The organism is Streptomyces deccanensis, assembly GCF_022385335.1.
In the GTDB taxonomy this organism is placed as follows: domain Bacteria; phylum Actinomycetota; class Actinomycetes; order Streptomycetales; family Streptomycetaceae; genus Streptomyces; species Streptomyces deccanensis.
Genome location: NZ_CP092431.1, coordinates 1,886,970 through 1,944,640, shown reverse-complemented (window position 1 = coordinate 1,944,640; position 57,671 = coordinate 1,886,970). Strand labels below are relative to the sequence as shown.

The window sequence follows — 57,671 nt, the reverse complement described above, 5'->3', positions numbered from 1 at the left end:
TGCAGCACGGTGACCGTGACCAGCATGGTGATGATCAACTGCCCGTCCCAGAGGGTCCATTGGACCCCGAGGTAGTGGCGGTTGCCGCTGCCGAAGTGCTGCTTGTTGCAGATCTCCTGTATGGCGTGCGTCTTGTACTGGTAGGCGTCCACGTCCGTGCTGTCCGGGCGGGCCACCGCGCCGGCGCCCTCCCCGATGGGGCTCACGATCCAGTGCTTGATCGAAGGGGCCGTGAAACCACCGGTGTTGAGGGGGGTGCGCTCCAGCATGCGCAGTTGGTCGTGGATGGCCCGTATGACGTCCCAGCTGCGGAACGGGTGGATTTCCTTGCCCGCTTCGGCCGGCACGAGGTCCTCGGCGAGCTGCCAGCTGCCCCAGCGGGTGCCCATGCCGAGGATGCCCTTGGGGCCGGCGTAGAAGACGAGGTTGGAGCGCTGTTCGGCGCTGAGCCGGGCGAGCTCCTTGCGCAGCTGCTCGGCCTTGGTCTCGCCGGGGCTGCCGGGCACGGCCTCGGGGATCTTGGCGCCGATGCCGCCGCCCGCCAGCAGGCCGGCCCAGCGGTCCCGCAGATCCTGCGCGGCGCGTTCGCAGATCTGCTTGGCCCAGAACCAGCCGACCACCGGCAACACCACGCACGCACGCGCGTACCAGGCCCAGAAGCCGTCGAAGGGCATCTTGAGCAGGAAGATCACGGCGAGGGCGCCCACCGCGACCAGCAGGGTGGTGCCGAGGGCGCCCGCCCGCTTGTCCTCACGCTTGGCGACCGTCGTACGGATCTGGAAGACCAGCAGCCACAGCAGGAGCCCGGGAAGGAAGAGCAGGCCGCAGAGGACCATGATCGCCGAGAGCCAGTTGTCGCGTTCCCGCCGGATGTTGTTCGCCGCGAGGCAGTGCTCGACGACGACCTGCGGCTCCATGCCGAAGGACTGGATGAGCGGTTTGCGGCCCGCGCCGACCATCCGGTCCCGCACCGCCAGGGAGAAGGCCTCTCCGAGGTTCGGCCGGAAGATGGTCGCCCACTTGCGGCCCGGTTTGACGGTGGACTTGTGCCAGTCGTTGTTGGCCTTGAGGATCTCCGCGATGTCGTTGTCCCGGTAGGCCGCGGACGCCAGGGCGTACGTCGCCGCGGTCTGGCCCGCGGTGCCCGTCAGCGGCACCTGTGCCCCGGGAGTGAAATCGAAATTGTCCGCCACCGCCGCCGCCCCCATCGCCGCACACTCGCTCCTGCGGCTCTTCCCGACTTCCGTGCTCCGCACACCTGTTGATCAGGTCATAGCCTGATCTGGTCCTGATCGAGCCATACTTGTCGATCAGGTGATCAGCGTATCCGTAGCCGCGGACATGGCGCGGCGCCGGGAACGGACATTCACGGAACCCACCGGTGGACGGCCGTGGCCGTCCACCGGTGGGTCGCCGCTCTCCTCCGTGAGATCGTCGCTGTCCTCCGTCGTTCGTTCCCGGGCGCCGGTCAGTTGTCCTTGGCCTGTTCCCGGAGCTTCTCGGCGACATGGGACGGCATCGGCTCGTGCCGTGTGTACCGGCGGCCGAAGCGCGCGGTGCCGTGGGAGAGCGAGCGCAGATCGACGGCGTACCGGTCGATCTCGATCTCCGGCACCTCGGCCCGGACGAGGGTGCGTCCGCCGCCCGCCTGCTCGGTGCCGACGACCCGGCCGCGCCGGCCGGACAGATCGCTCATCACCGGTCCCACGTACGAGTCGCCGACCAGGACCGAGACCTCCGCGACCGGCTCCAGCAGGTGGATCTTCGCGTCGGCGGCGGCCTCCCGCAGCGCCAGCGCGCCCGCCGTCTGGAACGCGGCGTCCGAGGAGTCCACCGAGTGCGCCTTGCCGTCGCGCAGCGTGATCCGCACGTCGATGAGCGGATAGCCGGCCGCGACCCCCTTCGCGGCCTGCGCCCGTACGCCCTTCTCGACGGACGGGATGAACTGCCGGGGCACCGCGCCGCCGACGACCTTGTCGACAAACTCGATCCCGGAACCGCCGGGCAGCGGCTCCACCTCGATCTCGCAGATCGCGTACTGCCCGTGGCCGCCGGACTGCTTCACGTGCCGGCCCCGGCCCGCCGACCTGTCGGCGAACGTCTCCCGCAGGGAGACCCGGTGCGGTATGACGTCGACCTGGACGCCGTAGCGGCTGCGCAGCCGTTCCAGCGCCACGTCGGCGTGCGCCTCGCCCAGGCACCACAGGACCACCTGGTGGGTGTCCTGGTTCTGTTCGAGCCGCATCGTCGGGTCCTCGGCGACCAGTCGGGCGAGGCCCTGGGAGAGCTTGTCCTCGTCGGCCTTGCTGTGCGCCTGGATGGCGAGCGGCAGCAGCGGGTCGGGCATCTCCCACGGCTCCATGAGCAGCGGGTCGTCCTTGGCCGACAGGGTGTCCCCGGTCTCCGCGCGGTTCAGTTTCGCCACACACGCCAGGTCGCCCGCGATGCAGTGCGTGAGAGTGCGCTGCTGTTTGCCGAACGGGGTGGACAGGGCGCCGATCCGCTCGTCGACGTCGTGGTCCTCGTGCCCGCGGTCGGCCAGCCCGTGCCCGGACACGTGCACCGTCTCGTCGGGGTGCAGCGTCCCGGAGAAGACCCGTACCAGGGAGATCCGGCCCACGTAGGGGTCGCTGGCGGTCTTCACGACCTCGGCGACCAGCGGCCCGTCCGGGTCGCAGGCCGACGGGATCTCGCGGGGCCGTCCCTCGGGGGTGGTGACCGCGGGGGTCTCGCGCTCCAGGGGGGTGGGGAAGCCGCCGGTGACCAGTTCGAGGAGTTCGACCGTGCCCAGGCCCTGTTTGGCGCCGTCGGCCGCCGGGGCGGCGGCCAGCACGGGATGGAAGACCCCGCGCGTGACGGCCCGCTCCAGGTCGTCGATCAGCGTCTTGACGTCGATCTCCTCGCCGCCGAGATAGCGGTCCATGAGGGTCTCGTCCTCGCTCTCGGAGATGATCCCCTCGATGAGCCGGTTGCGGGCCTCCTCGATCGCCGGCAGTTGCTCGGCGCCCGGCTCGGACTCCTTGCGCTCGCCGGAGGAGTAGTCGAACAGCTTCCGCGTCAGCAGTCCCGTCAGCCCGGTGACGGGCGCGTGCCCGTCCGGACCCTGGGGGCCGTGCAGCGGCAGATAGAGCGGAAGGACGGCGTCGGGGTCGTCCCCGCCGAACGTCTCCGCGCAGATCCGGGTCATCTCCTCGAAGTTCGACCGCGCGGCCTCCAGGTGCGTGACCACGATCGCCCGCGGCATGCCGACCGCCGCGCACTCCTCCCACACCATGCGGGTCGAGCCGTCGACGCCGTCCGAGGCCGAGACGACGAAAAGGGCCGCGTCCGCCGCTCGCAGACCGGCCCTGAGTTCCCCGACGAAGTCGGCGTATCCGGGGGTGTCCAACAGATTGATCTTGTACCCGCCCCATTCGACGGGGACGAGCGAGAGCTGCACCGAGCGTTGCTGCCGGTGCTCGATCTCGTCGTAGTCGGAGACGGTGCCGCCGTCCTCCACACGGCCCGCCCGGTTCACCGCTCCCGCCGTCAGCGCGAGAGCCTCCACCAGAGTCGTCTTGCCCGAACCGGAGTGGCCGACCAGCACCACATTCCGTACGGACGCGGGGTGGTCGGCCGCCGTAGCCCTGCCGGCGGCTCCGGGATGTGCGTTCGCCTTGTCGCCCATGATCCTGCCTCCCGTGCACGGTGAGGTCACTGTGGGCGCGGACATACCGATCCACGTGCGGTGCGGCTCCGGTGACGCCCGCGGTGTCTTCGAGCTTTGCACTCGCGTCACGGTGCGTCCATACGAAGGACGTGATCGCTCCTCACGGCCCCGGTCCCGCCCGTGGGACACGGCGGGCTGGTGCCCGACGGTCGCACACGCGCGCGCGTGGCTACGATGGGCCAGCCGGATGGCCAGCAGGGGCCACGCGGCGACACCGACCCTCGGGAAGGCCATGCTGAACAAGTACGCGCGTGCATTCTTCACGCGTGTCCTCACACCGTTCGCCGCGTTTCTGATCCGCAGGGGCGTCAGCCCCGACACGGTCACCCTCATCGGCACCGCCGGAGTGATCGCGGGCGCGTTGGTCTTCTACCCCCGGGGCGAGTTCTTCTGGGGCACGGTCGTCATCACGCTGTTCGTGTTCTCGGACCTCGTCGACGGCAACATGGCCCGCCAGATGGGCCGCTCCAGCCGCTGGGGGGCCTTCCTCGACTCCACGCTCGACCGGGTCGCCGACGGCGCGATCTTCGGCGGCTTCGCCCTCTGGTACGCGGGCAAGGGCGACGACCTCGCCCTGTGCGCCGTCTCGATCTTCTGTCTGGCGAGCGGCCAGGTGGTGTCGTACACCAAGGCGCGCGGCGAGTCGATCGGCCTGCCGGTGGCGGTCAACGGGCTCGTGGAGCGCGCCGAGCGCCTGGTGATCTCGCTGGTCGCGGCCGGGCTGTCCGGCCTGCACGCGTTCGGCGTGCCAGGCATCGACGTGCTGCTGCCCATCGCCCTGTGGATCGTCGCCGTCGGCAGCCTCGTCACGCTGATCCAGCGCGTGGTCACGGTCCGCCGCGAGTCCGCCGAGGCCGAGGCGGCGGCCGCCGCCGAGACCGCCCAGGAGAGCCCGGACAGCGCCCGCAACAGCGAGGCGACCCCGTGAGCGCTGTGCGGGAGCGGCTGACCGACGGGTTGTACGGCCTGGGCTGGGGCACCGTGAAGAAGCTCCCCGAGCCCGTCGCCGTACGCCTCGGCCGGACGATCGCCGACGCCACCTGGAAGCGGCGCGGCCCCCTCGTGCGCCGTCTGGAGGCCAACTACGCGCGCGTGGTCCCGGGCGCGAGCCCGGAGCGCCTCGCCGAGCTCTCCCGCGCGGGGATGCGCTCGTACCTGCGCTACTGGATGGAGTCCTTCCGCCTCCCCGCCTGGAGCGAGGAGCGGATCAGGACCGGCTTCGCCGCCAAGGACCTGCACCACCTCACCGACGGCCTCGCCTCCGGCCGGGGCGTCGTACTCGCGCTGCCGCACCTGGCCAACTGGGACCTCGCCGGCGCCTGGGTCACCACTGAGCTGAAGATCCCGTTCACCACGGTCGCCGAACGCCTCAAGCCCGAGACGCTCTACGACCGCTTCGTCGCCTACCGCGAGGGCCTCGGCATGGAGGTCCTGCCGCACAGCGGTGGCTCCGCCTTCGGCACCCTCGCCCGGCGGCTGCGCGACGGAGGCCTGGTCTGCCTGGTCGCCGACCGCGACCTGTCCGCGTCCGGCGTCCAGGTGGACTTCTTCGGCGAGCCCACCCGGATGCCCGCGGGACCGGCCCTCCTCGCCCAGCAGACCGGGGCCCTGCTGCTGCCGGTGACGCTCTGGTACGACGACTCGCCCGTCATGCGGGGACGCGTGCACCCCCCGATCGAGGTACCCGGGACAGGTACCCGCGCCGAGAAGGCGTCTGTCATGACACAGGCGCTGGCAGACGCCTTCGCCACCGGCATCGCCGACCACCCGGAGGACTGGCACATGCTCCAGCGCTTGTGGCTCGCGGACCTCGACCCCGCGAAGAGTCCCGGGCCCGGCTCCGAGAAGGGACGCCCGTGAAGATCGGGATCGTCTGCCCGTACTCCTGGGACGTGCCCGGGGGAGTCCAGTTCCACATCCGCGACCTGGCCGACCACCTCATCCGCCTCGGCCACGAGGTGTCGGTGCTCGCCCCCGCCGACGACGACACCCCGCTGCCGCCGTACGTCGTCTCGGCGGGCCGCGCGGTCCCGGTGCCCTACAACGGCTCGGTGGCCCGCCTGAACTTCGGGTTCCTCTCGGCGGCCCGGGTCAGACGCTGGCTGCACGACGGCACGTTCGACGTGATCCACATCCACGAGCCGGCCTCCCCGTCGCTCGGCCTGCTGGCCTGCTGGGCCGCGCAGGGCCCGATCGTCGCCACCTTCCACACCTCCAACCCGCGCTCCCGGGCGATGATCGCGGCCTACCCGATCCTCCAGCCCGCGCTGGAGAAGATCAGCGCGCGGATCGCGGTGAGCGAGTACGCCCGCCGCACCCTCGTCGAACACCTGGGCGGCGACGCGGTCGTCATCCCGAACGGCGTCGACGTCGACTTCTTCGCCCGCGCCAAGCCCAACCCCGACTGGCAGGGCGACACGCTCGGTTTCGTCGGCCGCATCGACGAACCCCGCAAGGGGCTGCCGGTGCTGATGAAGGCCCTCCCGAGGATCTTCGCCGAGCGCCCGCACGCCCGGCTGCTGGTCGCCGGGCGCGGGGACGAGGAGGAGGCGGTCGAGACGCTGCCCAAGGAACTGCGCTCCCGCGTCGAGTTCCTCGGCATGGTCAGCGACGAGGACAAGGCCCGCTTCCTGCGCAGCGTCGACGTCTACGTCGCCCCCAACACCGGCGGCGAGAGCTTCGGCATCATCCTCGTCGAGGCCATGTCCGCCGGCGCCCCCGTCCTCGCCTCCGACCTCGACGCCTTCGCCCAGGTCCTCGACCAGGGCGGCGCGGGCGAACTCTTCGCCAACGAGGACGCCGACGCGCTCGCGACGGCCGCCGTACGGCTCCTCGGCGACCCGGACCGCCGCGCCGAACTCCGCGCACGGGGCAGCGCCCACGTCCGCCGCTTCGACTGGTCCACCGTCGGCGCCGACATCCTCGGTGTCTACGAGACCGTCACGGAGGGCGCGGCGTCGGTGGCGGCGGACGAACGCGTGGGACTGCGGGCACGGTTGGGGCTGGCCCGGGAATGACTCCGGCGGAGTGGGGGGACCGGTCACGCGGTTCCCCGCCCCGCTCGCGGACCGCTGAACCAGGACACGGCGGTGGCGGGCACCGGTAGTAGCCTTGCCGCCCGTGACTTCCACACTCATCTGGATCGCGGTCGTCCTGTTCGCGATCGGCCTGTATCTGAGCTGGACCGCGGGACGCCTGGACCGGCTGCACGCGCGCATCGACGCCGCCCGCGCCGCGCTCGACGCGCAGCTGCTGCGCCGTGCGTCGGTCGCCCAGGAACTGGCCACATCCGGAGTGCTGGACCCGGCTGCATCGATCGTCCTCTACGAGGCGGCGCACGCGGCCCGGCAGGCCGAGGAGGAGCAGCGCGAGGTCGCCGAGAGCGAGCTGAGCCAGGCGCTGCGGGCCGTGTTCGCGGACCCGCAGCAGGTGGAGGTGGTGCGCGAGGCGCCGGGTGGTGAGGACGCGGCGAACGAGCTGGCCCAGGCGGTGCGGCGGGTGCCGATGGCGCGGCGCTTCCACAACGACGCGGTGCGGGCGGCGCGGGCGTTGCGCCGGCACCGCAAGGTTCGCTGGTTCCGGCTGGCCGGGCACGCGCCGTTCCCCATGGCCTTCGAGATGGACGACGAGCCGCCGGTCGCCTTGGCTTCGGCCGCCTAGGAGCTCGGGGGCGCGGGTTCGTGGGCGACCGCGGGCCCGGTGGGGCTTCTCGCGCAGTTCCCCGCGCCCCTGAAAAGCAGGGGCTGCGCCCCGTGCTCTTCAGGCCCGCGGCGCCGTCGCCTTTCAGGCCCGCGGCGCCGTCGCCTTTCAGGCCCGCGGCGCCGTCGCCTTTCAGGCCCGCGGCGCCGTCGCCTTTCAGGCCCGCGGCGCCGTCGCCTTTCCGGCCCGCCCGACCGTCGCCTTTCAGGCCCTGGGGGCCATGGCTTTCAGGCCCGCAGGGCCTGGTCTTTCAGGGGCGCGGGGAACTGCGCGAGAAGCCCCACCGGACCCGCACCCGACAACGCACGCGCCGACAACGCACCCCACAAAACGATCCACCGCCTCCCCATTGGCCCTTGCAGTGGCCCGCACGCCTCGCGTTTCCTCGGTGTTTGCAGAAACCCCTTCTCCGAGCGAGGTCAAACCCGTGTCCAGCACGCTCTCCAACTCCGCCGCCCAGACCCCCGAGACCGGCACCGCCCGCGTGAAGCGCGGCATGGCCGAGCAGCTCAAGGGTGGTGTGATCATGGACGTCGTCACCCCGGAGCAGGCCAAGATCGCCGAGGACGCGGGCGCGGTGGCCGTCATGGCCCTGGAGCGGGTCCCCGCCGACATCCGCAAGGACGGCGGCGTGGCCCGGATGTCCGACCCCGACATGATCGAGGGCATCATCGAGGCCGTCTCCATCCCGGTCATGGCCAAGTCCCGCATCGGCCACTTCGTCGAGGCCCAGGTCCTGCAGTCCCTCGGCGTCGACTACATCGACGAGTCCGAGGTCCTCACCCCGGCCGACGAGGTCAACCACTCCGACAAGTGGGCCTTCACCACCCCCTTCGTCTGCGGCGCCACCAACCTCGGTGAGGCCCTGCGCCGCATCGCCGAGGGCGCGGCCATGATCCGCTCCAAGGGCGAGGCCGGCACCGGCAACGTCGTCGAGGCGGTCCGCCACCTGCGCCAGATCAAGAACGAGATCGCCAAGCTGCGCGGCTTCGACAACAACGAGCTGTACGCCGCCGCCAAGGAGCTGCGCGCCCCGTACGAGCTGGTCAAGGAGGTCTCCGAGCTGGGCAAGCTCCCGGTGGTGCTGTTCTCCGCCGGTGGCGTGGCCACCCCGGCCGACGCCGCGCTGATGCGCCAGCTCGGTGCCGAGGGCGTCTTCGTCGGCTCCGGCATCTTCAAGTCCGGCGACCCGGCCAAGCGCGCCGCCGCCATCGTGAAGGCCACCACCTTCTACGACGACCCGAAGATCATCGCGGACGCCTCCCGCAACCTGGGCGAGGCCATGGTCGGCATCAACTGCGACACCCTCCCCGAGGCCGAGCGCTACGCGAACCGGGGCTGGTAAGCACCCATGAGCGACACCCCCGTCATAGGCGTCCTGGCCCTCCAGGGCGACGTACGGGAGCACCTCGTCGCCCTGGCCGCGGCCGACGCCGTGGCCAGGCCGGTGCGGCGCCCCGAGGAACTCGCCGAGGTGGACGGCCTCGTGATCCCCGGCGGCGAGTCCACCACCATCTCCAAGCTCGCCGTCCTCTTCGGCGTCATGGAGCCCCTCCGCGCGCGCGTGCGTGACGGCATGCCCGTGTACGGCACCTGCGCCGGCCTGATCATGCTCGCCGACAAGATCCTCGACCCGCGCTCGGGCCAGGAGACCATCGGCGGCATCGACATGATCGTGCGCCGCAACGCCTTCGGACGTCAGAACGAGTCCTTCGAGGCGGCGGTCGACGTGAAGGGCGTCGAGGGCGCTCCCGTGGAGGGCGTCTTCATCCGCGCCCCCTGGGTGGAGTCCGTGGGCGCGGAGACGGAGGTGCTGGCCGAGCACGACGGTCACATCGTCGCCGTCCGCCAGGGCAACGCGCTCGCCACGTCGTTCCATCCGGAGCTGACCGGAGACCACCGGCTGCACGCCCTCTTTGTCGACATGGTGCGCGCGAACCGGTCGGCGGAGTCCTTGTAGGATCTCTGGGGTTCGTACGGAGTTGGGTAACGCGAAGGAGACAGGCAGATGTCCGGCCACTCTAAATGGGCTACGACGAAGCACAAGAAGGCCGTGATCGACGCCAAGCGCGGCAAGCTCTTCGCGAAGCTGATCAAGAACATCGAAGTCGCGGCCCGGATGGGCGGCGTGGACCTCGAAGGCAACCCGACGCTCTACGACGCCGTGCAGAAGGCGAAGAAGCAGTCGGTCCCCAACAAGAACATCGACTCCGCGATCAAGCGTGGTGGCGGTCTCGAGGCCGGCGGCGCCGACTACGAGACGATCATGTACGAGGGCTACGGTCCGAACGGGGTCGCGGTGCTCATCGAGTGCCTCACCGACAACCGCAACCGCGCCGCCTCCGACGTCCGGGTCGCCATGACCCGCAACGGCGGTTCGATGGCCGACCCGGGCTCCGTCTCGTACCTCTTCAACCGCAAGGGCGTCGTGATCGTCCCCAAGGGCGAGCTGTCCGAGGACGACGTCCTGGAGGTCGTGCTCGACGCGGGCGCCGAGGAGGTCAACGACCTGGGCGAGTCCTTCGAGGTGCTCAGCGAGGCCACCGACCTGGTCGCGGTCCGCTCCTCCCTCCAGGAGGCCGGCATCGACTACGACTCGGCCGAGGCCAACTTCGTCCCGACCATGCAGGTCGAGCTGGACGAGGAGGGCGCCAGGAAGATCTTCAAGCTGATCGACGCCCTGGAGGACAGCGACGACGTCCAGAACGTCTTCGCCAACTTCGACGTCAGCGACGACGTGATGGCCAAGGTCGACGCGTAACGCTGCCGCGAACCGAGCGGATCCGGCGGGCCGGTGGGACACACCCACCGGCCCGCCGCCGTTGTCGGTGGCAGCAGATAGCCTGCACAAACAGGCGATCGACTGGGAGGGGGGCGCGGTGCGCGTACTCGGGGTGGACCCCGGACTCACGCGGTGTGGCGTGGGGGTTGTCGAGGGCGTCGCGGGGCGGCCGCTCACCATGGTCGGCGTCGGTGTCGTCCGGACGCCCGCCGACGCCGAGTTGGGCCTGCGCCTCGTCGCGATCGAGCAGGGTATCGAGCAGTGGCTCGACGAACACCGACCCGAATACGTCGCCGTGGAACGGGTGTTCAGCCAGCACAACGTGCGGACGGTCATGGGCACCGCCCAGGCCAGCGCCGTCGCCATGCTCTGCGCCGCCCGCCGAGGCATCCCCGTCGCCCTGCACACCCCCAGCGAGGTCAAGGCCGCCGTCACGGGCAGCGGCCGCGCCGACAAGGCCCAGGTCGGCGCCATGGTCACCCGTCTCCTCCGGCTCGACGCACCACCGAAACCGGCGGACGCCGCCGACGCCCTCGCCCTCGCCATCTGCCACATCTGGCGGGCCCCCGCCCAGAACCGCCTCCAGCAGGCCGTGGCCCTGCACGCATCGAAAGGCCGTACGTCATGATCGCCTTCGTCAGCGGCCCGGTCGCCGCCCTCGCCCCGGACTCCGCGGTGGTCGAGGTGGGCGGGATCGGCATCGCGGTCCAGTGCACGCCCAACACGTTGTCCGGGCTCCGCATGGGCCAGCCGACCAAGCTCGCCACCTCGTTGGTCGTCCGCGAGGACTCGCTGACGCTGTACGGCTTCGTGGACGACGACGAGCGCCAGGTGTTCGAACTGCTGCAGACCGCGAGCGGCGTCGGACCGCGCCTGGCCCAGGCGATGCTGGCCGTGCACACCCCCGACGCCCTGCGCCGAGCGGTGGCCACCGGCGACGAGAAGGCGCTGATCGCCGTCCCCGGCATCGGCAAGAAGGGTGCCCAGAAGCTGCTGTTGGAGCTGAAGGACCGCCTCGGCGAGCCCGTCGGCGCCCCCGCGATCGGCGCCCCCGTCACCCAGGGCTGGCGCGACCAGCTGCACGCCGCCCTGATCGGCCTCGGGTACGCCACCCGCGAGGCCGACGAGGCCGTGTCGGCCGTGACCCCCCAGGCCGAGGCCACCGAAGGCACGCCCCAGGTGGGCCAGTTGCTGAAGGCGGCCCTCCAGACCCTCAACAGAGCCCGCTGACCGCCCTGTTGAAGCGCTCGTGCACCACTGGTACGGGCCGCCGCCACCCTCCCGCTCCATCCGACCGCGACCCGCGAGGCACAAGCAATGAACTGGGACGACACGACCGACGACACCGCCCCCGACCGCCTGGTGGGCTCCGTCGCCGACCGTGAGGACCAGGCCGTCGAGGCCGCCCTGCGCCCCAAGGACCTGGACGAGTTCATCGGCCAGGAGAAGGTCCGCGAACAACTCGACCTGGTCCTTCGCGCCGCCCGCGCGCGCGGCGCCACCGCCGACCACGTCCTGCTCTCCGGCGCCCCGGGCCTCGGCAAGACCACCCTCTCCATGATCATCGCGGCCGAGATGGGCGCCCCCATCCGCATCACGTCCGGCCCCGCCATCCAGCACGCCGGCGACCTCGCCGCGATCCTCTCCTCCCTCCAGGAGGGCGAGGTCCTCTTCCTCGACGAGATCCACCGCATGTCCCGGCCCGCCGAGGAGATGCTGTACATGGCGATGGAGGACTTCCGCGTCGACGTGATCGTCGGCAAGGGCCCCGGCGCCACCGCGATCCCCCTCGAACTGCCGCCCTTCACCCTGGTCGGCGCCACCACCCGTGCGGGCCTGCTCCCGCCGCCGCTGCGCGACCGCTTCGGCTTCACCGCGCACATGGAGTTCTACGAGCCCGCCGAACTGGAGCGCGTGATCCACCGCTCCGCGAACCTGCTCGACGTCGAGATCGACACGGACGGCGCCGCCGAGATCGCGGGCCGTTCCCGCGGCACCCCCCGTATCGCCAACCGCCTGCTGCGCCGCGTACGGGACTACGCGCAGGTCAAGGCCGACGGCGTCATCACCCGCGACATCGCCTCGGCCGCCCTCGCCGTGTACGAGGTGGACGCCCGCGGCCTCGACCGCCTCGACCGGGGAGTCCTCGAAGCCCTGCTCAAGCTCTTCGGCGGTGGACCCGTCGGCCTGTCCACCCTCGCCGTCGCCGTGGGGGAGGAGCGCGAGACCGTCGAGGAGGTCGCCGAACCGTTCCTCGTCCGCGAAGGCCTGCTCGCCCGGACCCCCCGTGGCCGGGTCGCGACCCCCGCCGCCTGGACCCATCTCGGACTCACCCCGCCACGCGGCACGACCGGCGGAAACGGACAACAGGATCTGTTCGGGGCGTGACCGTCTCGTGACGGCGCGGTACTCGCCCGGCATGGAACCCCGGTGACATGCTGTGCGTTGTTCCATCACGGTGGACTCGCTTAGACTCCGCCGATGCCGCCCTTGTCGGCAGCACACATACCCCCAACCATCAGGCCGCTCGCCATCGCGGTCGTGTGAAGGAAGTTCCGACCCGTGAGTCTCGTGACCCTCCTCCCGTTCATCGTGCTCATCGGGGCCATGATCCTGATGACCCGATCGGCCAAGAAGAAGCAGCAGCAGGCCGTCGACATGCGGAACCAGATGCAGCCCGGTTCCGGCGTCCGCACGATCGGGGGCATGTACGCGACCGTCAAGGAGGTCAGCGAGGACACGGTCCTCCTCGACGCCGGGCCGGGCGTCGAGCTGCTGTTCGCCAAGAACTCCATCGGTGCCGTCCTCAGCGACGAGGAGTACAACCGCATCGTCCACGGCATCGAGCACGACCTGAAGTCCGACGTCGTCCCGGACGACGCCTCCTCCCTCACCGAGACCGACGAGCCCTCCGACGACGCTTCCGCCGCTTCCGACGACAAGCCCATCGACCTCGGCAAGAAGGACGCGTCCGACGACGCGGCCGACAAGACCGCCGAGGCGAAGGCCGACGAGGCCAAGGCCGACGAAGCAGAGCCGAAGAAGACCGACGGCGAGTCCGACGCGAAGTAGTCACGTCCCGGGAGTGCGAGCGAGAACCGCCCGCGCCCCGGGAACGTGCCGTTTTCGCCGGATTCCCGACACAAGTCATGGCCGTCCCCGCGCTGACCCCGCGCCCGGCGGCCCGAGAGGGAGTACGAGAAGGTGGCAGCACCGAAGAAGGGCCGGAGCGCGAGCGCCCAGAGCAAGCCTGGGCGCGCGCTGGCCCTCATCCTGATCGCCCTTGTGGCGCTCACCGGGGGAATGTTCGCCTCCGGACACACCACTCCGCGTCTCGGCATCGATCTTGCCGGTGGTACGAGCATCACGCTGACCGCCGTCAACGAGCCCGGCCAGCCCAACGCGATCAACAAGACCAACATGGACACCGCGGTCGAGATCATGAACCGCCGTGTCAATGGTCTGGGTGTGTCCGAGGCGGAGGTCCAGACCCAGGGCAATGAGAACATCATTGTCAACATTCCCAAGGGCACGGATTCCGAAGAGGCCAGGGACCAGGTCGGCACCACCGCGAAGCTGTACTTCCGCCCCGTCCTCGCGAGCCAGGTCGGCACCGGTGCGACGGAGAACCCCACCGCCTCGCCGAGCACCAGCCCCAGTGGCAGCGGCTCGCCGAGCCCGTCGAAATCCGACGGCAAGGACGCGGCCACCGAGCCCGGGGCCGGTGACTCCGCCAGCCCGTCGTCCAGCCCGTCGTCCTCCGCCACGTCGCAGGGCCGTGCCCTCACCGACGCGCTGAAGGCCGACCCCACGCCGTCGGGCAGCGGTTCCCCGTCCGCCAAGGCCTCCGGCAGTGCCGCCCCGACCGCGACCCCGAGCGCCGACGAGGCGACCCAGGCCCTCCAGGCCAAGTTCGCCGCCCTCGACTGCAACGACCCCAAGCAGCGCGCCGAGGCCGGCAAGGGCAAGAACACCGACACCGTCGTGGCCTGCGGCCAGGACAACGGCAGCTGGAGCAAGTTCATCCTCGGCCCGGTCGGCGTCGACGGCACCGAGGTCGACAAGGCCCAGGCGCTGCTCGACACGCAGAACGGCACCGGCTGGCAGGTCGTCATGGACTTCGACTCCAAGGGCGCCGACAAGTTCGCCGACATCACGGGCCAGCTGGCGACCCAGACCTCCCCGCAGAACGAGTTCGCGATCGTCCTCGACGACGAGGTCGTCTCCCACCCCTACGTGCAGGCGGCGGTCACCGGCGGCAAGGCCGAGATCTCCGGCAGCTTCACGCAGGAGGAGGCCCAGAACCTCGCCAACATGCTGTCGTACGGCGCGCTCCCGCTGACCTTCAAGGAGTCCAGCGTCACCACCGTCAGCCCCGCGCTCGGTGGCGAGCAGCTGCAGGCCGGTCTGATCGCCGGCGCCATCGGTCTGGCCCTGGTCATGATCTACCTGGTCGTCTACTACCGCGGCCTGTCGCTGATCGCCATCGCCTCGCTGCTGATCTCCGCGGCCCTGACCTATGTGCTCATGGCCCTGCTCGGCCCGGCCATCGGTTTCGCGCTGAACCTCCCGGCGGTCTGCGGCGCGATCGTCGCGATCGGTATCACGGCGGACTCGTTCATCGTGTACTTCGAACGCGTCCGGGACGAGATCCGCGAAGGCCGTACGCTGCGCCCGGCCGTCGAGCGTGCCTGGCCGCGCGCCCGGCGCACGATCCTGGTCTCCGACTTCGTGTCGTTCCTCTCCGCCGCGGTCCTCTTCATCGTCACCGTCGGCAAGGTCCAGGGCTTCGCGTTCACGCTGGGTCTGACCACCCTGCTCGACGTCGTCGTGGTCTTCTTGTTCACAAAGCCGCTGCTCACGCTGCTGGCCCGCACGAAGTTCTTCGGCAACGGCCACAGCTGGTCCGGTCTCGACCCCAAGCGACTGGGCGCCCGGCCGCCGCTGCGCCGCACCCGCCGTTCCGTCCCCGCCGACCCGAAGGAGGCCTGAGATGTCGAAACTCGGTGACCTCGGAGCCCGACTCCACCGCGGCGAGGTCGGTTACGACTTCGTCGGCAATCGCAAGATCTGGTACGGCGTCTCGATCCTCATCACCATCACGGCCATCGTCGGCCTGGCCGTCCGCGGCCTCAGCATGGGTATCGAGTTCCAGGGCGGCGCGGTCTTCACCACGGAGAAGACAAGTGTCTCGGTCAGCCAGGCCGAGACATACGCGGAGAAGGCATCCGGCCACGACGCGATCGTCCAGAAGCTCGGCAACGACACCCTGCGCATCCAGATCTCCGGTGTGGACACGGCCAAGTCCGACGAGATCCAGCAGCAGCTCGCCAAGGACCTGAAGGTCGACGCGGACACGATCAACGCCGATCTGGTCGGCCCCAGTTGGGGTGAGCAGGTCGCCAACAAGGCCTGGCAGGGCCTCGCGATCTTCCTGGTCCTCGTGGTGATCTATCTGGCGATCGCGTTCGAGTTGCGCATGGCCATCGCCGCGTTCGTCGCCCTGATCCACGACATCACCATCACGATCGGCATCTACGCCCTCGTCGGCTTCGAGGTCACACCGGGCACGGTGATCGGTCTGCTCACGATCCTCGGTTATTCGCTCTACGACACGGTCGTCGTCTTCGACAGCCTCAAGGAGCAGACGAAGGACATCACCAAGCAGACCCGCTGGACCTACGCCGAGATCGCCAACCGCTCGATCAACAGCACCCTGGTGCGGTCGATCAACACCACGGTGGTGGCGCTGCTCCCGGTCGCCGGCCTCCTCTTCATCGGTGGCGGTGTCCTCGGCGCGGGCATGCTCAACGACATCTCGCTGTCGCTGTTCGTCGGCCTCGCGGCCGGCGCGTACTCCTCGATCTTCATCGCCACGCCGCTCGTCGCCGACCTCAAGGAGCGCGAGCCGCAGCTGAAGGCCCTCAAGAAGCGCGTCCTCGCCAAGCGGGCCCAGTCCGAGCACGAGTCAGAGCCGGCGGCCGACGGTCCGTACGACGACGAGCCGGCGGACGCCACCCCCGCGGTGGTCGGCCCGCGTGCCCAGTCCGGGGCCCGCAGCCGGGGCCGGGGCGGGAAGCGGCGATGACCGACATCAAGGAGCTGCTGCTCAGCCGGATCCGTGACGTCGCGGACTACCCGGAGCCGGGCGTGATGTTCAAGGACATCACCCCGCTGCTGGCCGACCCGGCGGCGTTCACCGCGCTGACGGACGCGCTGGCCGAGCTGACCGTCCGGCACGGTGCCACGAAGATCGTCGGCCTGGAGGCCCGGGGCTTCATCCTGGGCGCCCCGGCCGCCGTCCGCGCGGGCGTCGGCTTCATCCCCGTACGCAAGGCGGGCAAGCTCCCCGGAGCCACGCTCGGCCAGGCCTACGACCTGGAGTACGGCTCCGCCGAGATCGAGGTGCACGCCGAGGACCTGAGCGCGGGCGACCGTGTCATGGTCATCGACGACGTCCTCGCCACCGGCGGCACCGCCGAGGCCTCCCTCCAGCTGATCCGCCGCGCGGGCGCCCAGGTCGCCGGCGTCGCGGTCCTGATGGAGCTGTCGTTCCTCCCGGGCCGACAGCGCCTGCAGTCGGCTCTGGCCGGGGCCCCGCTGGAGGCCCTGATCACGGTCTGAACCGAGCGGACAACCATGCGGCGGGCGCCCCGGGATCTTTCCCGGGGCGCCCGCCGCGTTGGGCGCCGAATGTCCCGCGCCCCGAAGGGGCGCGGGAACTGCGCGAGCAACCCCACACGACCCGCGCTGAACAGACCACCGCACCCCCGCCGCGGCCCCCCCGGAATCCGCCGCGCGCCCCCCGTGTTGCATGGGTAGACCGCCCTCAATGTGGCCTGAAGGCGATCCTGGGGCGCGGGATCGCTACCATGGGTGCTCCGGAGCCTGACCGGGGGACCCGGATCGCGCACGAGGAGCCCTCTTGGCAGACGAGGCCCAGCACCTGACCGCCGCCAAGCCCGAGCCCGCCTCGGGCCCCGCGGCCCAGCCCGCGCAGCACGCGACGAAGGCGAACCCCGAGAACACCGCCGCGTCCGCGCAGGGCTCCGTCGAGCACGCCCAGTCCGCGCCCGCCGACAAGACCGACGGCCCGTCGCGCCCCAAGCCCGCCCCACCCGAGCGCCCCGCGCCCGCGCCCGCTCCGGCGCCCCCGGCCCGCCCCGCCACCACCGGGCAGCCCGCCCGATCCGGCTCCTCCAACCGCGTGCGCGCCCGGCTCGCCCGTCTCGGTGTGCAGCGCTCCAACCCGTACAACCCGGTCCTGGAGCCGTTGCTGCGGGCCGTGCGCGGCAACGACCCGAAGATCGAGACGTCGACGCTCCGCCAGATCGAGAAGGCCTACCAGGTCGCCGAGCGCTGGCACCGCGGCCAGAAGCGCAAGAGCGGCGACCCGTACATCACGCACCCCCTCGCCGTGACCACGATCCTCGCCGAGCTGGGCATGGATCCGGCCACCCTGATGGCCGGTCTGCTGCACGACACGGTCGAGGACACCGAGTACGGCCTCGACCAGCTCCGTCGCGACTTCGGGGACTCCGTCGCCCTCCTCGTCGACGGCGTCACCAAGCTCGACAAGGTCAAGTTCGGCGAGGCCGCGCAGGCCGAGACCGTGCGCAAGATGGTCGTCGCCATGGCCAAGGACCCCCGCGTCCTGGTCATCAAGCTCGCCGACCGTCTGCACAACATGCGCACCATGCGCTACCTCAAGCGCGAGAAGCAGGAGAAGAAGGCGCGCGAGACCCTGGAGATCTACGCGCCGCTCGCCCACCGCCTGGGCATGAACACCATCAAGTGGGAGCTGGAGGACCTCGCCTTCGCGATCCTCTACCCCAAGATGTACGACGAGATCGTCCGGCTGGTGGCCGAGCGGGCGCCGAAGCGTGACGAGTACCTCGCCATAGTGACCGACGAGGTCCAGCAGGACCTGCGCGCGGCCCGCATCAAGGCGACGGTCACCGGGCGTCCGAAGCACTACTACAGCGTCTACCAGAAGATGATCGTCCGCGGCCGTGACTTCGCGGAGATCTACGACCTGGTCGGCATCCGCGTCCTGGTGGACACCGTCCGCGACTGCTACGCCGCGCTGGGCACCGTCCACGCCCGCTGGAACCCGGTTCCGGGGCGGTTCAAGGACTACATCGCGATGCCCAAGTTCAACATGTACCAGTCGCTGCACACGACGGTCATCGGACCCAACGGCAAGCCCGTCGAACTCCAGATCCGTACGTTCGACATGCACCGCCGTGCCGAGTACGGCATCGCCGCGCACTGGAAGTACAAGCAGGAGGCCGTCGCCGGTGCCTCCAAGGTGCGCACCGACGCGCCCCGGACCACCGGCAAGGACGACCACCTCAACGACATGGCCTGGCTGCGGCAGCTGCTGGACTGGCAGAAGGAGACCGAGGACCCCGGGGAGTTCCTGGAGTCCCTGCGCTTCGACCTCTCCCGCAACGAGGTCTTCGTCTTCACCCCGAAGGGCGACGTCATCGCGCTGCCGGCCAGCGCGACCCCCGTCGACTTCGCGTACGCGGTCCACACCGAGGTCGGCCACCGCACCATAGGCGCGCGGGTCAACGGCCGGCTCGTCCCGCTCGAATCCACCCTCGACAACGGTGACCTGGTGGAGGTCTTCACCTCCAAGGCGGCCGGCGCGGGCCCCTCCCGCGACTGGCTCGGCTTCGTGAAGTCACCGCGCGCCCGCAACAAGATCCGCGCCTGGTTCTCCAAGGAGCGGCGCGACGAGGCCATCGAGCAGGGCAAGGACGCCATCGTCCGCGCGATGCGCAAGCAGAACCTGCCGATCCAGCGCATCCTCACCGGCGACTCGCTCGTCACCCTGGCGCACGAGATGCGCTACCCGGACATCTCCGCCCTCTACGCGGCCATAGGCGAGGGCCATGTCTCCGCGCAGAGCGTGGTCCAGAAGCTCGTCCAGGCCCTCGGCGGCGAGGAGGCCGCGACCGAGGAGATCGACGAGGCCGTACCGCCCACCCGCGGCCGGAGCCGCAAGCGGCGCGGCAGCAACGACCCCGGTGTCGTGGTCAAGGGCGTCGACGACGTCTGGGTCAAGCTCGCCCGCTGCTGTACGCCCGTCCCCGGCGACCCCATCATCGGCTTCGTCACCCGGGGCAGTGGCGTATCGGTTCACCGCAGCGACTGCGTCAACGTCGAGTCGCTGTCCCGTGAGCCCGAGCGCATCCTCGACGTCGAGTGGGCCCCGACCCAGTCCTCGGTCTTCCTCGTCGCCATACAGGTCGAGGCCCTGGACCGCAGCCGTCTCCTCTCGGACGTCACCCGTGTCCTGTCCGACCAGCACGTCAACATCCTGTCGGCCGCCGTCCAGACCTCCCGCGACCGCGTCGCCACCTCCCGCTTCACCTTCGAGATGGGCGACCCGAAGCACCTGGGCCACGTCCTGAAAGCCGTACGAGGCGTGGAGGGCGTCTACGACGTGTACCGCGTGACATCGGCGCGCAGGCCGTAACCAGCACACACGAGTGAGGGGCTCCCGTACGGTCCGTACGGGAGCCCCTCAGTCATGTCCTGCCGTCGGCGTCAGCCGCCGAACTCCTGCAGACCCTTCAGGGCCTGGTCCAGCAGCGCCTGGCGGCCGTCCAGCTCGCGCTGGAGCTTGTCGGCCTTGGCGTTGTTGCCCTGGGCGCGGGCGGCCTCGATCTGGGCCGTCAGCTTGTCCACGGCGGCCTGCAGCTGGCCCGTGAGACCGGCGGCACGGGCGCGGGCCTCCGGGTTCGTCCGGCGCCACTCCGCTTCCTCGGCCTCCTGGATGGCCCGCTCGACCGCGTGCATCCGGCCCTCGACCTTCGGACGGGCGTCCCGCGGCACATGGCCGATGGCCTCCCACCGCTCGTTGACCGAACGGAAGGCGGCACGCGCGGCCTTCAGATCCGTCACCGGCAGGATCTTCTCCGCCTCCCCCGCCAGCTCCTCCTTGAGCTTGAGGTTCTCCGTCTGCTCCGCGTCACGCTCGGCGAACACCGAGCTGCGGGCGGCGAAGAAGACGTCCTGGGCGCCGCGGAAGCGGTTCCACAGGTCGTCCTCGTGCTCACGCTGGGCGCGGCCGGCGGCCTTCCACTCGGCCATCAGCTCGCGGTAGCGCGCCGCCGTCGGACCCCAGTCCGTCGAGTTCGACAGCGCCTCGGCCTCCGCGACCAGCCTCTCCTTGGTCTTGCGGGCGTCCTCGCGCTGCGCGTCGAGCTGCGCGAAGTGGGCCTTGCGACGCTTGGAGAACGCCGAGCGGGCGTGCGAGAAGCGGTGCCAGAGCTCGTCGTCGGACTTCCGGTCCAGCCGCGGCAGACCCTTCCAGGTGTCCACGAGCGCCCGCAGCCGTTCACCGGCGGACCGCCACTGGTCGGACTGGGCCAGCTCCTCCGCCTCGGCGACCAGGGCCTCCTTGGCGTGCCGCGCCTCGTCGGACTGCTTGGCCCGCTGCTGCTTGCGCTCCTCGCGCCGCGCCTCGACGGTCTCGACGAGCTTGTCCAGCCGCACCTTCAGCGCGTCCAGGTCACCGACCGCGTGGTGCGCGTCCACCTGCTCGCGAATGTGATCGATCGCGGTCTGGGCGTCCTTCGCCGACAGGTCGGTGGTCTTGACGCGCTTCTCGAGGAGGCCGATCTCGACAACCAGGCCTTCGTACTTGCGCTCGAAATAGGCCAGCGCCTCCTCGGGGGAGCCTGCCTGCCAGGAACCGACGACCTGCTCGCCGTCGGCCGTACGCACGTACACGGTCCCCGTCTCGTCGACGCGGCCCCACGGGTCGCTGCTCACAGCGCCTCCTCCACATGATGCCTGCAAGGGGCCTCAGTGCCCCCGGGCATCGTCCACAGTTTCGTCACGGCCAACATAGGCGACCGGCGGGTTGCCTGTCCGCATCCCGCGCGACCGAAATTTCGCTGTTCGCGGTCAGGACTTCTTGACAGTCGCCTTGTTGATGACCACGGTCGCGTTGGGTGCCGTGTTGCCGGTCTGGGGGTCCGGGGCCTGGGCTCCCGCGTCGCCGATCTTCTTCAGAACCTTCATGCCGGCCTTGGAGACGGTGCCGAACGGTGTGTAGTTGGCCGGCAACGGGCTGTCCTGGAAGACCAGGAAGAACTGGCTGCCGCCGCTGTTCTTGCCCTCGCCCGTCTGCGCGTTGAACTGGTTCGCCATCGCGACCGTGCCCGCCGGGTACACATCGCCCTTCAGACGCGGGTCCTTCAGGTTCTCGTCCGGGATCGTGTAGCCGGGACCGCCCATGCCGGTGCCCTGCGGGTCACCGCACTGCAGGACGTAGATGCCCTCGGTGGTGAGGCGGTGGCACTTCGTGTGGTCCAGGTATCCCTTGTTCACAAGGAAGTTGAACGAGTTGACGGTGCGCGGGGCCTTCGCCGCGTCCAGCGCTATGTCGATGGCACCGCAGGTCGTCTGCAGATCCATCGTGTACTTCGCCGTCTTGTCGATGGTGAGCGCGGGCTCCTTCTTGAAGGTGAGTTCCTCCACCTTGCCCGCGGCCGCCTTCTCGCACGGGTCCGGCGCCTTGCTCGGCGAGGCGCTCGGAGTCCCCTCCGCGCTCACGTTGTCCTTCTTGTCGTCGCCCTTGAGGACGTCGGTCGTGTAGAGCGCCACACTGCCCACCAGGATCACACCGAGCACCGAAGCGATCGACGCGTTGCGGACTCGTGCCTTGCGTCGCGCCGACGTGCGCCGCTGCTGCTGCCGCAAGAACTTCTCCCGGGCGAGCTGACGCCGCCGCTGATCCTGGCTGACCACGGGGTTCTCTCCTCATGCGTCTCGTACGTCGACGGGTCCGTCGCGCGTCCGTTGCGTGGACTGATTGCGTGTGACCCGTACCGTATATGGGTTCGCTGAGGAAACGGCAGCGCCGGTAGGCTCTGATCCACAGCAACCCACCCTCGTACGCCACAAGAAGGACGATCGTGCTCATTGCCGGGTTCCCCGCCGGGGCCTGGGGGACCAACTGTTATCTGGTCGCCCCCGCCGCCGGTGAGGAGTGCGTGATCATCGACCCGGGCCACCAGGCCACCCAGGGAGTCGAGGAGACGCTGAAGAAGCATCGGCTCAAGCCCGTCGCCGTCGTCCTCACCCACGGCCACATCGACCACGTGGCCTCGGTCGTCCCGGTGTGCGGCGCGCACGACGTACCGGCGTGGATCCACCCCGAGGACCGGTACATGATGAGCGACCCCGAGAAGGCGCTCGGCCGGTCCATCGGCATGCCGCTCATGGGCGAGCTGACCGTGGGGGAGCCCGGGGACGTCAAGGAGCTGACCGACGGCGCGAAGCTGGAGCTGGCCGGTCTGGAGCTGTCCGTCGCGCACGCGCCCGGCCATACCAAGGGGTCGGTGACCTTCCGGATGCCCGAGAACACGGAGATCCCCTCCGTGTTCTTCTCCGGGGATCTGCTCTTCGCCGGCTCCATCGGACGCACCGACCTGCCCGGCGGTGACATGGCCGAGATGCTCGACTCGCTGGCCCGCGTGTGCCTGCCGCTCGACGACTCGACCGTGGTGCTGTCCGGCCACGGCCCCCAGACGACCATCGGCCAGGAGCGCGCCACCAACCCGTATCTGCGGCAGGTGGCCGCCGGCGGCCAGGGAGCGGGTACGACCCCTCCCCGACGAGGAATGTGACGAGACCTTCCGTGAGCACCTTTCAGGCCCCCAAGGGCACGTACGACCTGCTGCCCCCGGACAGCGCCAAATATCTGGCCGTCCGCGAGGCCATCGCCGCTCCGCTGCGCGACTCCGGCTACGGCTACATCGAGACGCCCGGCTTCGAGAGCGTCGACCTGTTCGCACGCGGTGTCGGTGAGTCCACCGACATCGTGACCAAGGAGATGTACGCCTTCGAGACGAAGGGCGGCGACCGGCTCGCCCTGCGCCCCGAGGGCACCGCGTCCGTCCTGCGCGCCGCACTGGAGGCCAACCTCCACAAGGTCGGCAACCTCCCGGTCAAGCTCTGGTACTCCGGCTCGTACTATCGCTACGAGCGCCCGCAGAAGGGCCGCTACCGCCACTTCTCCCAGGTGGGCGCCGAGGCGATCGGCGCCGAGGACCCGGCCCTGGACGCCGAGTTGATCATCCTGGCCGACCAGGCGTACCGCTCGCTGGGCCTCAGGAACTTCCGCATCCTGCTCAACAGCCTCGGCGACAAGGAGTGCCGTCCCGTCTACCGCGCGGCGCTCCAGGAGTTCCTGCGCGGTCTCGACCTCGACGAGGACACGCTCCGCCGCGCGGAGATCAACCCGCTGCGGGTGCTGGACGACAAGCGCGAGTCCGTGCAGAAGCAGCTCGGTGACGCCCCGCTGCTGCGCGACTACCTCTGCGACGCCTGCAAGGCGTACCACGAGGAGGTGCGCGCGCTGATCACGGCGGCGGGCGTCTCCTTCGAGGACGACCTCAAGCTGGTGCGTGGCCTCGACTACTACACGCGTACGACCTTCGAGTTCGTCCACGACGGTCTGGGCTCGCAGTCCGCTGTGGGCGGCGGCGGTCGCTACGACGGCCTCTCCGAGATGATCGGCGGCCCCGCGCTGCCCTCGGTCGGCTGGGCACTCGGCGTCGACCGCACGGTCCTCGCCCTGGAGGCCGAGGGAGTCGAGCTCGAACTCCCCGCCGCCACCAGCGTGTTCGCCGTCCCGCTCGGTGACGAGGCCCGCCGCCTGCTGTTCGCCAAGGTCACCGAACTGCGCAAGGTCGGCATCGCGGCCGACTTCGCCTACGGCGGCAAGGGCCTTAAGGGCGCGATGAAGAACGCCAACCGCAGCGGCGCGCGGTACACGATCGTGGCCGGCGAGCGCGACCTCGCCGAGGGCGTCGTCCAGCTCAAGGACATGGAGTCCGGGGAGCAGACCGCCGTCGGCGTGAACGAGATCGTGGCCGAGCTGGAGGCCCGGCTGGGCTGAGTTCGAACCGTTGTCGCCCTCGTCGCCCTTTACGGGTGGCGGGGGCGACTTTTACGTCCAGTGAACGGTCCGCGCGCGAGGGTGTACGGCACAATGACCGTGCCCCAGCGGCCCCTTCGACGCTATGGAATCGACGGAATCGACGTGATGAGCAAGACGACAGTCAGGGACGTCTCGACCACCGACCGGGAACACACCGAGACCCCGCGCACGGTGGGCGGAAGCCGGGCCCTCGCGATCCTGCTGCTGATCACCGGCGCGGCCGGACTGCTCGCCTCCTGGGTCATCACGCTCGACAAGTTCAAGCTGCTCGAGGACCCGAACTTCACCCCCGGGTGCAGCCTCAACCCGGTCGTCTCCTGCGGCAACATCATGAAGAGCGACCAGGCCTCCGTCTTCGGGTTCCCCAACCCGATGCTCGGCCTCGTCGCCTACGGCATGGTCATCTGCGTCGGCATGAGCCTGCTGGGCCGGGCCACCTTCCCCCGCTGGTACTGGCTCACCTTCAACGCGGGCACGCTCTTCGGCGTCGGCTTCGTGACCTGGCTGCAGTACCAGTCGCTGTACAACATCAACTCGCTCTGCCTGTGGTGCTGCCTGGCCTGGGTCGCCACCATCCTGATGTTCTGGTACGTCACCTCCTCCAACATCCGCAACGGGTTCCTGCCCGCGCCGAGCTGGCTGAAGAACTTCTTCGGCGAGTTCACCTGGGTCCTGCCCGTGATGCACATCGGCATCATCGGCATGCTGATCCTGACCCGCTGGTGGGACTTCTGGACCAGCTGACGGGTTCCCCGCCGAGCGACAGGGCCGCTCCGGCCGGGACTGTCAGTGGGGTGACATAGGGTTTTCGGTGTGGAGCCCGATCTGTTCACCGCCGCCGCCGAAGAACGCCAGGAGAAGGACCCGGCCGCCAGCCCCCTGGCCGTACGGATGCGTCCGCGCACCCTGGACGAGGTCGTGGGCCAGCAGCACCTGCTGAAGCCCGGCTCACCCCTGCGCAGACTGGTCGGCGAGTCCGGCGGCGGCCCGGCCGGCCCCTCCTCGGTGATCCTCTGGGGCCCGCCCGGCACCGGCAAGACCACCCTGGCGTACGTCGTCTCCAAGGCCACCAACAAGCGGTTCGTGGAACTCTCCGCGATCACCGCCGGGGTCAAGGAGGTCCGCGCGGTCATCGAGGGCGCCCGCCGCGCCACCGGCGGCTTCGGCAAGGAGACCGTCCTCTTCCTCGACGAGATCCACCGCTTCAGCAAGGCCCAGCAGGATTCCCTCCTCCCGGCCGTCGAGAACCGCTGGGTCACCCTGATCGCGGCGACCACGGAGAACCCGTACTTCTCGGTGATCTCCCCGCTCCTGTCCCGCTCCCTCCTCCTCACCCTCGAACCGCTCACCGACGACGACCTCAGCGGCCTGCTGAAACGCGCGCTGGGCGACGAGCGCGGGCTCAAGGGCGCGCTCACCCTCCCCGAGGACACCGAGGCGCACCTCCTGCGGATCGCCGGTGGCGACGCCCGCCGCGCCCTGACCGCCCTGGAGGCCGCGGCCGGCGCCGCCCTCGACAAGGGGGAGCGGGAGATCGCGCTCCAGACGCTGGAGGAGACCGTCGACCGCGCCGCCGTGAAGTACGACCGCGACGGCGACCAGCACTACGACGTGGCCAGCGCCCTCATCAAGTCCATCCGCGGCTCGGACGTGGACGCGGCCCTGCACTACCTGGCCCGGATGATCGAGGCCGGCGAGGACCCCCGCTTCATCGCCCGCCGCCTGATGATCTCGGCGAGCGAGGACATCGGCCTCGCCGACCCGAACGCCCTGCCGATAGCCGTGGCCGCCGCCCAGGCCGTCGCCATGATCGGCTTCCCGGAGGCCGCGCTCACCCTCAGCCACGCCACCATCGCCCTGGCCCTGGCCCCCAAGTCGAACGCGGCGACGACGGCCATCGGCGCCGCCATGGAGGACGTACGCAAGGGTCTGGCCGGCCCCGTGCCCCCGCACCTCAGGGACGGGCACTACAAGGGCGCGGCCAAGCTCGGCCACGCCCAGGGCTATGTGTACCCGCACGACCTGCCCGAGGGCATCGCCGCCCAGCAGTACGCGCCGGACGAGATCCAGGGTCGGGAGTACTACACCCCGACCAGGCACGGCGCCGAGGCGCGGTACGCGGACGCGGTGGAGTGGACCCGTGAGCACCTCGGTCGTAAGCGGTCCTGAGCAGCCTGTAGACTCGGTCGAAGTGCTGTGTCCCGTGCTGTCAGAACGGGACGGTCAGCCGGAACCCCTCAGGGGGTTCCAGGAGCGTCGCGCACCGTTCGAATGGTGTCGCGGGCAGCCCACCACCATCCGTCGTACGACGGGACCGGTCGGTGGGCCACTCGCGTGCTGCACGTATGTGCCCAGACCAGGGAGCGGCTGCCCATCGGGCCCTCACGGATCCGGCGGGTTTCCCCGGCTGCGGATGCGACCTCCCTCAACCCTGACAAGCCGAACACCCAGAAATGAGAGATCGTGGCGAACCAGTCCCGCCCCAAGGTCAAGAAGTCGCGTGCCCTCGGCATCGCGCTGACCCCGAAGGCCGTCAAGTACTTCGAGGCCCGCCCCTACCCGCCGGGTGAGCACGGCCGCGGCCGCAAGCAGAACTCGGACTACAAGGTCCGTCTGCTCGAGAAGCAGCGTCTGCGCGCGCAGTACGACGTGTCCGAGCGTCAGCTCGTCCGCGCCTACGAGCGTGCCTCCAAGGTCCAGGGCAAGACCGGTGAGGCCCTGATCATCGAGCTCGAGCGCCGTCTCGACGCGCTGGTCCTGCGTTCGGGCATCGCCCGCACGATCTACCAGGCCCGCCAGATGGTCGTCCACGGCCACATCGAGGTCAACGGCCACAAGGTCGACAAGCCGTCCTTCCGCGTCAAGCCGGACGACGTCGTCATGGTTCGCGAGCGCAGCCGTCAGAAGCCGCTGTTCGAGGTCGCCCGCGAGGGTGGCTTCGCCGCCGACGGCGAGACCCCGCGCTACCTCCAGGTGAACCTGAAGGCCCTGGCCTTCCGCCTGGACCGCGACCCGAACCGCAAGGAGATCCCGGTCATCTGCGACGAGCAGCTCGTCGTCGAGTACTACGCCCGTTGATCCCCTTTCGACGGACGTAGGACCTACGCACCGAGCGTCAGCCCGTCGTTCCCCCGCCTTCCGAGGCGGGCGGGACGGCGGGCTGACGCCTTGGTGCGGTAGGCATTAATGCGGTACTGAGCGATCGCTGCGGCGCGATAGGCTCGGGACACGAGTTTCCGACGTTCAGGCATGTTCCAGGGAGCGGGTGCAGACAGTGTCCGGTGGAGAGGTGGCCGGGATCCTGGTGGCCGTCTTCTGGGCGATCCTGGTCTCCTTCCTCGCCGTCGCGCTGGCGAGGCTGGCCCAGACGCTCAAGGCGACCACCAAGCTCGTCGCGGACGTGACCGACCAGGCCGTCCCGCTCCTGGCCGACGCCTCCACGGCGGTGCGTTCCGCGCAGACCCAGATCGACCGGGTCGACGCGATCGCCTCCGACGTCCAGGAGGTCACGTCGAACGCCTCCGCGCTGTCGACCACCGTCGCCTCCACCTTCGGCGGCCCCCTGGTCAAGGTCTCCGCCTTCGGCTACGGCGTGCGCCGGGCCCTCGGCGGCCGCAAGCAGGACGCGCCCGCCAAGGAGTCCAAGCGCACCGTGATCGTGGGCCGCACGGTCTCTCGGCGCAACACCCGAGGCAAGAAGGACTGAGAGTCAGCGATGTTCCGCCGTACCTTCTGGTTCACCACGGGCGTCGCCGCCGGTGTGTGGGCCACCACCAAGGTCAACCGCAAGCTGAAGCAGCTGACCCCCGAGAGCCTCGCCAGAACCGCGGGGAACAAGGCGATCGAGGCCGGTCACCGCATCAAGGACCGCGCGGTCGGCTTCGCGCTCGACGTCCGCGACAACATGGCCGTGCGGGAGGCCGAGTTGGGCGACGCCCTCGGCATCAACGAGAACCCGGAACTCCCCGCCCCCCGGCGGTACGCCGCCATCGAGAACCGCAACAACCCGAAGTACGTCGAGGGCTCGACGTACCAGACGTACTCGTACAACCGGAATGAGGACCACTGATGGAGTCGGCCGAGATTCGTCGCCGCTGGTTGAGCTTCTTCGAGGAGCGCGGTCACACCGTTGTCCCTTCGGCGTCGCTCATCGCGGACGACCCGACTCTGCTCCTGGTCAACGCGGGCATGGTCCCCTTCAAGCCGTACTTCCTGGGTGAGGTCAAGCCCTCCTTCGCCCGCGCCACCAGCGTGCAGAAGTGCGTCCGCACGCCGGACATCGAAGAGGTCGGCAAGACCACCCGGCACGGCACGTTCTTCCAGATGTGCGGCAACTTCTCCTTCGGCGACTACTTCAAGGAAGGCGCCATCAAGCACGCCTGGGAGCTGCTCACCAGCCCCCAGGACAAGGGTGGTTACGGCCTGGAGCCGGAGAAGCTCTGGATCACCGTCTACAAGGACGACGACGAGGCCGAGCGCATCTGGCACGAGCAGGTCGGCGTGCCCAAGGAGCGCATCCAGCGCCTCGGCATGAAGGACAACTACTGGTCCATGGGCGTCCCCGGCCCGTGCGGCCCGTGTTCCGAGATCAATTACGACCGCGGCCCGGAGTTCGGCGTCGAGGGCGGCCCGGCCGTCAACGACGAGCGGTACGTGGAGATCTGGAACCTGGTCTTCATGCAGTACGAGCGCGGCGAGGGCACCTCCAAGGAGGACTTCGAGATCCTCGGCGAGCTGCCCAGCAAGAACATCGACACCGGCCTCGGCCTGGAACGCCTCGCCATGATTCTGCAGGGCGTGCAGAACATGTACGAGATCGACACCTCCATGGCCGTGATCGACAAGGCCACCGAGCTGACCGGCGTCCGCTACGGCGACGCCCACGAGTCCGACGTCTCCCTGCGCGTGGTCACCGACCACATCCGCACCGCCGTGATGCTCATCGGCGACGGCGTCACCCCCGGCAACGAGGGCCGTGGCTACGTCCTGCGCCGCATCATGCGCCGCGCCATCCGCAACATGCGCCTCCTCGGCGCCACCGGCCCGGTCGTCAAGGACCTCATCGACGTCGTCATCGGCATGATGGGCCAGCAGTACCCCGAGCTGATCACCGACCGCGAGCGCATCGAGAAGGTCGCCCTCGCCGAGGAGAACGCCTTCCTCAAGACGCTGAAGGCCGGCACCAACATCCTCGACACGGCCGTCACGGAGACCAAGGCCACCGGCGGCAAGGTCCTCGCCGGCGACAAGGCCTTCCTGCTCCACGACACCTGGGGCTTCCCGATCGACCTCACCCTGGAGATGGCCGCCGAACAGGGCCTCTCCGTGGACGAGGACGGCTTCCGCCGCCTGATGAAGGAGCAGCGGGACCGCGCCAAGGCCGACGCCCGCTCCAAGAAGACCGGCCACGCCGACCTCGGCGCCTACCGCGAGATCGCCGACACCGCCGGCGAGACCGAGTTCATCGGCTACTCGGACACCGAGGGCGAGTCCACGGTCGTCGGCATCCTCGTCGACGGTCTCTCCTCGCCCGCCGCCACCGAGGGCGACGAGGTCGAGATCGTCCTCGACCGCACCCCGTTCTACGCCGAGGGCGGCGGTCAGATCGGCGACACCGGCCGGATCAAGGTCGACTCCGGTGCCGTCATCGAGATCCGCGACTGCCAGAAGCCGGTCCCGGGCGTGTACGTCCACAAGGGCGTCGTCCAGGTCGGCGAGGTGACCGTCGGCGCCAAGGCCCAGGCCTCGATCGACGGCCGTCGCCGTACGGCCATCGCCCGCGCCCACTCGGCCACCCACCTCACCCACCAGGCCCTGCGCGACGCCCTCGGCCCGACGGCCGCCCAGGCCGGTTCCGAGAACCAGCCCGGCCGCTTCCGCTTCGACTTCGGCTCCCCGTCCGCCGTTCCGACGGCCGTGATGACCGACGTCGAGCAGAAGATCAACGAGGTGCTCGCCCGCGACCTGGACGTCCGCGCCGAGGTCATGGGCATCGACGAGGCCAAGAAGCAGGGCGCCATCGCCGAGTTCGGCGAGAAGTACGGTGAGCGCGTCCGCGTTGTCACCATCGGCGACTTCTCCAAGGAGCTGTGCGGCGGCACGCACGTCCACAACACCTCGCAGCTCGGTCTGGTGAAGCTCCTCGGCGAGTCCTCGATCGGCTCCGGTGTGCGCCGTATCGAAGCCCTCGTCGGCGTCGACGCCTACAACTTCCTCGCCCGGGAGCACACGGTCGTCGCCCAGCTCCAGGAGCTGATCAAGGGCCGTCCTGAGGAGCTTCCGGAGAAGGTCTCCGCCATGCTCGGCAAGCTGAAGGACGCCGAGAAGGAGATCGAGAAGTTCCGCGCCGAGAAGGTGCTGCAGGCCGCCGCCGGACTCGCCGAATCAGCCAAGGACGTGGCCGGCGTCGCTCTCGTGACCGGACAGGTCCCGGACGGCACCACCGCCGACGACCTGCGCAAGCTGGTCCTCGACGTGCGCGGACGCATCCAGGGCGGCCGGGCCGTCGTGGTCGCCCTCTTCACCGTCGTGAACGGCAAGCCGCTCACGGTCATCGCCACCAACGAGGCCGCCCGCGAGCGCGGCCTCAAGGCCGGCGACCTGGTCCGCACGGCCGCCAAGACCCTCGGCGGCGGCGGTGGCGGCAAGCCGGACGTCGCCCAGGGCGGCGGCCAGAACCCGGCCGCCGTCGGCGAGGCCGTGGACGCGGTCGAGCGCCTGGTCGCCGAGACGGCCAAGTGAGCACCACGGATCACACGAGCGAAGGCGACGGTCCGGCCCTGCGCCGCGGCCGTCGCCTCGCGATCGACGTCGGGGACGCCCGTATCGGGGTCGCCTCCTGCGACCCCGACGGGATCCTCGCCACCCCGGTCGAGACGGTTCCCGGACGTGATGTCCCGGCAGCTCAGCGGCGATTGAGACAACTGGTCGACGAATACGTACCTATCGAAGTGATCGTCGGGCTGCCACGCTCTCTGAAAGGCGGAGAGGGTCCGGCGGCAATCAAGGTACGGGGCTTCGCCCAGGAGTTGGCTCGCATGATCGCGCCCGTTCCGGTCAGACTCATCGACGAGAGAATGACCACGGTGACGGCCGGTCAAGGACTGCGTGCCTCAGGTGTGAAATCCAAAAAGGGCAGGTCGGTCATCGACCAGGCAGCGGCCGTGATCATCCTGCAACAGGCGTTGGAATCCGAACGGATGTCAGGCAAAGCTCCGGGCGAGGGCGTCGAAGTGGTCATCTGATCGCGATACGGTAACGTTCCGCGCGATGCGGTGGCCTTCGAACAGCCACCGCACAAAAAGAGGCGGGGACGACAGCCGAGCCACAGGCCCCGCGTGACCGCCGCCTCGCGGCTCTAGGGGATCGATGACTGAGTATGGCCGGGGCCCAGGCTCCGAACCGTGGCATCCGGACGACCCGTTGTACGGGGACGGCGGATGGGACGGACAGCAGGCCCAGGGGGGCCTGCAGTCCTACGGCGGCCAGCCGCAGCAGCACTACCCGGAGCAGCAGCAGTACCAGCAGCAGTACGACAACGGCAACGGCGGCTGGAACAACGGCCATCAGGACGCCTACGCCCAGCAGCAGTACCAGCAGGAGTACGGCGACCCGGGCCAGCAGTACGCCGGCCAGCAGCAGCCTCACCACCAGCAGCAGTACCCCGGACCTGGTCAGCAGCCGTACGACCAGGCCAACGGCGGCTGGAACAACGGAACACACCAGCATCAGCAGGGCACTTACGCCGGCGACCCGAACGACCCCTACGGGGGCCAGCAGCAGGCGATGGCCTACGGGGGCGGCGGCCAGCAGGACTTCTACGGCACGCCCGACGCGTATCCGCCGCCGGAGCCGCCCACCCGCCGTCGCGCGGACACCACGCCCGCACCCGCTCCGGAGCCCGAGGCCGAGGAGCCGCCGGCCGCCGAGCGGACCGACTGGGACCCCGGGCCCGATCAGGGCGAGCACGCGTTCTTCGCCGGTGGCGCCGATGACGAGGATGACGACGAGTCGGAGGGGCGCGTCGGCCGCGGCGACCGGAAGGGCCGCGGCGGCAAGGGCAAGAAACCGGGCAAGGGCGGCAAGAAGCGCCGCAGCGGGTGCGCCTGCCTGGTGGTCGTCATGGTCTTCGGCGGCGGCTTCGCCGGTGTCAGCTATTTCGGCTACCAGTTCTTCCAGAGCCGCTTCGGCGACGCTCCCGATTACTCGGGCAACGGCACGAACGAGACGGTCACGATCACGGTTGCCAAGGGTGAGTTCGGGTCGGACATTGGGCAGAAGCTGAAGGCGGCCGGGGTTGTGAAGAGCGTGGATGCCTTCACCGCCGCACTGGCGAAGAACCCGGATAAGAACATTCAGGCTGGCGTCTATCTCCTCAAAAAGGAGATGTCCGCTAAAAGTGCTATCGCCCTGATGTTGGATCCGAAGAGCCAGAACAACTTCACGGTGGCCGAAGGGAAGCGGAACAGTGAAATCTACGTTCTGATCGACAAGGAACTCGGGCTCAAGAAGGGCACCACCGCAGACGTCGCCGAGAAGAAGTGGGACACGCTCGGCCTGCCGGAGTGGGCGAACGATAACGAAGAGATCAAGGATCCGCTGGAAGGATTCCTCTACCCCTCCACGTACCCGGTCGCCAAGGGGATGAAGCCCGAGGCCGTCCTGAAGGAAATGGTCGACCTCTCCAACGCGAAGTACAAGGAATTCGATCTGGAGGGCAAGGCCAAGAGTCTGAATCTGGAGAGTCCCCTCCAGGTGCTCACCGTGGCGAGCCTCGTGCAGGCTGAGGGGAAGTACAAGAAGGACTTCCTGAAGGTCGCCCGGGTCGTCTACAACCGGCTCGACAAGAACAACACCGAGACCTATGGGCTCCTCGACTTCGACTCCACGGTGAATTACCTGCGTGGTGAATCCAAGCTGGCCACGGGTTCGGTGAACTCGCTGCGACAGATCGACGATCCGTACAACACCTACAAGATCAAGGGTCTGCCTCCCGGGCCGATCGGCAATCCTGGTGAGGTGGCCATCCAAGCGGCGCTCAAGCCGGCCAAGGGCGACTGGTACTACTTCGTGTCGATCAACGAGGACGAGACGCTGTTCGCGGTCACCAACGAAGAGCACAACGAGAACCGCCGGAAGTACCAGGAAGCGCAGAACGCACAATGAGCCGCACCGCCAGCAAGAACCGCGCCGCCGTACTCGGTTCGCCCATCGCCCACTCGCTCTCCCCGGTGCTGCACCGGGCCGCGTACGCCGAACTCGGGCTCAACGACTGGACGTACGACCGTTTCGAGGTCGACGAGGAGACGCTGGCCGGGTTCGTCGAGCAGCTCGGGCCGGAGTGGGCGGGGCTCTCGCTGACCATGCCGCTCAAGCGCGCGGTCATGCCGCTGCTGGACGAGATCAGTGAGACGGCGACCTCCGTCGAGGCGGTCAACACGCTGGTGTTCACCGAGGACGGACGTCGCGTCGGCGACAACACCGACATCCCCGGCATGGTCGCGGCCCTGCGGGAGCGCGGCATCGAGCAGGTGGAGTCGGCGGCCATCCTCGGCGCGGGCGCCACGGCCTCCTCCGCGCTCGCCGCGCTCGCCCGGATCTGCACCGGTGAGGTCGTGGCGTACGTGCGGAGCGAGGCGCGGGCCGCCGAGATGCGGCAGTGGGGCGAGCGGCTGGACGTCGAGGTGCGCACGGCGGACTGGGCGGAGGCCGAGCGCGGGCTGCGCGCTCCCCTCGTCATCGCCACGACACCGGCCGGGGCGACGGACGCGCTGTCCGGTGCCGTGCCGGAGCGGCCGACGACGCTGTTCGACGTGCTGTACCACCCGTGGCCGACGGAACTCGCCGCGCGCTGGTCGGCCTACGGCGGGGCGGTCGTCAGCGGGCTCGATCTGCTCGTGCACCAGGCGGTGCTCCAGGTCGAGCAGATGACCGGGTGCAAGACGGCCCCAGTGGTGGCCATGCGGACGGCGGGGGAGCGGGCGCTGGCCGAGCGCGGCTGAGGGAGCATCGAGCATCCCTCGTGTGCCGATCCTGTGAACCCCTTGTACCGAGGGGTAACCAGCGGCGATCATCACCGGGCGGCCCGGCGACGCAGGCGGGGCGTTGAACGGAGCCCCCATGTCACGTCACTCCCGGCGCAGGTTTCTCACGTATCTGGTGGCCGCGCCCACGCTCGCGGTCGCGACCAAGATCGGCCTGGACGTCTACGAGCCCGGCAGCGCGGAGGCGGCGATCCCCACACTGCCCGCACCGGCGGACCTGGTGGACCTCGGCGATCTGCTGATCCTGGCCGGGACGCCCACGGCGCACCTGCTGGTGCTGAGCGTCGACGAGGAGGGCGTCGCCCACTTCCGGCTGCCGCGCGAGGAGGTCGGGCAGGGGCTCACCACCGCCGTGGCGATGCTGGTGGCGGAGGAGCTGGACACTCCGCTCGACCGCGTCAGGATCCAACTGGACGACGCGCGGCCGGAGTTGCTGTTCAACCAGCTCACCGGCAGCTCCAACTCCATCCGCTCGCTCTACGATCCGGTCAGGCACACGGCAGCCGCCGCGCGGGCCCGCCTGGTTCGCGCCGCCGCGAAACAATGGGGGCTCCCGACAGGTGAGTTGACGGTGCGTCAGGGTGTCGTCGTCGCGCCGGACGGACGTACCGCCTCCTACGGCTCGCTCTCGGCGGCCGCCGCCTCCCTCGACCTCGGCCCCCTCACCGTCACGCCGAAGAAGGAGTCGGACCACACCCTCGTCGGCACCCCCACCTCACGCATCGACGCCCGTGCCCTGGTCACGGGCAAGCAGGCCTACACGCTCGACCTCGACGTGCCGGGGGCCAAGCCGTGCATGGTGCGCAGGCCGCCGACGATCAACGGCACGGTGAAGGCGGTGAACAACGAGGCCGCCGTACGGGCCATGCCCGGTGTGCTCGACGTGGTGACCATCGACACGGGCGTCGCCGTCGTCGCGGAAACGTTCGGGCAGGCCCTCGACGGCAGGGAGGCGCTGGACGTCACCTGGGGCCCGGGCAGCGTCGACGCCCTCTCGGACGACGGCATCCGGGCCAAGCTGAAGGCGGCCACGCCCTCCCTGGACGTCCTCGGGCTGCTGGTGAAGAAGGTGGAGGGGGAGTTCGACTTCGCGTTCGCCAGTCACGCTCCGCTGGAGACCAACTCGGCCGTCGCCGACGTACGTGAGGACCGGGCCGAGATCTGGTCCGGACTGAAGTCGCCGATCGTCGCCCAGGCCGCCATCGCCAAGGCCGTCGGGCTCCCCGTCTCCAAGGTCGAGGTGCACGTCGTGCAGTCCGGCGGCTCCTTCGGGCGGCGACTCTTCTACGACGCGGCACTGGAGGCCGCCGTCGTGTCGAAGAAGAGCGGGCGGCCCGTACGGCTGATGTGGTCCCGTATCGACGACATGCGGCACGGGCGGATGCGGCCCGCCACCCACCACCGGATACGGGCCACCTACGCGGCCGGGCAGGTGCTCACCTTCACCCACCAGGTGGCGGCGGTGGAGACCGACTTCCGGCACGGGCTCGGCGACGCGATCACCGCCGCCGCGGCGAGCCTGCCGTCCGGCATCGGGAACGCGACCTTCGCCCAGACCCTGTTCCTGACCACGGTGAAATCCCCGTACAACTTCGGCGTCACCGCACAGACGCTCACCGAGGTGCCGATCAGGATGCACACCGGGTCGTGGCGCTCGGTGTACTCGGCCAACACCCGCGGGGCCGAGGAGATCATCGTCGACGAGCTGGCGGCGAAGCTGGGCAAGGACCCCGTCGCCTTCCGGCGGGAGTTCCTCAAGACCGCGCGCCAGCGGGCCGTGCTCGACAAGGTCGCGAAGGAAGGGGACTGGGGGCGCGGCCTCCCGGACGGCTGGGCCCAGGGCGTCGCCTTCCACGACGAGTACAAGGCCTGCACGGCCTGCCTGGTCGAGATCGACGCGACCGATCCGAAGAAGCCCCGCGTGACCAAGGCCGTCATCGCCGCCGACGTGGGCCGCGTGATCAACCCGCGCGGTCTGGAGGCCCAGCTGCTCGGCGGGCTCACGGACGCCATCTCCACCACCCTGCGGGCCGGGCTCCACATCGACGAGGGGCTGCCGCTGGAAGGCAGCTACTCCCAGTTCCACTACGCCCGCCAGAAGGACTCCCCGAAAGACGTCAGGATCTTCGTCATCGAGGGTGCCGACGAACCCGGCGGCGCGGGTGAACTCGGCGTCCCGGCGGCCGTCGGCGCCGTCGCGAACGCCTACGCGCGGGCCACCGGCACCAAGCCGCGCAGCTTCCCCGTCAACTTCGACGTCGACTTCACGCCCTTCCCCCGCTGAGCCGGCCGCAGAATCCAGGAGCACCTCGATGCCCTCACACACCTTCACCGTGAACGGGGAGACCGTCACCGTCGACGCCCCCGACGACCTGCCCCTGCTGTGGGCGCTGCGCGATCTGCTCGGTGTGCGCGGACCCAAGTACGGCTGCGGCATCGACGTCTGCAAGGCCTGCACCAGCCACCTCGACGGCGAGGCCGTCCGGCCCTGCGTGGTCCCGGTCGCCGAGGCGGCGGGCCGCGAGGTCACCACCATCGAGGGCCTGGCCGACGGCGACCGGCTGCACCCCGTCCAGGAGGCCTGGCTGGAGCAGGACGTGGCCCAGTGCGGCTACTGCCAGCCCGGACAGATCATGGCCGCCGTCGCCCTCCTCAAGCGGACCAGCGACCCCACCGACGCCGACATCGACGAGATCGCCAACGTCTGCCGCTGCGGCACGTACTTTCGCATCCGGGAGGCGATCAAGAGCGCGGCGGCGAAGATGCGCTGATCCGGCGCGGTGCCCCGTCCCGCGTGCCCGGCCCGTCCGTCTGCTGGACCTGTGACCGCCTCCCGCCCCGGACGTGGGAGGATCGGAGGTGGCGGGCCGGGGCCGCGCACCCGGTAGCCGTCGCCGTACGCGAGGACGCGCGTACACGCAGGCAGGACGCAGTACCGGGCGCGAGCACTGAGGAGCACCGTTGAGCAGGTTGCGCTGGCTGACCGCGGGGGAGTCCCACGGTCCCGCACTTGTCGCGACGCTGGAGGGCCTTCCCGCCGGCGTGCCGATCACCACGGAGATGGTGGCGGACCACCTGGCCCGGCGGCGCCTGGGCTATGGACGCGGTGCCCGGATGAAGTTCGAGCGCGACGAGATCACCTTCCTCGGCGGTGTGCGGCACGGCCTCACCATGGGCTCCCCGGTGGCGATCATGGTCGGGAACACCGAGTGGCCGAAGTGGGAGCAGGTCATGGCGGCCGACCCGGTCGACCCGGAGATCCTCGCCGGACTCGCCCGCAACGCGCCGCTGACCCGCCCCCGCCCCGGCCACGCCGACCTGGCCGGCATGCAGAAGTACGGCTTCGACGAGGCCCGCCCGGTCTTGGAGCGCGCCTCCGCCCGCGAGACCGCGGCCCGGGTCGCCCTCGGCGCCGTCGCCCGCTCGTACCTGAAGGAGACGGCCGGCATCGAGATCGTCAGCCACGTCGTCGAGCTGGCCGCCGCGAAGGCCCCGCAGGGTGTGTACCCCACCCCGGCCGACGTGGAGAAGCTGGACGCCGACCCGGTGCGCTGCCTGGACGCCGACGCGTCGAAGGCGATGGTCGCGGAGATCGACCAGGCCCACAAGGACGGCGACACCCTCGGCGGCGTCGTCGAGATCCTGGCGTACGGCGTGCCGGTGGGCCTCGGCTCGCACGTCCACTGGGACCGCAAGCTGGACGCCCGTCTCGCCGGCGCGCTGATGGGCATCCAGGCCATCAAGGGCGTCGAGATCGGCGACGGCTTCGAGCTGGCGCGGGTGCCGGGCTCCAAGGCGCACGACGAGATCGTGAACACCCCCGAGGGCATCCGCCGGGTCTCCGGCCGCTCCGGCGGCACCGAGGGCGGGCTGACCACGGGCGAACTGCTGCGGGTCCGCGCGGCGATGAAGCCGATCGCGACCGTGCCGCGCGCCCTGCAGACCGTCGACGTGACCACGGGCGAGGCCGCGCAGGCGCACCACCAGCGCTCCGACGTCTCCGCCGTGCCGGCGGCCGGCATCGTCGCCGAGGCGATGGTGGCCCTGGTGCTGGCCGACGCGGTCGCCGAGAAGTTCGGCGGCGACAGCGTCACCGAGACGGCCCGCAACGTCCGCTCCTACCTCGACCACCTCGCGATCCGGTGAGCCCGGTGCCTCTGGTCGTCCTCGTCGGCCCCATGGGCGTCGGCAAGTCCACCGTCGGACAGCTGCTCGCCGAGCGGCTCGGTGTCGCCTACCGCGACACCGACGACGACATCGTGGCCGAGCAGGGCCGCGAGATCGCGGAGATCTTCGTCGACGAGGGCGAGTCCGCCTTCCGCGCCATCGAGAAGAAGGCCGTGCACACGGCGCTCGCGGGCCACGAGGGCGTCCTCGCCCTCGGTGGCGGCGCGATCCTCGACGCCGACACCCGGGCTCTGCTCGTCGGACAGCGGGTCGTCTACCTCTCGATGGACGTCGAGGAGGCCGTCAAGCGCACCGGCCTCAACGCCGCACGCCCCCTGCTGGCCGTCAACCCCCGCAAGCAGTGGCGGGAGTTGATGGAGGCCCGGCGCAACCTCTACGAGGAGGTCGCCACGGTCGTCGTCGCCACCGACGGCCGCACGCCCGAGGAAGTCACCCGGGCTGCCCTGGACGCACTGGAGTTGAAGGAAGCATGAGCGAGACAGTGACCCGGATCCAGGTCGGCGGTACGGCGGGCACCGAGCCGTACGAAGTCCTGGTGGGGCGTCAACTCCTCGGCGAGCTGGGCGGGTTGATCGGCAACCGCGCGAAGCGCGTCGCGGTGATCCACCCCGAGGCGCTGGCGGACACCGGCGAGGCGCTGCGCGCCGATCTGGCGGACCAGGGCTTCGAGGCGGTCGCCATCCAGGTGCCGAACGCGGAGGAGGCCAAGACCGCCGAGGTCGCCGCGTACTGCTGGAAGGCGCTCGGCCAGTCCGGCTTCACCCGCACCGACGTCATCGTCGGTGTCGGCGGCGGCGCCACCACCGACCTGGCCGGTTTCGTGGCGGCGACCTGGCTGCGCGGGGTCCGCTGGATCGCCATCCCCACCACCGTGCTGGCCATGGTGGACGCGGCCGTCGGCGGCAAGACCGGCATCAACACGGCCGAGGGCAAGAACCTGGTGGGCTCGTTCCACCCGCCGGCCGGGGTGCTGTGCGACCTGGCCGCGCTGGACTCGCTGCCGGTCAACGACTACGTCTCCGGCCTCGCCGAGATCATCAAGGCCGGCTTCATCGCCGACCCGGTGATCCTGGACCTGATCGAGGCCGACCCGCAGGCCGCCCGCACCCCGGCGGGACCGCACACGTCCGAGCTGATCGAGCGGTCGATCCGGGTCAAGGCCGAGGTCGTCTCCGGCGACCTCAAGGAGTCCGGGCGCCGCGAGATCCTCAACTACGGGCACACGCTGGCCCACGCGATCGAGAAGAACGAGCGCTACCAGTGGCGGCACGGCGCGGCCGTGTCCGTCGGCATGCACTTCGCCGCCGAACTGGGCCGCCTCGCGGGCCGGTTGGACGACGCCACCGCCGACCGCCACCGTACGGTCCTGGAATCCGTCGGGCTGCCGCTGACCTACCGCTACGACCAGTGGCCCCGGCTGCTGGAGACGATGAAGGTCGACAAGAAGTCCCGGGGCGACCTGCTGCGCTTCATCGTCCTGGACGGCCTGGCCAAGCCCACCGTCCTGGAGGGACCCGACCCGGCGATCCTGCTCGCCGCCTACGGCGAAGTGGGCCAGTAACGCCCGCTCGGGCACCACTTGCCCGATTCGCCTTGTGTCCATGGCCACTTGGGCACTTCGGGCTGCCCCCGGCCGTTCACCAAACGGCGGCCGGGGACGGTACCGTTCGGTAGGAGCGGGGTCGCGAGACCCCGCTCGCCAGTGTCGATGTGACTGTACGAGACGGAGTGGCACCGGATGCAGCACGCAGTGGGAGCTCCGCTGCCGCCGCCCCATCGGCCGGGGCAGGACCCGGCGGCGCCTTGGTCGCCGACCGCGAACCACCAGGGCCACCCGGCACCCCCTCACCCGGGAGCGCCGGGCGCGAACCCGCCGGGGCACCCCGGTGCGAGCCACCCGGTCCCCCCGGGCTCGCACCCGGGCCCCGTACCGCCGCCCGCGCCCGCGGCGCCGCCCACGCCGGCCGCGCCACCCGTCTCGTCACCCCCACCCGCCCCTCCCGGCTCGGTGCCCCCGGCGCCGGGCTTCGCCGGTGGCCCGGGACATCCGCACCCCTCCGCCCCGCAGCAGACCGGGATGCCGAGGGACACCACCGGACACGTGCAACTGCCCCCGGGCGGCCCCGTCACCATGCCGCCGCCCGCCACCGGCGCCCCCGACGTCACCACCACCACGCTCGCGGTCCTGCTCATCGGGCCCGCGGGGGCCGGCAAGACCAGCGTCGCCAAGTACTGGGCGGACCACCGCAGGGTCCCCACCGCGCACATCAGCCTGGACGACGTACGCGAGTGGGTGCGCTCGGGCTTCGCCGACCCGCAGTCCGGATGGAACGACAACTCCGAGGCGCAGTATCGTCTCGCCCGCCGCACCTGCGGCTTCTCCGCCAGGAACTTCCTGGCCAACGGCATCTCCTGCATCCTCGACGACGCCGTCTTCCCCGACCGCCCGGTCGTCGGCCTCGGCGGCTGGAAGCGGCACGTCGGTCCCGGCCTGCTCCCGGTGGTCCTCCTCCCGGGCCTGGAGATTGTCCTGGAACGCAACGCCGAGCGCTCGGGCAACCGCCGCCTCACCGACGAGGAGGTCGCCCGCATCCACGGCCGGATGGCGGGCTGGTACGGCTCGGGCCTCCCGATCATCGACAACTCCCAGTTGGACGTCCCGGCCACGGCGAGGGTCCTGGACGAGGTCCTGGCACGGTCGATCGCGAGCCCCCCGAAGTGGTAGCCCCGGCGCGCTGAAGCCCGCGCCCTGAAGGGGCGCGGGGAACTGCGCGACCAGCCCCCACCGGCTCGCGGACGGCACACAACCCCTCATCGCACCCCCTCACTCCGCGCAGTGCCCCCACTCGGCCGCACTCGACCGGCGGTTAACCAGCGGAGCTCATACGCTCGGCTCATGTCTGAGGTCTACACGGCCCGCCGTGCCCGGCTGAGAGAACGCTGCCACTCCAACGGGAGCACCACCGCCCTCGTGACCCGTCCGGCCAACGTCCGCTACCTCGCGGGCGCGGCGCCCGCGGGAGCCGTCCTGCTGCTGGGCCGGGGCGAGGACATTCTCGTCTGTGGTGCCCCGCCGAGCGGTGAGATCGGCGAGGGCCGTCCCGACGACGCCGTACGCGTCCACGTGCTGCCGAGCCCCGGCGGGGACCCGGCGGTCGCCGCCTCCGACCTCGCCACGGCTCTGGGAGCGGAGTCGCTCGCCGTGGAGGAACACCACCTCACCGTGGCCCGTCACCGGGCGATCCGCTCGGTCGCGCCCCGGCTGCGGCTGGCCGACCTCGGCGGCGCGGTCGAGCAGCTCAGGGTGGTCAAGGACGAGGAGGAGATCTCCTGTCTGCGGATCGGCGCGGAGATCGCCGACCAGGCCCTGGGCGAACTCCTCGAATCGATCCTCGTCGGCCGTACCGAGCGCCATCTGGCCCTGGAACTCGAGCGCCGCCTCGTCGACCACGGCGCGGACGGACCCGCCTTCGCGACCTCCGTGGGCACCGGCCCGAACTCCGGCCGCCCCGGTCACGTCCCCACCGATCGCCGGGTCGAGGAGGGCGACTTCCTCTCCGTCTGTCTCGGCGCGACCTATCGCGGCTACCGCTGTGAGGTCGGCCGTACGTTCGTGATCGGGACCTCGCCCGCCGACTGGCAGATCGAGCTGTACGACCTGGTCTTCGCAGCCCAGCGGGCCGGACGGGAGTCCCTCGTACCCGGTGCGGCCTACCGCGCCGTGGACCGCGCGGCCCGCCAGGTCCTGGACTCCGCGGGGCACGGTGAGGGCCTCCCGGTGCTGATGGGGCACGGGGTCGGACTCGAAATCGACGAGGACCCGCAGTTGGCCCCCGCGGCCATGGGTAAACTGGACGCTTGCGTGCCGGTCACCGTCGAACCGGGGGTCCACCTCCCGGGCAGGGGCGGCGTCCGGATCGATGACACGCTCGTCGTACGCCCCGAGGCGGACGGCGGACCCGAGCTACTCACCATCACGACCAAGGAGCTGCTCGCGCTCTAGCTCATCGGCTGGGCGCGTGGCCCGGGGTCGTCCACGTCAGTCCAGGAGATTCCGCAACCGTGGCTTCCACGAACGACCTCAAGAACGGCCTGGTGCTCAAGCTCGAAGGCGGCCAGCTCTGGTCCGTCGTCGAGTTCCAGCACGTCAAGCCCGGCAAGGGCCCGGCCTTCGTGCGCACCAAGCTCAAGAACGTGCTCTCCGGCAAGGTCGTCGACAAGACGTTCAACGCCGGCGTCAAGGTCGAGACGGCCACTGTCGACAAGCGCGACATGCAGTTCTCCTACATGGACGGCGAGTACTTCGTCTTCATGGACATGGAGACCTACGACCAGCTCATGGTCGACCGCAAGGCCGTCGGCGACGCCGCCAACTTCCTGATCGAGGGCTTCACCGCCACCGTCGCGCAGCACGAGGGCGAGGTGCTCTTCGTCGAGCTGCCGGCCGCCGTCGAGCTCGTCATCCAGGAGACCGAGCCGGGCGTCCAGGGCGACCGCTCCACCGGTGGCACCAAGCCCGCCACCCTGGAGACCGGCCACCAGATCCAGGTGCCGCTCTTCATCACCACGGGCGAGAAGATCAAGGTCGACACCCGCACCAGCGACTACCTCGGCCGGGTGAACAGCTAACCGTGGCTGCCCGTAACACGGCCCGCAAGCGCGCCTTCCAGATCCTCTTCGAGGGCGACCAGCGCGGGGTCGACGTCCTGACCGTCCTCGCGGACTGGATCCGGCACGCCCACAGCGACACCCGTCAGCCCCCGGTCAGCGAATACACCATGGAGCTGGTCGAGGGGTACGCCGAGCGCGCCAAGCGGATCGACGAGCTGATCGCCCAGTACTCGGTGGGGTGGACGCTCGACCGGATGCCGGTGGTGGACCGCAACATCCTGCGGCTCGGCGCGTACGAGCTGATCTGGGTCGACGCCACTCCGGACGCGGTGGTGCTGGACGAGATGGTGCAGCTGGCGAAGGAGTTCTCCACGGACGACTCGCCCTCGTTCGTGAACGGGCTGCTCGGCCGGCTGAAGGACCTCAAGCCTTCGCTTCGCCGGGAAGCCGAGTAGGCAGGGAGAACGGGGGAGCGCCGTCGGGGTGCTGTGCGGAGTCGGCCGCGGGTGATTCGTGGCTGGTCGCGCAGTTCCCCGCGCCCCTGTCGGGGCGCGGTCCCGCTCCTGGTGTTCACGCGCCGTACGACAAGCAGAAAAACCGCCGGGGTGGCCCGAACCAATCGGTTCGAGCCGCCCCGGCGGCACGTTTCTGCTGGGTGTTGCCCGAGGTGTCAGTTGTCCTCGTGGGAGACCGCGCGGCGCGCGTCCGCGTCGAGGACGCCCCAGCTGATCAGCTGCTCGGTGAGGACCGAGGGGGACTGGTCGTAGATGACGGCGAGTGTGCGCAGGTCGTCCTGGCGGATCGAGAGCACCTTGCCGTTGTAGTCACCGCGCTGGGACTGGATCGTCGCCGCGTAACGCTGCAGCGGGCCCGCCTTCTCGGCCGGCACATGGGCCAGGCGCTCCAGGTCGAGGACCAGCTTCGGCGGCGGCTCGGCGGCGCCACCAGGGGTCGTACCAGGAAGCAGCTCCTGCACAGGGACCCCGTAGAAGTCCGCCAGCTCCGCGAGGCGCTGCACGGTGACGGCGCGGTCTCCGCGCTCGTACGAACCGACCACGACCGCCTTCCAGCGTCCCTGGGACTTCTCCTCGACACCGTGGAGGGAAAGGCCCTGCTGGGTGCGGATGGCCCGGAGCTTGGCCCCGAGCTGTTTGGCGTATTCGCTGGACATATAGCTCCCCGGACGAAGGCTGGTGACTCACTGTGAGGTTACGCAGCGTGACTCTGCCCCGTCAAGCCGAATGGTCCGGACCGACTCTTCCGTGGTAACCGCGTTCCCTTGGGCCAGGGGGGTGATCAGGGGCGTTGCGGGGGCCTGCTAACGTTGACGGCGCAAATCCGACGTCCTTTAAGGTCCGTCCCGTGAGGCGGAGAAGGAGGTCCGTTTCGTATGGACACGCACGACCCGCAGCAGAATCTTCCCCAGGACGCGCAGTCGTCCGATGCGAGGCCCGTTCTCGAAGGCCCCGACATCGCGCGCGTACTGACCCGCATCGCCCACGAGATCGTCGAACGCGCCAAGGGCGCCGACGACGTGGTGCTCCTCGGCATTCCGACCCGGGGCGTCTTCCTCGCCCAGCGGCTCGCCGCCAAGCTCGCGGAGATCACCGACCGCAAGATCCCGGTCGGCTCGCTCGACATCACCATGTACCGCGACGACCTGCGCATGCACCCGCCGCGTGCGCTGGCCCGCACCGAGATCCCCGGTGACGGCATCGACGGCCGCCTGGTCGTCCTCGTCGACGACGTGCTCTTCTCCGGCCGCACGATCCGCGCGGCGCTCGACGCGCTGAACGACATCGGCCGCCCGCGCGCCGTCCAGCTCGCGGTCCTCGTCGACCGGGGCCACCGCGAACTGCCCATCCGCGCCGACTACGTCGGCAAGAACCTCCCCACGTCGCTGCGGGAGACGGTCAAGGTCCAGCTCGCCGAGGAAGACGGTCGGGACACCGTCCTGCTCGGTGCGAAGCGGACCGCCCAGCAGTAGCACGCGCGCGCGTGCGGCCCCGTGCCGTACGTCCCCCCGCGATGCCCCTGACTGCCCGTAATCTCCCGAACTGCTTTACGGAGCCTGACAGATGCAGCGTCATCTCATCTCGGCCGCCGACCTCACCCGTGACGACGCCGTCCTGATCCTCGACACCGCCGAGGAGATGGCCCGGGTCGCCGACCGGCCGATCAAGAAACTGCCGACCCTGCGCGGCCGCACGATCGTCAACCTCTTCTTCGAGGACTCCACCCGCACCCGGATCTCCTTCGAGGCCGCCGAGAAGCGCCTCTCGGCGGACGTCATCAACTTCACCGCCAAGGGATCGAGCGTGTCCAAGGGCGAGTCCCTCAAGGACACCGCCCAGACGCTGGAGGCGATGGGCGTCGACGCCGTCGTCATCCGGCACGGCGCCTCGGGGGCCCCGTACCGGCTGGCGACCTCCGGCTGGATCGACGCCGCCGTGATCAACGCGGGCGACGGTACCCACCAGCACCCCACCCAGGCCCTGCTGGACGCCTTCACCATGCGGCGCCGTCTCGTCGGCCGGGACGCCGGACTCGGCCAGGACCTGTCCGGCAAGCGGATCACGCTCGTCGGCGACGTCCTGCACAGCCGCGTCGCCCGCTCCAACGTCGACCTGCTGCACACCCTCGGCGCCGAGGTCACCCTCGTCGCCCCGCCCACCCTGGTCCCGGTCGGCGTCGAGACCTGGCCCTGCGAGGTGAGCTACGACCTCGACAGCACGCTCGCCAAATCCGACGCGGTGATGATGCTGCGTGTGCAGCGGGAGCGGATGAACGCCGCGTTCTTCCCGACCGAGCGCGAGTACTCGCGGCGCTACGGCCTCGACGGCGACCGGATGGCGCGGATGCCCGAGCACGCCATCGTGATGCACCCCGGCCCGATGGTCCGGGGCATGGAGATCACCGCCGAGGTCGCCGACTCCGACCGCTGCACCGTCGTCGAGCAGGTCGCCAACGGTGTCTCCATCCGGATGGCCGTGCTGTACCTGCTGCTGGGCGGCAACGAGCCCGCCGTCACCCACACCCGCACCACCGAGGAGAAGTAAGTCCATGAGCAAGATCCTGATCCGTGGTGCGAAGGTGCTGGGCGGCGAGCCGCAGGACGTGCTGATCGACGGCGAGATCATCGCCGAGGTGGGCACCGGACTGTCGGACGAGGGCGCGGTGGTCGTCGAGGCCGAGGGCAAGGTACTGCTGCCGGGCCTCGTCGACCTGCACACCCACCTCCGCGAGCCCGGCCGTGAGGACTCCGAGACCGTGCTGACCGGCACGCGCGCGGCGGCCTCCGGCGGCTACACGGCCGTCTTCGCCATGGCCAACACCTTCCCGGTCGCCGACACCGCCGGTGTGGTCGAGCAGGTCTACCGGCTCGGCCAGGAGCACGGCTACTGCGACGTGCAGCCCATCGGTGCCGTCACCGTCGGCCTGGAGGGCAAGAAGCTCGCCGAGCTGGGCGCCATGCACGAGTCGGCCGCCGGCGTCACCGTCTTCTCCGACGACGGCAAGTGCGTCGACGACGCGGTGATCATGCGCCGGGCCCTGGAGTACGTCAAGGCCTTCGGCGGCGTCGTCGCCCAGCACGCGCAGGAGCCCCGCCTCACCGAGGGCGCCCAGATGAACGAGGGCATCGTCTCCGCCGAGCTGGGCCTCGGCGGCTGGCCGGCGGTGGCCGAAGAATCGATCATCGCCCGGGACGTCCTGCTCGCCGAGCACGTCGGCTCCCGCGTCCACATCTGCCACCTCTCGACCGCGGGCTCGGTGGAGATCGTCCGCTGGGCCAAGTCCCGCGGCATCGACGTCACCGCCGAGGTCACCCCGCACCACCTCCTCCTCACCGACGAGCTGGTGCGCTCCTACAACCCGGTCTACAAGGTCAACCCGCCGCTGCGCACCGAGCGCGACGTGCTGGCCCTGCGCGAGGCGCTCGCCGACGGCACCATCGACATCGTCGCCACCGACCACGCCCCGCACCCGCACGAGGACAAGGACTGCGAGTGGGCCGCCGCCGCCATGGGCATGGTCGGCCTGGAGACCGCGCTGTCGGTGGTCCAGGAGACGATGGTCAGCACCGGTCTGCTCGACTGGGCGGGTGTCGCGGACCGCATGTCGGTCAAGCCCGCGAAGATCGGACAGGCGTCCGGTCATGGACGTCCCGTCTCGGCAGGTGAGCCCGCCAACCTCACCCTCGTCGACACGGCATACCGTGGGTCGGTGGATCCCGCGGGCTTCGCCTCGCGCAGCCGCAACACCCCCTACGAGGGCCGCGAGCTGCCGGGCCGTGTCACGCACACGTGGCTGCGGGGCAAGGCCACGCTCGTCGACGGGAAGCTCACGTGACACCTGTAATTCTGCTGGCCGCCGAGAAGGAATCGGCCGAGGTCACCGACTGGGCCGCGCGCATCGGCTGGGTCGTCGGACTCGCCCTGTTCGTCGCGCTCGTCTACTGGCTGATGCGCGAGGGCTGGAAGTGGCGCGGGACGCTCCAGGGCGATCTGCCCGAGCTGCCCACCGCGCCGGACGAGCCGGGCGAGGCCAGACTGAACATGAGCGGCCGCTACCACGGCTCCACCACCGCCGGGCAGTGGCTCGACCGCATCGTGGCGCACGGCCTGGGCACCCGCAGCCGGGTCGAGCTGACCCTGACGGACGCGGGCCTGGACGTCGTACGCCCCGGAGCGACGGACTTCTTCGTCCCGGCCGAGGCCCTGCGCGAAGCCCGGCTCGACAAGGGCATCGCCGGCAAGGTGCTCACCGAGGGCGGCCTGCTGATCGTCACCTGGGAGCACGGCGGCAAGCCGCTCGACTCCGGGTTCCGCTCCGACCGCGCGGCCGAGCACAACGAGTGGGTCGAGACCCTGAACCAGATGATCAACAAGACGGAAACGGAAGGCGCACGATGACGACCTCCACCCGGGGAGCCACCAGGGTTCCCGCCGTACTCGTCCTGGAGGACGGCCGGATCTTCCGCGGCCGTGCCTACGGGGCCGTGGGGGTGACCTTCGGCGAGGCCGTGTTCTCCACCGGGATGACCGGCTACCAGGAGACCCTCACCGACCCGTCGTACCACCGCCAGGTCGTCGTCATGACCGCCCCGCACGTCGGCAACACCGGCGTCAACGACGAGGACCCCGAGTCCAAGAAGATCTGGGTCTCCGGATACGTCGTCCGCGACCCCGCGCGCGTGCCCTCCAACTGGCGCTCCCGACGCTCCCTGGACGACGAGCTGCGCGCCCAGGGCGTCGTCGGCATCTCCGGCATCGACACCCGCGCCCTCACCCGCCACCTCCGGGAGCGCGGCGCCATGCGCGTCGGCATCTTCTCCGGCAACGCGCTGCCCGACGAGGGCGTCATGCTCACCGAGGTCCGCGAGGCCCCCGAGATGAAGGGCGCGAACCTCTCCGCCGAGGTCGCCACCAAGGAGACGTACGTCGTCCCCGCCATCGGCACGAAGAAGTTCACCGTCGCCGCCGTCGACCTCGGCATCAAGGGCATGACCCCGCACCGGATGGCCGAACGCGGCATCGAGGTGCACGTCCTGCCCGCCACGGCGACCGCCGAGGACGTCTACGCCGTGAACCCCGACGGCGTGTTCTTCTCCAACGGCCCCGGCGACCCGGCCACCGCCGACCACCCCGTCTCCGTCATGCGGGCGGTCCTGGAGCGCGGCACCCCGCTCTTCGGTATCTGCTTCGGCAACCAGATCCTCGGCCGCGCGCTCGGCTTCGGCACCTACAAGCTGAAGTACGGCCACCGGGGCATCAACCAGCCGGTGCAGGACCGTACGACCGGCAAGGTCGAGGTCACCGCGCACAACCACGGCTTCGCCGTCGACGCCCCGCTCGACGAGGTCTCCGACACCCCCTACGGCCGCGCCGAGGTCTCCCACGTCTGCCTCAACGACGACGTGGTGGAGGGGCTCCAGCTCCTCGACCGGCCGGCGTTCAGCGTCCAGTACCACCCCGAAGCGGCAGCGGGCCCGCACGACGCCGCCTACCTGTTCGACCGCTTCGTATCCCTGATGGAGGGCCAGCGTGCCTAAGCGCACCGATATCCAGTCCGTCCTGGTCATCGGCTCCGGCCCGATCGTCATCGGCCAGGCCGCCGAGTTCGACTACTCCGGCACCCAGGCGTGTCGCGTGCTCAAGGCCGAGGGCCTGCGCGTGATCCTCGTCAACTCCAACCCGGCGACGATCATGACCGACCCGGAGATCGCCGACGCCACCTACGTCGAGCCGATCACCCCCGAGTTCGTCGAGAAGATCATCGCCAAGGAGCGCCCGGACGCCCTCCTGCCCACCCTCGGCGGTCAGACGGCCCTCAACACGGCCATCTCGCTGCACGAGGCCGGGACGCTGGAGAAGTACGGCGTCGAGCTGATCGGCGCCAACGTCGAGGCCATCAACAAGGGCGAGGACCGCGACCTCTTCAAGGAGGTCGTCGAGGCCGTCCGCGCCAAGATCGGGCACGGCGAGTCCGCCCGCTCGGTCATCTGCCACTCCATGGACGACGTGCTCGGCGGCGTCGAGACGCTCGGCGGCTACCCCGTCGTCGTCCGCCCCTCCTTCACCATGGGCGGCGCCGGCTCCGGCTTCGCCCACGACGAGGAGGAACTGCGCCGCATCGCCGGCCAGGGCCTGACGCTCTCTCCCACCACCGAGGTGCTCCTGGAGGAGTCCATCCTCGGCTGGAAGGAGTACGAGCTGGAGCTGATGCGCGACAAGAACGACAACGTCGTGGTCGTCTGCTCCATCGAGAACTTCGACCCCATGGGCGTGCACACGGGTGACTCGATCACGGTCGCGCCCGCGATGACCCTCACCGACCGCGAGTACCAGGTGCTCCGAGACGTCGGCATCGCGATCATCCGCGAGGTCGGCGTCGACACCGGCGGCTGCAACATCCAGTTCGCGGTGAACCCCGAGGACGGCCGGGTCATCGTCATCGAGATGAACCCGCGCGTGTCGCGGTCCTCGGCGCTCGCCTCCAAGGCGACCGGCTTCCCGATCGCCAAGATCGCCGCCAAGCTGGCCGTCGGCTACACGCTCGACGAGATCCCGAACGACATCACCGAGCAGACCCCGGCCTCCTTCGAGCCGACGCTCGACTACGTGGTCGTCAAGGCCCCCCGATTCGCCTTCGAGAAGTTCCCGTCCGCCGACTCATCCCTGACCACCACCATGAAGTCGGTCGGCGAGGCCATGGCGATCGGCCGCAACTTCACCGAGGCGCTGCAGAAGGCGCTGCGGTCGCTGGAGAAGAAGGGCAGCCAGTTCACCTTCGTCGGCGAGCCCGGCGACAGGGCCACGCTCCTCGAAGAGGCCGTCCGGCCCACCGACGGGCGCATCAACACCGTCATGCAGGCCATCCGCGCGGGCGCCACGCCCGAGGAGGTCTTCGAGTTCACCAAGATCGATCCGTGGTTCGTCGACCAGCTCTTCCTGATCAAGGAGATCGCCGACGAACTGGCCGCCGCCGAGAAGCTCGACCCCGAGCTGCTCGCCGAGGCCAAGCGGCACGGCTTCTCCGACCAGCAGATCGGCGAGATCCGGGACCTGCGCGAGGACGTCGTGCGCGAGGTCCGCCACGCGCTGGGCGTGCGCCCGGTCTACAAGACGGTCGACACCTGCGCCGCCGAGTTCGCCGCGCGGACGCCGTACTTCTACTCCTCCTACGACGAGGAGTCGGAGGTCGCCCCGCGCGAGAAGCCGGCCGTGATCATCCTCGGCTCGGGTCCGAACCGCATCGGCCAGGGCATCGAGTTCGACTACTCCTGCGTCCACGCCTCCTTCGCGCTGAGCGACGCGGGCTACGAGACCGTGATGGTCAACTGCAACCCGGAGACCGTCTCCACGGACTACGACACCTCCGACCGCCTGTACTTCGAGCCGCTGACGCTGGAAGACGTGCTGGAGATCGTGCACGCCGAGTCGCAGGCCGGCCCGATCGCGGGCGTCGTCGTCCAGCTCGGCGGCCAGACCCCGCTGGGCCTGTCGCAGGCGCTCAAGGACAACGGCGTGCCCGTGGTCGGCACCTCCCCGGAGGCCATCCACGCCGCCGAGGACCGCGGCGCCTTCGGACGCGTCCTCGCCGAGGCCGGCCTCCCCGCGCCCAAGCACGGCACCGCGACCACCTTCGCGGGCGCCAAGGCCATCGCCGACGAGATCGGCTACCCGGTCCTCGTCCGCCCGTCCTACGTGCTCGGCGGACGCGGCATGGAGATCGTCTACGACGAGACCCGCCTGGAGGCGTACATCGCCGAGTCGACCGAGATCAGCCCCTCCCGGCCGGTCCTCGTCGACCGCTTCCTCGACGACGCGATCGAGATCGACGTCGACGCCCTGTACGACGGCCACGAGCTCTACCTCGGCGGCGTCATGGAGCACATCGAGGAGGCCGGCATCCACTCCGGCGACTCGGCGTGCGCCCTGCCCCCGATCACCCTCGGCGGCTTCGACATCAAGCGCCTGCGCGCCTCCACCGAGGCCATCGCCAAGGGCGTCGGCGTGCGCGGTCTGATCAACATCCAGTTCGCGATGGCCGGGGACATCCTCTACGTCCTCGAAGCCAACCCGCGCGCCTCCCGCACGGTCCCCTTCACCTCGAAGGCGACCGCGGTGCCGCTGGCCAAGGCCGCCGCCCGCATCTCGCTCGGCGCGACCATCGCCGAACTGCGGACGGAGGGGCTGCTGCCGGCCAACGGGGACGGCGGTGAGCTGCCACTCGACGCGCCGATCTCCGTCAAGGAGGCCGTCATGCCGTGGTCGCGCTTCCGTGACATCCACGGGCGCGGCGTCGACACCATCCTCGGCCCGGAGATGCGCTCCACCGGCGAAGTCATGGGCATCGACTCCGTCTTCGGCACGGCGTACGCCAAGTCGCAGGCCGGCGCCTACGGGCCGCTGCCGACCAAGGGCCGCGCGTTCATCTCGGTCGCCAACCGCGACAAGCGTTCGATGATCTTCCCGGCACGCGAACTGGTCGCGCACGGCTTCGAACTGCTCGCGACCTCCGGCACCGCCGAGGTCCTCAAGCGCAACGGCATCAACGCCACCGTCGTGCGCAAGCAGTCCGAGGGCACCGGCCCGAACGGCGAGAAGACGATCGTCCAGCTCATCCACGACGGCGAGGTCGACCTCATCGTCAACACCCCGTACGGCACCGGTGGCCGCCTCGACGGCTACGACATCCGTACCGCCGCCGTGGCCCGCTCCGTGCCGTGCCTGACGACCGTGCAGGCCCTCGCGGCAGCCGTCCAGGGCATCGACGCGCTCAACCACGGCGACGTGGGCGTGCGCTCGCTCCAGGAACACGCCGAACACCTGACCGCGGCCCGCGACTAGCAGCCGAAGAGGGGGACACCGGAAACGGTGTCCCCCTCTTCATGAGGACACCACCATGTACAAGCTCTTCTTCCGTCTGGTCTTCAAGCGGATGGACCCGGAGGAGGCCCACCACCTGGCCTTCCGCTGGATCCGCCTCGCCGTCCGTGTCCCCGTGCTGCGGACCTTCCTGGCGGCGGCCCTCGCGCCCCGCTACGAGGAACTGCGCACGGAGGCCTTCGGACTGCGGATGCACGGCCCCTTCGGACTCGCCGCCGGCTTCGACAAGAACGCGATCGCGATCGACGGGATGTCGATGCTCGGCTTCGACCACGTCGAGATCGGCACGGTGACGGGCGAGGGCCAGCCCGGCAACCCCAAGCAGCGGCTGTTCCGCCTGGTCGCCGACCGCGCCCTGATCAACCGCATGGGCTTCAACAACGAGGGCTCGCTCGCCGTCGCCGCCCGCCTGGCCTCCCGCACGCCCGTCTTCAAAACCGTCGTCGGCGTCAACATCGGCAAGACCAAGGTCGTCCCCGAGGACGAGGCCGCCGCGGACTACGTGAAGTCCACCGAGCGTCTCGCCCCGTACGCCGACTACCTCGTCGTCAACGTCTCCTCGCCCAACACGCCCGGCCTGCGCAACCTCCAGGCCACCGAGGCGCTGCGGCCACTGCTGACCGCCGTCCGCGAGGCCGCCGACCGCACGGTCCGCACCCGCCGCGTGCCGCTGCTGGTGAAGATCGCGCCCGACCTCGCCGACGAGGACGTCGACGCCGTCGCCGACCTCGCCGTGGAGCTGGGACTGGACGGGATCATCGCCACGAACACCACCATCGCGCGCGACGGACTCGGTCTGAAGTCCGAACCCTCCCTCGTGAAGGAGACGGGCGGTCTCTCCGGCGCCCCGGTCAAGGACCGCTCCCTCGCCGTCCTGCGCCGCCTCTACGCGCGCGTGGGCGACCGGATCACCCTGGTGGGCGTCGGCGGCATCGAGAACGCCGAGGACGCCTGGCAGCGCATCCTGGCGGGCGCCACCCTGATCCAGGGCTACAGCGCCTTCATCTACGAGGGCCCCTTCTGGTCGCGCGCCCTGCACAAGGGCCTCGCGGCCTGCCTGCGCACGAGCCCCTACGCCACCCTCGCCGACGCGGTCGGCGCCGATGTGAGGAAGACGGTATGACCGAGCCCTTCGGCGCCCGCCTGCGCCGAGCCATGGACGAACGCGGGCCGCTCTGCGTCGGCATCGACCCGCACGCCTCCCTGCTCGCCGACTGGGGCCTGAACGACGACGTCGCGGGCCTGGAGCGGTTCAGCCGCACGGTCGTCGAGGCGCTGGCCGACCGGGTGGCCGTCCTGAAGCCGCAGAGCGCGTTCTTCGAGCGCTTCGGGTCGCGCGGCATCGCCGTCCTGGAGAAGTCCGTGGCCGAGGCGCGGGCGGCCGGCGCGCTGGTCGTCATGGACGCCAAGCGCGGCGACATCGGCTCCACCATGGCCGCCTACGCCGAGACCTTCCTGCACAAGGACGCGCCGCTCTTCTCGGACGCGCTGACGGTCTCGCCCTACCTGGGCTACGGCTCGCTGAAGCCCGCCGTGGAGCTGGCCCGCGAGAACGGGGCCGGACTGTTCGTGCTGGCGCTCACCTCCAACCCGGAGGGCGGCGAGGTGCAGCACGCGGTCCGCACCGACGACCCCGACGGCCGGAACGTCGGCGCGACCATGCTGGCGCACCTGGCGGCCGAGAACGCGGGGGAGGAGCCCCTGGGGTCCTTCGGCGCCGTCGTCGGCGCCACGCTGGGTGACCTCTCGTCGTACGACCTGAACATCAACGGACCTCTCCTCGCGCCGGGGATCGGCGCCCAGGGGGCCACTCCGGCCGATCTTCCGGCGGTCTTCGGCGCCGCCGTGCGCCATGTGGTGCCGAACGTCAGTCGAGGTGTCCTTCGTCACGGTGGCGACGTCGTCGCGCTGCGTGACGCCTCGGATCGTTTCGCGGACGAGATCCGCACCGCGACGACGGCCGCCCGAGACCTCCGATGAGTGGCCGAGGGTCGGTTCCCGGCCGCCTTGAGTCTGAATACATTCTCAAATCCGGGGCGATATGAGGCTTATGTCCGACTCCATGGAGGCTGACCAGGACTTTTCCGCTGTTCTCGCTGACTCTGGCGGAGTTGGCCGCTAGTCTCCGAGCAGGGTGAACGGGCGAGCGTGTTGCTCGTAGCACCCCAGGTGTGGGGCGACTAGGTTCCTCACCGGTCCGTATCCGACAGTTCGACATCCGAGGTGACGTAGGCGTGGCTCTTCCGCCCCTTACCCCTGAACAGCGCGCAGCCGCGCTCGAAAAGGCCGCCGCGGCTCGCCGGGAGCGGGCCGAGGTCAAGAATCGACTCAAGCACTCCGGCGCCTCCCTGCACGAGGTCATCAAGCAGGGCCAGGAGAACGACGTCATCGGCAAGATGAAGGTCTCCGCCCTGCTCGAGTCCCTGCCGGGCGTGGGCAAGGTCCGCGCCAAGCAGATCATGGAGCGACTCGGCATCTCCGAGAGCCGTCGTGTACGCGGCCTCGGTTCCAACCAGATCGCTTCCCTGGAGCGTGAGTTCGGCAGCACCGGTTCCTGATCCCGCCCCCTGGCGGGAAGGGAGTCCCGGGCACTCCGGGATTGCTGGAATAATCGCTGCATGGCTGCAACATTCCGGGGGACGACCCCCGAGCCCCCGGACGTACGTCCGCGGCTGACCGTGCTCTCCGGCCCCTCAGGGGTCGGCAAGAGCACGGTCGTCGCCCATATGCGCAAGGCGCACCCCGAGGTCTGGCTGTCGGTGTCGGCGACGACCCGCAAGCCACGCCCCGGCGAGCAGCACGGAGTCCACTACTTCTTCGTCACCGACGACGAGATGGACAAGCTGATCGCCAACGGCGAGCTGCTGGAGTGGGCCGAGTTCGCCGGCAACCGCTACGGCACCCCCCGGGCCGCCGTGCTCGAACGCCTGGAGCGGGGCGAGCCGGTCCTGCTGGAGATCGACCTCCAGGGCGCACGGCAGGTCCGCGAGACCATGCCGGACGCCCAGCTGGTCTTCCTGGCGCCTCCCTCCTGGGAGGAACTGGTGCGCAGGCTCACCGGCCGGGGCACCGAGCCGCCCGAGGTGATCGAACGCCGCCTGGAGGCGGCCAAGATCGAGCTGGCGGCCGAGCCGGAGTTCGACGTGACCCTGGTCAACACCTCCGTCGAGGACGTGGCCCGCGAGCTGCTAGCCTTGATGGATGTTGTGTGATCACGGGCTCTGTCCGTTTTCTGTGATCACGACCGATCTTTTCCCATCCATCGGAAGGTAGAGCGTGTCCTCTTCCATCTCCGCGCCCGAGGGCATCATCAACCCGCCGATCGACGAGCTCCTCGAGGCCACCGACTCGAAGTACAGCCTCGTGATCTACGCGGCCAAGCGTGCCCGCCAGATCAACGCGTACTACTCGCAGCTCGGCGAGGGCCTCCTCGAGTACGTCGGTCCCCTCGTCGACACCCACGTCCACGAGAAGCCGCTCTCGATCGCCCTGCGCGAGATCAACGCGGGTCTGCTGACGTCCGAGGCCGTCGAGGGCCCCGCGTAAGTCATATCGGCAGATCGCAGTAGGTTTATCCACAGGCCCGGCAGGGGGCACCTCCCAGCGTTAGCTGGGGGAGCAACTGTCGGGCCTGTGGTGTGTCATTGAGGCGTCACACAGAGGCGTACACATCCGAGTGCGGGGAGGCCCGGTGGGCAAGCCGAAGGTCGTTCTGGGGGTCAGCGGTGGCATCGCCGCCTACAAGGCGTGCGAGCTGCTGCGCCGGCTGACCGAGTCCGGTCATGACGTACGGGTCGTGCCGACCGACTCCGCGCTGCACTTCGTGGGCGCCGCCACGTGGTCCGCGCTCTCCGGCAACCCGGTCTCCACCGAGGTCTGGGAGAGCGTCCACGAGGTGCCGCACGTGCGCATCGGGCAGGAGGCCGAGCTGGTCGTCGTCGCCCCGGCCACCGCCGACATGCTGGCCAAGGCCGCCCACGGCCTGGCCGACGACCTCCTCACCAACACCCTGCTCACCGCCCGCTGTCCGGTCGTCTTCGCCCCCGCCATGCACACCGAGATGTGGGAACACCCGGCCACCCAGGAGAACGTGGCGACGCTCCGCCGCCGGGGCGCCCTCGTCATCGACCCCGCCGTGGGCAGGCTGACCGGCGTCGACACCGGCAAGGGCCGGCTGCCGGACCCCGCCGAGATCTTCGAGGTCTGCCGCCGGGTGCTGGCCCGCGGCGTCACCGAGCCCGACCTCGTCGGCCGGCACGTCGTGGTGACCGCCGGCGGCACCCGGGAGCCCCTCGACCCCGTCCGCTTCCTCGGCAACCGCTCCTCCGGCAAACAGGGGTACGCCCTCGCCCGTACGGCAGCCGCGCGAGGCGCCCGGGTCACACTCATCGAGGGCAACACCGGGCTGCCGGACCCCGCCGGCGTGGACGTCGTCCGGATCGGTACGGCGGTCCAGCTGCGCGAGGCGGTACTCAAGGCGGCGCCGGAGGCGGACGTGGTGGTGATGGCGGCCGCCGTGGCGGACTTCCGCCCGGAGAACTACGCCACCGGCAAGATCAAGAAGAAGGACGGCCAGGAACCCGAGCCCATCGTCCTGGTACGTAATCCGGACATCCTCGCGGAGATCTCGGCGGACCGCCCGCGCCCCGGCCAGGTGATCGTCGGCTTCGCCGCCGAGACCGACGACGTCCTCGCCAACGGCCGCGCCAAACTGGCCCGCAAGGGGTGCGACCTGCTGGTGGTGAACGAGGTGGGGGAGCGCAAGACCTTCGGCTCCGAGGAGAACGAGGCCGTGGTGCTGGGAGCCGACGGAAGCGAGACACCTGTGCCGTACGGCCCCAAGGAAGCCCTGGCCGAAACGGTGTGGGACCTGGTGGCCGACAGACTCGGGTGACGGTGGTATTCACGTCAGGGCCCACTCGAACCACGCACATTCGGGCGTGGCGACCCTGGCGGACAGCGACGACCATTGGGCAGAATGCACGTGCCGCAGGTCACAGGGCTCCCGAGAGGCGAGACAGGTGGGCCGGTGGCCGAGCCCGACCGATAAACTGTTCTCGGACGACGCCGGGCGCAGCCCCCGAGCACGTCCGCCAATGATCAGCCAGCAGCCGCTGCAACCCCAGGGAGCGTTGTGTCCCGTCGTCTGTTCACCTCGGAGTCCGTGACCGAGGGTCACCCCGACAAGATCGCTGACCAGATCAGCGATGCCATTCTCGATGCGCTCCTGCGCGAGGACCCCACGTCCCGCGTCGCCGTGGAGACGCTCATCACGACCGGC

General features: G+C 70.1%; 53 protein-coding genes (2 of these 53 cut by a window edge). 48 read left to right on the top strand and 5 right to left on the bottom strand.

The annotated features are described in order from the left end of the window. Together L3078_RS08655 and L3078_RS08650 are read right to left on the bottom strand one after the other, a co-directional pair. Nucleotides 1-1,208, bottom strand: the 5' portion of a protein-coding gene (locus tag L3078_RS08655; RefSeq protein ID WP_239752475.1) for a hypothetical protein. The gene continues 466 nt to the left of window position 1, outside the view; the window shows 1,208 of its 1,674 coding nt (coding positions 1-1,208); the start codon lies at nt 1,206-1,208; its stop codon lies off the left edge, out of view. A gap of 260 nt (nt 1,209-1,468) precedes the next feature. Then, nucleotides 1,469-3,667 (bottom strand): elongation factor G-like protein EF-G2, encoded by a 2,199-nt coding sequence (locus L3078_RS08650; RefSeq protein ID WP_239752474.1) that lies wholly within the window; start codon nt 3,665-3,667, stop codon nt 1,469-1,471. Between the two features lie 229 nt (nt 3,668-3,896). Here L3078_RS08650 and pgsA point away from each other — a divergent pair, with 229 nt between their 5' ends. The 15 genes from pgsA (at nt 3,897) to L3078_RS08575 (ending at nt 19,677) form a co-directional block, all read left to right on the top strand. Further along, nucleotides 3,897-4,637: a phosphatidylinositol phosphate synthase gene (pgsA, locus tag L3078_RS08645; protein WP_239752473.1), complete on the top strand. Its 741-nt coding sequence runs from the start codon at nt 3,897-3,899 to the stop codon at nt 4,635-4,637. Continuing rightward, nucleotides 4,634-5,569, top strand: coding sequence for a phosphatidylinositol mannoside acyltransferase (locus tag L3078_RS08640; RefSeq protein ID WP_239752472.1), 936 nt, complete (start codon nt 4,634-4,636; stop codon nt 5,567-5,569). The genes pgsA and L3078_RS08640 overlap by 4 nt, the downstream gene beginning before the upstream one ends. After that, nucleotides 5,566-6,726 carry a glycosyltransferase family 4 protein gene (locus tag L3078_RS08635; protein ID WP_239752471.1) on the top strand — a complete coding sequence of 387 codons (1,161 nt, stop codon included), beginning with the start codon at nt 5,566-5,568 and terminating at the stop codon, nt 6,724-6,726. The genes L3078_RS08640 and L3078_RS08635 overlap by 4 nt, the downstream gene beginning before the upstream one ends. Nucleotides 6,727-6,829: 103 nt before the next feature. Then, a complete protein-coding gene (locus L3078_RS08630; protein WP_239752470.1) occupies nt 6,830-7,369 on the top strand; it encodes a LemA family protein in 540 nt (179 codons plus the stop codon). Nucleotides 7,370-7,835: 466 nt separating this feature from the next. Then, entirely contained in the window at nt 7,836-8,753 is a 918-nt protein-coding gene (pdxS, locus tag L3078_RS08625) for a pyridoxal 5'-phosphate synthase lyase subunit PdxS (RefSeq protein ID WP_033532596.1), read from the top strand. 6 nt (nt 8,754-8,759) lie between these two features. Next, nucleotides 8,760-9,368 (top strand): pyridoxal 5'-phosphate synthase glutaminase subunit PdxT, encoded by a 609-nt coding sequence (gene pdxT, locus L3078_RS08620; RefSeq protein ID WP_239752469.1) that lies wholly within the window; start codon nt 8,760-8,762, stop codon nt 9,366-9,368. 48 nt (nt 9,369-9,416) lie between these two features. Continuing rightward, nucleotides 9,417-10,169, top strand: a complete 753-nt coding sequence (locus L3078_RS08615) for a YebC/PmpR family DNA-binding transcriptional regulator (protein ID WP_184896346.1) — start codon at nt 9,417-9,419, stop codon at nt 10,167-10,169. 118 nt (nt 10,170-10,287) lie between these two features. Then, the gene (ruvC, locus tag L3078_RS08610; RefSeq protein ID WP_239752467.1) at nt 10,288-10,818 is read left to right on the top strand and encodes a crossover junction endodeoxyribonuclease RuvC; all 531 of its coding nucleotides are present in this window, start codon (nt 10,288-10,290) and stop codon (nt 10,816-10,818) included. Further along, the gene (gene ruvA, locus L3078_RS08605) at nt 10,815-11,420 is read left to right on the top strand and encodes a Holliday junction branch migration protein RuvA (RefSeq protein ID WP_239752465.1); all 606 of its coding nucleotides are present in this window, start codon (nt 10,815-10,817) and stop codon (nt 11,418-11,420) included. Before ruvC ends, ruvA begins: the two co-directional genes overlap by 4 nt. 87 nt (nt 11,421-11,507) lie before the next feature. Then, nucleotides 11,508-12,578 (top strand): Holliday junction branch migration DNA helicase RuvB, encoded by a 1,071-nt coding sequence (gene ruvB, locus L3078_RS08600; protein WP_239752463.1) that lies wholly within the window; start codon nt 11,508-11,510, stop codon nt 12,576-12,578. 174 nt (nt 12,579-12,752) lie between these two features. Next, nucleotides 12,753-13,262, top strand: coding sequence for a preprotein translocase subunit YajC (yajC, locus tag L3078_RS08595; protein ID WP_239752461.1), 510 nt, complete (start codon nt 12,753-12,755; stop codon nt 13,260-13,262). A 132-nt stretch (nt 13,263-13,394) separates the two neighbouring features. Beyond that, entirely contained in the window at nt 13,395-15,182 is a 1,788-nt protein-coding gene (gene secD, locus L3078_RS08590; RefSeq protein ID WP_239752459.1) for a protein translocase subunit SecD, read from the top strand. Nucleotide 15,183: 1 nt separating this feature from the next. Next, nucleotides 15,184-16,278: a protein translocase subunit SecF gene (secF, locus tag L3078_RS08585; protein WP_239752457.1), complete on the top strand. Its 1,095-nt coding sequence runs from the start codon at nt 15,184-15,186 to the stop codon at nt 16,276-16,278. Next, complete coding sequence (locus tag L3078_RS08580) at nt 16,275-16,814, top strand: adenine phosphoribosyltransferase (RefSeq protein ID WP_239752455.1); 540 nt, start codon at nt 16,275-16,277, stop codon at nt 16,812-16,814. The genes secF and L3078_RS08580 overlap by 4 nt, the downstream gene beginning before the upstream one ends. A gap of 301 nt (nt 16,815-17,115) precedes the next feature. Beyond that, nucleotides 17,116-19,677 carry a RelA/SpoT family protein gene (locus tag L3078_RS08575; RefSeq protein ID WP_239752454.1) on the top strand — a complete coding sequence of 854 codons (2,562 nt, stop codon included), beginning with the start codon at nt 17,116-17,118 and terminating at the stop codon, nt 19,675-19,677. A 71-nt stretch (nt 19,678-19,748) separates the two neighbouring features. Here L3078_RS08575 and L3078_RS08570 read toward each other — a convergent pair whose 3' ends face one another. Then, nucleotides 19,749-20,978, bottom strand: a complete 1,230-nt coding sequence (locus tag L3078_RS08570) for a DUF349 domain-containing protein (RefSeq protein ID WP_239752452.1) — start codon at nt 20,976-20,978, stop codon at nt 19,749-19,751. Nucleotides 20,979-21,113: 135 nt separating this feature from the next. Next, a complete protein-coding gene (locus L3078_RS08565) occupies nt 21,114-21,959 on the bottom strand; it encodes a peptidylprolyl isomerase (protein WP_239752451.1) in 846 nt (281 codons plus the stop codon). Nucleotides 21,960-22,126: 167 nt separating this feature from the next. Between L3078_RS08565 and L3078_RS08560 the strand changes: the two genes are divergently transcribed. The 20 genes from L3078_RS08560 (at nt 22,127) to nusB (ending at nt 43,453) form a co-directional block, all read left to right on the top strand. Then, nucleotides 22,127-22,840, top strand: a complete 714-nt coding sequence (locus L3078_RS08560; RefSeq protein WP_239752450.1) for an MBL fold metallo-hydrolase — start codon at nt 22,127-22,129, stop codon at nt 22,838-22,840. A gap of 11 nt (nt 22,841-22,851) precedes the next feature. Then, the gene (gene hisS, locus L3078_RS08555) at nt 22,852-24,114 is read left to right on the top strand and encodes a histidine--tRNA ligase (RefSeq protein WP_239752449.1); all 1,263 of its coding nucleotides are present in this window, start codon (nt 22,852-22,854) and stop codon (nt 24,112-24,114) included. Between the two features lie 147 nt (nt 24,115-24,261). Further along, nucleotides 24,262-24,900 (top strand): vitamin K epoxide reductase family protein, encoded by a 639-nt coding sequence (locus L3078_RS08550; RefSeq protein WP_239752447.1) that lies wholly within the window; start codon nt 24,262-24,264, stop codon nt 24,898-24,900. Nucleotides 24,901-24,969: 69 nt separating this feature from the next. Then, a complete protein-coding gene (locus L3078_RS08545) occupies nt 24,970-26,325 on the top strand; it encodes a replication-associated recombination protein A (protein WP_239752445.1) in 1,356 nt (451 codons plus the stop codon). A gap of 294 nt (nt 26,326-26,619) precedes the next feature. Beyond that, on the top strand, nt 26,620-27,234 hold the full coding sequence (rpsD, locus tag L3078_RS08540) for a 30S ribosomal protein S4 (protein ID WP_033532580.1): 615 nt from the start codon (nt 26,620-26,622) through the stop codon (nt 27,232-27,234). A 196-nt stretch (nt 27,235-27,430) separates the two neighbouring features. Next, nucleotides 27,431-27,862 (top strand): DUF948 domain-containing protein, encoded by a 432-nt coding sequence (locus tag L3078_RS08535; protein WP_239760249.1) that lies wholly within the window; start codon nt 27,431-27,433, stop codon nt 27,860-27,862. 9 nt (nt 27,863-27,871) lie between these two features. Continuing rightward, entirely contained in the window at nt 27,872-28,225 is a 354-nt protein-coding gene (locus L3078_RS08530) for a hypothetical protein (protein WP_239752443.1), read from the top strand. Continuing rightward, entirely contained in the window at nt 28,225-30,897 is a 2,673-nt protein-coding gene (gene alaS / locus L3078_RS08525; RefSeq protein WP_239752439.1) for an alanine--tRNA ligase, read from the top strand. The genes L3078_RS08530 and alaS overlap by 1 nt, the downstream gene beginning before the upstream one ends. Next, a complete protein-coding gene (gene ruvX / locus L3078_RS08520; protein ID WP_239752437.1) occupies nt 30,894-31,400 on the top strand; it encodes a Holliday junction resolvase RuvX in 507 nt (168 codons plus the stop codon). The genes alaS and ruvX overlap by 4 nt, the downstream gene beginning before the upstream one ends. Nucleotides 31,401-31,524: 124 nt before the next feature. After that, nucleotides 31,525-33,321: an endolytic transglycosylase MltG gene (gene mltG / locus L3078_RS08515; RefSeq protein WP_239752435.1), complete on the top strand. Its 1,797-nt coding sequence runs from the start codon at nt 31,525-31,527 to the stop codon at nt 33,319-33,321. Then, the gene (locus L3078_RS08510; RefSeq protein WP_239752432.1) at nt 33,318-34,157 is read left to right on the top strand and encodes a shikimate dehydrogenase; all 840 of its coding nucleotides are present in this window, start codon (nt 33,318-33,320) and stop codon (nt 34,155-34,157) included. Before mltG ends, L3078_RS08510 begins: the two co-directional genes overlap by 4 nt. Nucleotides 34,158-34,275: 118 nt before the next feature. Then, a complete protein-coding gene (locus tag L3078_RS08505) occupies nt 34,276-36,483 on the top strand; it encodes a xanthine dehydrogenase family protein molybdopterin-binding subunit (RefSeq protein ID WP_239752430.1) in 2,208 nt (735 codons plus the stop codon). A gap of 28 nt (nt 36,484-36,511) precedes the next feature. After that, complete coding sequence (locus L3078_RS08500; protein ID WP_239752428.1) at nt 36,512-36,970, top strand: (2Fe-2S)-binding protein; 459 nt, start codon at nt 36,512-36,514, stop codon at nt 36,968-36,970. Nucleotides 36,971-37,160: 190 nt separating this feature from the next. Continuing rightward, nucleotides 37,161-38,345: a chorismate synthase gene (gene aroC / locus L3078_RS08495; RefSeq protein ID WP_239752426.1), complete on the top strand. Its 1,185-nt coding sequence runs from the start codon at nt 37,161-37,163 to the stop codon at nt 38,343-38,345. A 32-nt stretch (nt 38,346-38,377) separates the two neighbouring features. After that, nucleotides 38,378-38,860 (top strand): shikimate kinase, encoded by a 483-nt coding sequence (locus tag L3078_RS08490; protein ID WP_239760248.1) that lies wholly within the window; start codon nt 38,378-38,380, stop codon nt 38,858-38,860. After that, on the top strand, nt 38,857-39,948 hold the full coding sequence (aroB, locus tag L3078_RS08485; protein ID WP_239752425.1) for a 3-dehydroquinate synthase: 1,092 nt from the start codon (nt 38,857-38,859) through the stop codon (nt 39,946-39,948). The genes L3078_RS08490 and aroB overlap by 4 nt, the downstream gene beginning before the upstream one ends. Before the next feature lie 177 nt (nt 39,949-40,125). Then, complete coding sequence (locus L3078_RS08480; protein WP_239752423.1) at nt 40,126-41,112, top strand: AAA family ATPase; 987 nt, start codon at nt 40,126-40,128, stop codon at nt 41,110-41,112. Between the two features lie 171 nt (nt 41,113-41,283). After that, nucleotides 41,284-42,390, top strand: coding sequence for an aminopeptidase P family protein (locus tag L3078_RS08475; protein ID WP_239752422.1), 1,107 nt, complete (start codon nt 41,284-41,286; stop codon nt 42,388-42,390). Nucleotides 42,391-42,449: 59 nt separating this feature from the next. After that, nucleotides 42,450-43,016 carry an elongation factor P gene (gene efp / locus L3078_RS08470; protein ID WP_033532566.1) on the top strand — a complete coding sequence of 189 codons (567 nt, stop codon included), beginning with the start codon at nt 42,450-42,452 and terminating at the stop codon, nt 43,014-43,016. A gap of 2 nt (nt 43,017-43,018) precedes the next feature. Continuing rightward, entirely contained in the window at nt 43,019-43,453 is a 435-nt protein-coding gene (gene nusB / locus L3078_RS08465) for a transcription antitermination factor NusB (RefSeq protein WP_215450984.1), read from the top strand. Between the two features lie 215 nt (nt 43,454-43,668). Here the strand turns inward: nusB and bldD are convergent, their stop codons facing one another. Next, nucleotides 43,669-44,169: a transcriptional regulator BldD gene (gene bldD, locus L3078_RS08460; RefSeq protein WP_045557247.1), complete on the bottom strand. Its 501-nt coding sequence runs from the start codon at nt 44,167-44,169 to the stop codon at nt 43,669-43,671. A 219-nt stretch (nt 44,170-44,388) separates the two neighbouring features. Between bldD and pyrR the strand changes: the two genes are divergently transcribed. The 13 genes from pyrR to metK form a co-directional block, all read left to right on the top strand. Further along, the gene (gene pyrR, locus L3078_RS08455) at nt 44,389-44,985 is read left to right on the top strand and encodes a bifunctional pyr operon transcriptional regulator/uracil phosphoribosyltransferase PyrR (protein ID WP_239752421.1); all 597 of its coding nucleotides are present in this window, start codon (nt 44,389-44,391) and stop codon (nt 44,983-44,985) included. 91 nt (nt 44,986-45,076) lie between these two features. Next, nucleotides 45,077-46,057, top strand: coding sequence for an aspartate carbamoyltransferase catalytic subunit (locus L3078_RS08450; RefSeq protein ID WP_045557249.1), 981 nt, complete (start codon nt 45,077-45,079; stop codon nt 46,055-46,057). Nucleotides 46,058-46,061: 4 nt separating this feature from the next. Continuing rightward, on the top strand, nt 46,062-47,348 hold the full coding sequence (locus L3078_RS08445) for a dihydroorotase (protein ID WP_239752420.1): 1,287 nt from the start codon (nt 46,062-46,064) through the stop codon (nt 47,346-47,348). Then, nucleotides 47,345-47,911 carry a PH-like domain-containing protein gene (locus tag L3078_RS08440; RefSeq protein WP_239752419.1) on the top strand — a complete coding sequence of 189 codons (567 nt, stop codon included), beginning with the start codon at nt 47,345-47,347 and terminating at the stop codon, nt 47,909-47,911. The genes L3078_RS08445 and L3078_RS08440 overlap by 4 nt, the downstream gene beginning before the upstream one ends. Continuing rightward, a complete protein-coding gene (carA, locus tag L3078_RS08435) occupies nt 47,908-49,050 on the top strand; it encodes a glutamine-hydrolyzing carbamoyl-phosphate synthase small subunit (RefSeq protein WP_239752417.1) in 1,143 nt (380 codons plus the stop codon). Before L3078_RS08440 ends, carA begins: the two co-directional genes overlap by 4 nt. Beyond that, nucleotides 49,043-52,351 carry a carbamoyl-phosphate synthase large subunit gene (gene carB / locus L3078_RS08430; protein ID WP_239752416.1) on the top strand — a complete coding sequence of 1,103 codons (3,309 nt, stop codon included), beginning with the start codon at nt 49,043-49,045 and terminating at the stop codon, nt 52,349-52,351. The genes carA and carB overlap by 8 nt, the downstream gene beginning before the upstream one ends. Nucleotides 52,352-52,406: 55 nt before the next feature. Continuing rightward, a complete protein-coding gene (locus L3078_RS08425) occupies nt 52,407-53,513 on the top strand; it encodes a quinone-dependent dihydroorotate dehydrogenase (RefSeq protein ID WP_239752415.1) in 1,107 nt (368 codons plus the stop codon). After that, a complete protein-coding gene (gene pyrF / locus L3078_RS08420) occupies nt 53,510-54,370 on the top strand; it encodes an orotidine-5'-phosphate decarboxylase (RefSeq protein WP_239752414.1) in 861 nt (286 codons plus the stop codon). Before L3078_RS08425 ends, pyrF begins: the two co-directional genes overlap by 4 nt. 254 nt (nt 54,371-54,624) lie before the next feature. Continuing rightward, nucleotides 54,625-54,948, top strand: coding sequence for an integration host factor (locus L3078_RS08415; protein WP_003977346.1), 324 nt, complete (start codon nt 54,625-54,627; stop codon nt 54,946-54,948). A gap of 60 nt (nt 54,949-55,008) precedes the next feature. Continuing rightward, nucleotides 55,009-55,602, top strand: coding sequence for a guanylate kinase (gene gmk, locus L3078_RS08410; protein ID WP_220650020.1), 594 nt, complete (start codon nt 55,009-55,011; stop codon nt 55,600-55,602). 64 nt (nt 55,603-55,666) lie between these two features. Beyond that, nucleotides 55,667-55,936 carry a DNA-directed RNA polymerase subunit omega gene (rpoZ, locus tag L3078_RS08405; RefSeq protein WP_005485492.1) on the top strand — a complete coding sequence of 90 codons (270 nt, stop codon included), beginning with the start codon at nt 55,667-55,669 and terminating at the stop codon, nt 55,934-55,936. Between the two features lie 145 nt (nt 55,937-56,081). Continuing rightward, on the top strand, nt 56,082-57,284 hold the full coding sequence (gene coaBC / locus L3078_RS08400) for a bifunctional phosphopantothenoylcysteine decarboxylase/phosphopantothenate--cysteine ligase CoaBC (RefSeq protein ID WP_239752413.1): 1,203 nt from the start codon (nt 56,082-56,084) through the stop codon (nt 57,282-57,284). Nucleotides 57,285-57,524: 240 nt separating this feature from the next. Continuing rightward, a protein-coding gene (gene metK / locus L3078_RS08395) for a methionine adenosyltransferase (RefSeq protein ID WP_215450995.1) crosses the window boundary here: on the top strand, nt 57,525-57,671 show its start. The gene runs 1,062 nt beyond the window's last position; only the first 147 of its 1,209 coding nucleotides appear in the window; the start codon lies at nt 57,525-57,527; its stop codon lies beyond the right edge, outside the window.

Excerpts from the sequence above, each read along its gene's own strand:
- L3078_RS08650 (WP_239752474.1), bottom strand. The coding sequence starts at position 3,667 with ATGGGCGACAAGGCGAACGCACATCCCGGAGCCGCCGGCAGGGCTACG.
- pgsA (WP_239752473.1), top strand. The coding sequence starts at position 3,897 with ATGGCCAGCAGGGGCCACGCGGCGACACCGACCCTCGGGAAGGCCATG.
- pdxT (WP_239752469.1), top strand. The coding sequence starts at position 8,760 with ATGAGCGACACCCCCGTCATAGGCGTCCTGGCCCTCCAGGGCGACGTA.
- L3078_RS08615 (WP_184896346.1), top strand. The coding sequence starts at position 9,417 with ATGTCCGGCCACTCTAAATGGGCTACGACGAAGCACAAGAAGGCCGTG.
- ruvA (WP_239752465.1), top strand. The coding sequence starts at position 10,815 with ATGATCGCCTTCGTCAGCGGCCCGGTCGCCGCCCTCGCCCCGGACTCC.
- ruvB (WP_239752463.1), top strand. The coding sequence starts at position 11,508 with ATGAACTGGGACGACACGACCGACGACACCGCCCCCGACCGCCTGGTG.
- secF (WP_239752457.1), top strand. The coding sequence starts at position 15,184 with ATGTCGAAACTCGGTGACCTCGGAGCCCGACTCCACCGCGGCGAGGTC.
- L3078_RS08580 (WP_239752455.1), top strand. The coding sequence starts at position 16,275 with ATGACCGACATCAAGGAGCTGCTGCTCAGCCGGATCCGTGACGTCGCG.
- L3078_RS08550 (WP_239752447.1), top strand. The coding sequence starts at position 24,262 with ATGAGCAAGACGACAGTCAGGGACGTCTCGACCACCGACCGGGAACAC.
- L3078_RS08530 (WP_239752443.1), top strand. The coding sequence starts at position 27,872 with ATGTTCCGCCGTACCTTCTGGTTCACCACGGGCGTCGCCGCCGGTGTG.
- alaS (WP_239752439.1), top strand. The coding sequence starts at position 28,225 with ATGGAGTCGGCCGAGATTCGTCGCCGCTGGTTGAGCTTCTTCGAGGAG.
- mltG (WP_239752435.1), top strand. The coding sequence starts at position 31,525 with ATGACTGAGTATGGCCGGGGCCCAGGCTCCGAACCGTGGCATCCGGAC.
- L3078_RS08510 (WP_239752432.1), top strand. The coding sequence starts at position 33,318 with ATGAGCCGCACCGCCAGCAAGAACCGCGCCGCCGTACTCGGTTCGCCC.
- L3078_RS08505 (WP_239752430.1), top strand. The coding sequence starts at position 34,276 with ATGTCACGTCACTCCCGGCGCAGGTTTCTCACGTATCTGGTGGCCGCG.
- L3078_RS08500 (WP_239752428.1), top strand. The coding sequence starts at position 36,512 with ATGCCCTCACACACCTTCACCGTGAACGGGGAGACCGTCACCGTCGAC.
- L3078_RS08490 (WP_239760248.1), top strand. The coding sequence starts at position 38,378 with ATGGGCGTCGGCAAGTCCACCGTCGGACAGCTGCTCGCCGAGCGGCTC.
- aroB (WP_239752425.1), top strand. The coding sequence starts at position 38,857 with ATGAGCGAGACAGTGACCCGGATCCAGGTCGGCGGTACGGCGGGCACC.
- L3078_RS08480 (WP_239752423.1), top strand. The coding sequence starts at position 40,126 with ATGCAGCACGCAGTGGGAGCTCCGCTGCCGCCGCCCCATCGGCCGGGG.
- L3078_RS08475 (WP_239752422.1), top strand. The coding sequence starts at position 41,284 with ATGTCTGAGGTCTACACGGCCCGCCGTGCCCGGCTGAGAGAACGCTGC.
- bldD (WP_045557247.1), bottom strand. The coding sequence starts at position 44,169 with ATGTCCAGCGAATACGCCAAACAGCTCGGGGCCAAGCTCCGGGCCATC.
- pyrR (WP_239752421.1), top strand. The coding sequence starts at position 44,389 with ATGGACACGCACGACCCGCAGCAGAATCTTCCCCAGGACGCGCAGTCG.
- L3078_RS08450 (WP_045557249.1), top strand. The coding sequence starts at position 45,077 with ATGCAGCGTCATCTCATCTCGGCCGCCGACCTCACCCGTGACGACGCC.
- L3078_RS08445 (WP_239752420.1), top strand. The coding sequence starts at position 46,062 with ATGAGCAAGATCCTGATCCGTGGTGCGAAGGTGCTGGGCGGCGAGCCG.
- carA (WP_239752417.1), top strand. The coding sequence starts at position 47,908 with ATGACGACCTCCACCCGGGGAGCCACCAGGGTTCCCGCCGTACTCGTC.
- L3078_RS08425 (WP_239752415.1), top strand. The coding sequence starts at position 52,407 with ATGTACAAGCTCTTCTTCCGTCTGGTCTTCAAGCGGATGGACCCGGAG.
- pyrF (WP_239752414.1), top strand. The coding sequence starts at position 53,510 with ATGACCGAGCCCTTCGGCGCCCGCCTGCGCCGAGCCATGGACGAACGC.
- gmk (WP_220650020.1), top strand. The coding sequence starts at position 55,009 with ATGGCTGCAACATTCCGGGGGACGACCCCCGAGCCCCCGGACGTACGT.